The following is a 57,671-nucleotide window of genomic DNA, read 5'->3' as shown; positions in this document are numbered from 1 at the left end:
GCTATCCACTCGTTCGTGTTGCGTACTTCGCAGCAGACTATTCCTGACCAAAGTGCAGTGCGTTGTGTATTCTTCTGTAGCTAGCCAACGCGTAACTTTTGCCTGTTCGTAAGCACGTTCGGCTTCGATAAAGCCAAAAAGCTGCTCAAGAGACGATTTGTGGTTTGGGAGCATTTCAATGTATTGTTTTTTGCCCAAGATAAATACGTCCAAATCACGCAGCTTATTTGTTTTCTTCATCATTATTTTTAAATGAGGTTTCAAAATACTCAGTTCAAAAGGAGGTATCAGTTCGCGAAGTAGTACGCATAGTGAGCGTATGCGCCTTAGTGTGACGCGATACTGGTGTGTATATTCAGGATCCAAGTCTTCGATGATTCCCAGCTCCAGAGAGCGTGCATAATCAAATTCACTAAGGAAGAAGTAGGGCACTACGAAGTCGAGTTCGGAATCAGTATGTAGCGGTAATTGAAATGATGACTTTCGAAACATGATGAGCGCTTATTTGTCCCCTGCAGTACGAGTTAAGTTTATACCCATACTGCCAATTTGTGCGACTTGTCGATTCCTCATTGACATGAAGTGAGGAAGCAAAGTAAACGAGAGCAAAGCATGCTGATGTTCTTGTGAGCAAAATGATCGCCCTTTGTTCGTTTGAGTTGGCTTTTTAACCATTTGAATAAAAAAGACTAATTTTTTGTTGACCAGATAAATTAATCCGTTAAAGTACGCCTCGTTCTCACGGCAAAGGCCGCTGAGACAGATGGTGTCTAACCCATCGCATGATTGCGTTGCCCTGGTGGTGGAATTGGTAGACACAAGGGATTTAAAATCCCTCGGCGTTCGCGCTGTGCCGGTTCAAGTCCGGCCCGGGGCACCATCAAAATCTTTGGTGACAGAGATACAAAATCAGAAAGGCGCCTTGGCAGAGTGGCTATGCAGCGGATTGCAAATCCGTGGACCTCGGTTCGACTCCGGGAGGCGCCTCCACTATTTCTAAAAACCGGCCTTGTGCCGGTTTTTTACTATCTGGTATTGTCAAACTATTCTAATACACATTTATTATTGAATAATTAATTTTTGTACAAATACCAACCTCAATTATCAGTTAATCACTCTTTAACAGGTTTTCCTGAATTGCTATCTATAGCGTTATATTATCAATGTGATTTTAGTTCAATATTGAAAATAAAGTTGTGCATATATCCTGCTTGTTTCTCTATATGTCTCTAGTTGATATTGCACTGTATCGCTCAGTCTGTCTTTTAATCGAGTATAAAACTAGGTGAGCAAAAAACTTTCACCAATTTAATTTAACATAAATTTAACAATTAAAGATGGATAATATTACTCATGAGTTGTTGAGGTATATTATTAGAATGACTCGCTATTAAGTTAATGAATTTAAAGGTTATAACTTTATGCGATGAAATTGAGATTGTTTTAGTTAAATTTATAATTGTTTGATTTTTAATGATTTAAATTGGCTGTAGTGCAAGTGATTTATTAAAGTCATTGTTGAATACAAAGGCTGTTCATATAAAACAATCATAAGATTATTTTAAGTAACTGACAAAAATGGATAAATTTATTATTACACAAACTTAACCTAAATTACTTATCACTCTGGTTGAATTTTGACCGGTTGCTTTGCTATGATTCCGGCTCTTATATTTTTGGTGGTTATCCTTTTATAACCATGTTGATGTATATAGGAACATATTTGGCTTTATAGGCTAGGGCATTTTATTTCCTAAAATTTATATTATTTTACCCTACCATTTCTGCTTATATTGGCGGGAAGGTGAACTCGTTATTAAATTAAAATTAGGTGAAGCAGTGATAAAAAATATTAAAATAAATAGAACAATCCTAAATAAAGGGTTGTCATTTTTATTAGTAATATTCGCTTGTTTACAGAGCATCCATTACGCCAGTGCAGCAGGAAGTACGACGGGACAGCAAAATACATTGGTTATCCTGCTGAACTTCAAAGAAAACCCAAATGAGCAGCCATTAACTTTGTCAGAAGCAAATAATCTAATCTTTGGTACAGTCAATGACTTCTACCGTGAAAGCTCTTTTGATCAAATGTGGCTGTCTGGGAAAGTCGTGGGTTGGTTTAATCTACCGTTGTCTAATCAGGTTTGTGACTTTACCGCTGTTCAAGATGCAGCGGATCAAGAAGCCATCGCAGCGGGAGTGAAGCTTGAAGAGTACGATCGTATTGTTTACTTGATGACAAAAACGGCATGTGGTGTCGCTGGATCCGCAACTATTGATGGCATGCCTTCACGCGCGCACATCAATGGTGATTTTTCTCCGATGAATATCGCTCATGAGCTTGGACATAACTTTGGTTTGCATCACTCTCGTGCTCTTGATTGTGGCGAGCATACGCTTTCAGACAACTGTACGTTGCGTGAATACGGTGATACCTATGATGTAATGGGTGGTCCAGACATCGGCTATTTGAATACTTTCCAGCGCGAGCGACTAGGATGGCTAGAGGGAGAGCACGCTTCAAAGACACTGGAAGTTACTCAAAATGGTACATACTCCATCGCGAATTACGAGACGACTAGTGCTCAGCCAGTTACGATAAAAGTACCTCGTGGTACTGATCCTTCTACAGGTGCAAAAAAATGGTTTTACATTGAATACCGCCAGTCTATTGGGTTTGACGACTTTTTAGATGCTCGTTCTTACTCGTTCTATCGTGGGGACGTTACGGATGGCATCATCATTCGAAGCGCTGTAGAAGGCGATGGGCGCAGCAGTAATCTGCTTCACTTTAAAACTGATTCTGAATATCGTGCGGTTTTTGGCCGAAATGACTGGTTTGACCCATCTATGCCGGTCGGTGGTAGCTATACTGACCCAGACTCAGGTGTAACATTGAGTTTGGTGAGTGCAGCGAACGGCATCGCCGAAGTAAGCGTTGTCTTTGACGACTCTGACAACGGTAATATCGGGACTTGTACTGTTAATGCTCCATCAGTGACTGCGAAAGCTGCAACAAGCCACTCGGTTGCAGCCGGCGATGAGGTTCAATATCAGGCCACTATTACTAACAAAGATAGTGCAGATTGTTCAGCGAGCAGTTTTTCTGTGAACGCGTCAGTGCCAACTGGTTGGAAAGCAAGCAGCAATGCAATCACGCTAGCAGCAGGTGGAACCGGACAAGTAATGATATCAGTCGTATCTTCGGTTGACGCTAGTGATAAAGACTATGCTTTGAAGATGATCGTGACGCACGGAGAAGACTCAAGTCTGCAAACCGCAGCATCCGTGAATTACTCTGTAACCAATGAAATCTCGCCATCACCAGAGCTCGTTGCTGTTGATGATCAGGTGACTATGTCTTCGAAACAGTCGGTGATTATCGATGTGATGGCAAACGATGTTGTTGGAGAGCAAAACTCTGCAAGCGTGGTTTCTTTTACTAGACCAAGTAAGGGGCGACTAGAGCTGTTATCAGATGGCACCCTGCGTTACACACCTGAGAAGAAATTCAAAAATAATGACAGCTTTACCTATACCATAGGTGATGGTCAAAGCAGCTCGACCGCTCAGGTCTCAGTGAAGTTAGAGTCCTCAGCTGGTGGCGATTCTGGCAACTCTGGTAACAATGGGAAAGGTAAGAATAAATAGAACGATATAGTTCGAAAGAAAACGCCTGACGAGTTAACGTCAGGCGTTGTTTTATTAAGTTGTAAGTAGACCTTATTCAGGGCAGTTAACAGGCTCTGGACAAGTTGGACATAGCGTACATTCTGCAGACGCTGTTATCGCTTCTACGACAACATTACCGAAGATAGTTTCACCACTCGCATCCACAGTATCTGTAAACGCTCTGACTTCTTCACCCGGTAATGGAAGGCCTTCACCATCTCCTGGGATTGGCTCGTAGTTACCAGTAAAGTCGTAACACTCAGCAGGCGCAAGCATACCAACCTGGATTGGATTCGAGTCTTTGTTGTCGATTACGACAATGCCGTCAATGGTGACATCGGAGGTATTACATACACTACCACTGTAATTGACTTGAAGACCGTATTCATTAATACCAGTATCCTCAAATCGATTCACGACGACGACACTACAGTCTTTCTCTAGAGACAATGAACCAGGGATGTTTTGGCTTGGGCATTCCCAATCTGCGTTGTCAGAAACCGCAACACCACCACCAGTTTCAAGTGCTGCGCTTACTTCTGCATAGTTAGTGATACCGTTTTGGTCAATAATAAACGAACCATTAAACTCTTGCGTTTGTCCAACGGCGAGCATCGCTAAATTGAACACATGGTCACCAGCAGCCATATCGTTGTCAACGGCTGTAGTGTCTGTTGCCACAACATCATACAATGCAAAGTCACCGGTGTTTTCTACAGTGAGTTTATAGTTGTATTTCAAAGTGTTACCATTGACAACATCACCAAATGTACAAGTTTTAGTGATTTTAATGTCTGGTACGCCTGGTGTGTAACAGAATGAAATATGACTTAAGCCATAGTATCTACCATTTTTCCCTACAGGTGAATGCAGCAAGGCATCATCTTGATACAATAATCCATCTGTGAAGTAGTTATATAGGTTTCCGTCAGGACCACCTTTTACGAAGATAGCTTGCATAATCACAGGGCTATCACCTTGATCCCAACTGAAGGTTTTTGCCCCAGGTTGTTGATCAATAACCACTTCAAGCATGCCATCACCGAAAGTGCCGTCTGTAACTGGCTCAAGCTTGTATTCTATCAAACCATCGATCCCTGGAAGTAATTGTTGACAGGTGTTATTCCCTTCAACAAATATTGGTTGCACGCCTCGGCTTGAAGGGTCGCCAGCGGATGCGTAAACAATTTGAGAGCTCAGCACTAAGCTAACCGCTATGACCCAAGTAAACAGCTTAAACATGCTGCTGATATTGATCGCTGTAAGTATATTCTGGCTACATAAAGTGGAACAACGGTAACTCTTATTGCCCCACCAAGAGTTAAATATGGTTTTCATAAAACCTCCTTGTGTAAGTGGGCTCGCTACGTCCTTGAGCCCACATACGTGATAGTTTTCTCACAGAGTTAAACTGCGTCGGTTGACTAGCATAGAGTGTTCCATATTTAACCTTTTGTATTTGTTGGTTATTTTTTATTTTTGTACAGAGGGGTGAACAGTTTGTTTATATTTTCATAAATGGTTGAGCTAAAACTTATTCGCTAAACTACTGAATATGTTTTAGTTAAATGAGTATTCAATTAGATGTGTAAAGGATGTAACACTATGCAAACAGGTGTTACACATCACCTTCACATTAGTTGGAACAGGTGAGTAAGCGTCTATTTCATATTCATAGTGGACAGTTTCAATACCGTCGTTTTTGTGCACCTGTCACAGGTGTAAACAATAAAGTGTCAATCTGTAACATTATCCTAGAACACGTATATATCTTTGTTATCGTAGGTTTTTTTGTCTCTTTTGTTTTCTTTCTCTTTCTTTAAAATTGAACACTCTGTTCATTCTCTTCGCTGTTGAAAATATTTAGTTTAATAAAATCATAACCTTAAGTAGTGGCATGCTCTATGCGTTATACAAGCCGAAACGAAAGTTGTATCTCGCTTTCACTCTTTCTTAAAAGGCAATTAATGACATAGGGACCTTCGTCTAGCTTTAGAAGCGTTCTAAGGAGTAGGTTATGAATTCTTGTAAGTCAGGTATCTGGCATACGATGAAGAGCTTTCTTTATGCAATATTTACAAGTTTGCTAATAGGTAGCTCTGCATTTGCAACACCAACAGATGGCGTATTTGAGTTAGAAGCAAATGCTAATGCGATAGATGACTCTGGAGTGGGAGCTCCAGATGACTGGTCAACGCCGCCAAACAGTGGTGGAGCATTAGTATTTAGCTTTGAGAATGACACGGCAACACCGGATACAATCTTTACTGGTGGTAATAAAGACATCAAAGACATACCAGAACTCGGTTGGAAGACTGGGACGGTACTTGATAAAGGGGATATTCTTCATGCGTATGCAGCGGCATACAACATTAATAATGACCTAGTACTCACCTTTGGTGCAGACCGCTTTGGTAACAGCGGTGATGCCTTCTTAGGTTTTTGGTTTTATCAAGACTCAGTCAGTACAAACCCAGACGGTACATTCACTGGTCAACATATTGCTGGCGACCTTTTGATTCAGGTGAATTATTTGCAAGGGGCAAATGAGGGGCCAGAAATTTTGGTTCTTGAATGGGACACAACTTGTGCGAAAGCTGATAACAATAATCCACAAGATGGTCAGTGTGCTGCGACAAACTTACGTTTGAAAGTTAAGACAAATGCACTGTGTTCACCGGGCGCGCAAGATGTGTGTGCTTCAACCAATACAACTGACTCACCTGCACCATGGGCGTATACGCCAAAAAGTGGTGTCGAAAATGTCTTCCCTCCAGAAACCTTCTTTGAAGGTGGTGTAAACCTTACTGAACTTCTACAAACAGACACCTGTTTTAGCTCATTTGCAGCCGAAACAAGAGCATCAAGCAGTATTACCGCTCAGTTGAAAGACTTCGTGGTTGGTGACTTTGAGTTGTGTAGTGTTGATATCACCAAAACATGTAATCAAGCGGTCGTGAATGATACAGAAGATGGTTACGTTTACTCATACAGCGGCGACGTGATTAATGATGGTGTTGGTACGCTATACGATGTTGTTGTAGAGGATTTAGAAGCAGGTACTACACATAGCTTAGGTGCCATTGCTTCAGGTGACAGTGCTTCATACAGCGGCAGTTTTGAAAGTACAAATAACGGTCTAACTAATACAGTAAGAGTCACAGCAGCTGCGACTCCGGGTGGTCAAGCGACCATTACTGATACAGCAAGTGATCCATGTGAGTCATTGAGCTTGTCTCCAATGATTAGTGTAACGAAATCATGTGAAAGCGGCTTCAAACTTACTGAAAACGGTATCATTGCAGAAGTGAGCTTCTCGGGAATGGTATGTAACACAACGCCTGGACTTACTTTAGTGAATGTTTCTGTTGTGGATGACTCAGGTACGCCTGAGGATACTTCTGATGACGTGAAAGTGGTAGATAATATCGAACTCGCTTCGGATCAATGTCAGTCTTATACTGGTAGCTATATCCCAACGGCATTTAGCAATGCAGAAACACAATCTTTCCGTGATACTGTGACAGCGGTTGGTTTCTTGAAAATCGATAATACTCAAGCGACGAATACAGCTTCTGCAGACTGTGACATTTGTCCTGCACCAAGCAACTAATTGACGTCTTGTGAATAAAAAGCCTGGAGTATTCTCCAGGCTTTTTCATATTGAATTGCGTGATTTAGTTCGGTTTCCCTTTACCGTTTCCACCACCATTCCCACCAGAACTCGATTGTAAGGTGATGCTAATCGTCGCGGTTGAAGAAGATTGACCGTCACTGATCGTATAAGTAAATGAATCATTATTCTTAAACTTCTTCGAAGGTATGTATTCAATGGAGCCATCGCTCAGTACACGGGCGCTGCCTTTGTTTGGCTTAGCGACCGTAATTGCAAGAGAAGTCGATTGTTCAAATGAGTCATTATTTAACTGTTGGATGCGAACGACGGATTTATCACTGATCGTTACGCTATCATTCACCGCTTCAAGTGGTGACGTTGACTCAGATAACACTGTGTAAGGTAGCTCGGTTTTGGCTGATTGTTCATTTTCAGCATCTATAACGTCAACGGCTATGCTGTAAGAGTTCGGTTGAGCATCGCTGTTTGACGTAACCATGACCGTCGTTTCTGCACTCATGCCGGAAGGAACCGTCAAGGCACTTGCGTCATAATTCCATCCGTCAGGAACGCTTAAAGCTGTTGTATAGGTCGCGTCTGCACATTCTGTATTGTTCTGGTTCGTCACTTTTAGATTATACGCTAATGTTTCTCCGGCATTAGCATCAGAACCTGAAAGTGGGGTTAGAGAGAGTAGAGGCGATGTCGCAACGCATTGCCCTGATTCACCACCAAATATGACACTGACCTGTGCGTTTTGACCATTAGCACTTTCCAAAGTAATCGACACGCCTGTTTTTGGATCGGTGAATGTTCCACCGATTGGAAGAGCGGGGTCTTCCCAGTCATTACTCCCAAATAATTGTCTGAAAGTGGAGTCAGGCTTCATGTGTAGCAAGCGGCTACTTTTAAGATCACCGTCTGTCGCTAGGCGCACAACCACACCTTCTGTCACATCTTGGCGGTATACGATGTACGAACGGTCACGTAAAAAGCTGTCGTAGCCAAGAGCTTGTCGATATTCAACGTAAAACCATTGGCGCTGGCCTGTAATTGGATCGGTACCTCTTGGGATTTTTAAAACTTTTGATGAAGTACTTTCAAAGTCTTCATAGGCATCAATAGAGTAAACACCATCACTAGAAATGATTTGAGCAGGGGAGGTCTGCCACCCTAAGTTTTCCAGTTGGAAGGCGCTAAAGTAACCCATATCGTAGTTACCCATCGTATCGTAGCTATCACCGTACTCTATGACACGGCAATCACCAGCCAACGTACCGTCTTTACAGTCGAGTGCGGAAGCGTGATGCAATCCAAAATTATGTCCTAATTCATGGGCGATAACTCGAGGCTCGAAAACCGCATTTATTGACGCTCTAGAGGGAGTTAATCCTTGACTACCAGAGCCTTCTGATGCACATCCAGTTTTGGTTGTTAAGTAGATAAAACGGTCATAGTTTGATAGTTGATATCCCGCAGTTTCAGCCATTTTGTTGGCTTCCGCAGCTACAGCATCATCATCGCAAATTTGGTTTGATATCGGCAAGGTGAATGTTCCAGCAACATCACCAGTTAGCCAAAGTTGCCCCTGGGACATTTGCGAATAGAAGTCGCTAACGGTATTAAAAACAACATGATGGGCGTCTTCTTTAGAGATCGGGATCTCTTGAGGGTTTTCTTGGAAATTGACGAGTACAACTAATGTTTTTTGTTCACCACTAGCCACTTGCTCAACATAAGCCTCTGATGAAAAAGAATATGCTGACACGAGGGTTACAAAGCCAAGAGCTAGCAAGCGTAAATTTGACGCAACAAAACCCAATTGAGGGAGGATGACCTTCTTCAATTTATATACCTACTTAATATTTTGATATTAAATGAAATTACAAATTCATAATGTTTTAAATAAAATAAATAACGAGCTCTACCCAAATAGAACCAGTAATTATCAAATGTGCATTATGTTTTATAAAGTTTGTTTTATATTTGTGTGTGTTTATTACTTTTAAACACGAGGCGAGATATTATCAGAAGGGGTGGTTAAAATTCAACCATGCATTTCGGTTTTTATAAGTCCATGAATTATAATGTTTAACTAATTTTTACTGGTGGTTTTTATAAAAATAATAAGAGACAATATTGTATGCAACAAAAGTAGTTACAAAGACAGTAGTAATATTACACCGTGTAGTATGCAACACTCTTAATTGTTTGTTATTTCTTTTGCTTTATATATAAATTACTTATTAAAAATAAGACGCTATCAATTCCATAGAGAAAATTGTCAAATTAAAGAAATATTAATTTCAAAAAACAAGAGACTTATTATATCTGGATATAGGCAACGCCATTTTTGCCATTTTTCTTTATCTCATACATTGCATGATCGGCTTTTTGATAAACTTCATTAAACTGTTGTTTTCCTTTATCAAATAGACAAACACCGATGCTCATTCCAATCGTTACTTTATTTAAGTCCTGATTTATCACAGGAATGATGGAACTTAAGAGTCGATCACAAAGTTGAGATATTTCTTCTTGATTTGAATAAGAGCTTAAAACGACAAACTCATCTCCTCCTATGCGTCCGACTTGAGACTTGCTTGGCGCAAGCTCTGTTAAGCTATTGGCTATATTAATGAGGAGAGTATCACCAGTATGATGACCTAGCTGGTCGTTAACTGCTTTAAAATTATCTATATCAACAAACACTAAGGCAGACTGCTGAGACGGCTTGGTTTGAGGTTGATGATTAAAGTTTTCCTCAATTGCTTTTCTATTTAACAGTCCGGTCAATGGATCACTCGAAGCTAACTTAGCCAGTTGCTGCTCATATCGCTTTTCTTTTGTAATATCGATATGAGTGCCCATCATGCGCAGTGGTTCGCCATCAGAACCATACTCGACGATGCGCCCTCGATCGTAGACCCAACTATCACTGCCGTCTTTATGAATCATGCGATGAACTACCTCATAAAGGTCGGTTTTGCCAGCTAGGTGATCTTCAAATGCACCCACCGCAAGATCATAATCTTCAGGGTGGAGATTGTTTTTCCACGTTTCAACCGTCGCGGTTAACTCATGGGGCTGATAACCTAGCATTTTTCCCCACTGCATATTGAATATCGTCAAAGTACCTGAAGGAATATGCTGCTCCCACAAACACAGTCCATTACTGTCGAGTGCAGCATTCAACTTTTCTTGTAGTCGCGCATTCTTCCGCTTCAGCTCTTCATTTTCTTTTTCTAAGCAGGCAATTCGAGTTAGATATTCTTCCATTTTGCGCATAATTTACGTCGTTTTCGGAGCGACAATATACGAAAAATACTTTGCAATTTCTATGATTGAGCTTGGAGATATAAATATTGAATATGCGGTAAATAATAAAGAATCGGTGATGTTACTTAAGAGCAGTAAAGTAAATGCTTGGAAAACAAAGAAGGAAATAGGGGGTAAGCGAGGGGCTCTCCTGGTGCAAAGTCTTAAATGGAGGCCTTTGCACCGGGACTACTGAGGGTTAGCGGTTTAGTGCACCACAACGCTCAGGTTGGTATGTGATATCGACAATTTCAATTGTCTTCACTTGATTATTTGGCATTGGCCAGTCAAGTTTTTGGCCGACAGACAAACCGATCAGTGCGCTGCCTACGGGTGCAAAAATAGAGATATCATCACTGCTTTTCAGTTCAGAAGGGTAAACCAGTGTCTTTGTCATGGTTCTATCTTCACCTGAAAATTTAAACTCTACAGTCGAGTTCATCGTGACCACGTTATCTGGCATTTGTTCTGGCTCAAGAACTGTTGCTCGGTCGAGCTCTGCTTCTAATTCCACAAGCTCCGCTGCGATGTTTGGCATTTTATCCAACAAAGCCGTGATTCGGTTCATATCTAAGCTTGAGATGTAGATAGAATTGTTTTCTGACATTTTATGACTCCCAAATAAAAGGCCGCCTCACAAAAATGGGACGGCACTCTATATGTCAATTACGGTATCAATCATATGGACGCTATTCCATATGAACTAAACCCGATTTTAGTCTTTATAGTGCGACTTAGCTAGTAAAAAATTTTTGTTATGAAGCTTGATTTTTCTAAATCTTTCAATCACTTCAGATATTGTTCTCTGATCACCTTGAAACGGTGAAGTCAAGTGAGTGCGTCGTTTAGAAGCAAAGCAGGATTTATCGTAGGTGTGCTCGGTTTCGATGGTCAGCCTAACTTCATAAAAGCAAAACGGTATAGTCCGTTGCTAGCATGGCTTCGGTTATCTCAGTTTGTTAAAACTACCAATATCCGTTAATAAATTACTTTTTATTTCGCAATAGTCAGATAAATACGTTCATCTACCCCTTTAGGGTAGTTTGAAATTGTAATTGATTTACATCATGTATTAATTTTCTTTCACAATTAACAATGAGCTCAGTGATAAGAACCTAACCCTTAGGAATTATAATGAGCAAGTTGAAGCTAGTAGTCATCGGTAACGGTATGGTAGGGCACCGTTATATTGAAGACTTAGTCGAGAAAGCTGATATGTCTAATATGGACATTACGGTTTTCTGTGAAGAACCTCGTGTCGCATACGACCGTGTGCACCTTTCCTCTTACTTTTCTCACCATACTGCAGATGAACTTTCTTTAGTAAAAGAAGGCTTCTACGAGAAACACGGTATTAACATGCTGATCGGCGAACGCGCGATTAACATCAACCGTGAAAACCGCATTGTTTACTCAAGCACTGGTCGCGAAGTTCAATACGACAAGCTGATTCTTGCTGCTGGCTCATTCCCATTTGTTCCACCTATCAAAGGTCACGAAAGCAAAGACTGTTTTGTTTACCGTACTATCGAAGATCTTAAAGCGATCGAAGCGTGTGCGAAGAAGAGCAAATCAGGCGTTGTTGTCGGTGGTGGTCTGCTAGGTCTTGAAGCAGCAGGCGCATTGAAAGCACTGGGTGTAGAAACGCACGTTGTTGAGTTCGCGCCAAAACTAATGGCTGAGCAACTTGACCTGGCTGGTGGTAACCAACTTCGTCAAAAGATCGAGCGTATGGGCGTGAACGTTCACACCAGCAAAAACACGCTTGAGATTGCGGCAGAAGGCACAAACGCACGCAACGTTATGCGTTTTGCTGACGGTTCAGAGCTAGAAACAGACTTCATCGTATTCTCTGCAGGTATTCGCCCACAAGACAAACTAGCACGCCAAATGGAGCTAGAAGTGGCACCTCGTGGCGGTGTTGCTATTAACGATCACTGTCAGACTTCTGATGAGAACATCTACGCTATCGGTGAGTGTGCGTCTTGGAACGAAATGTTCTACGGCCTTGTTGCTCCTGGCTACAAGATGGCGACAGTTGCTGTTGATCACCTACTAGGTAACACAGAAAGCAAATTCGAAGGCGCTGACATGTCTGCGAAGCTGAAACTTCTAGGTGTAAAAGTAGGTTCAATCGGTGACGCGAACGGTCGTACTGAAGGTTGTAAGAGTTACGTTTACCAGAACGAAGAACAAGAAGTCTACAAACGTCTTATCGTTTCTAAAGACAACAAGAAACTGCTTGGCGCGGTTATGGTTGGCGATACGTCTGACTACGGCGACCTGCTTCAACTTATGTTGAACGAAATCGACCTACCAGAACACCCAGATGCGTTGATCCTTCCTGCACACGCAGGCGCTGAGAAACCAGCACTAGGTGCAGATGCTCTACCAGAAAGTGCAGTGATCTGCTCTTGTTTCGACGTAACCAAAGGCAAGATCGCACAAGCGGTTGCTGATGGTCACCACACATTGGGCGACATCAAAGCCGTGACGGGCGCGGGTACAGGCTGTGGTGGTTGTATTCCTCTAGTGACGTCTGTTCTAAATGCTGAGCTTGCTAAATCTGGTATCGAAGTGAAGAACGACGTGTGTGAGCACTTTGCATACTCACGCCAAGAGCTGTTCCACCTAATCCGTATTGAAGAGATCAAAACGTTTGATGAGCTTCTAGAGAAATACGGTAAAGGTTACGGCTGTGAAGTTTGTAAACCACTGGCTGGTTCTATCTTGGCTTCTTGCTGGGGTGAGCACATCCTTAAGCCACAACTGGTTAAGCTGCACGACACGAACGATAACTTCCTAGGTAACATCCAAAAAGACGGTACTTACTCTGTTATCCCACGTATGGCGGGTGGTGAAGTAACACCTCAAGCATTGGGTGCGCTAGCGAACGTTGCTGCAGAATACAACCTATACACCAAAGTAACCGGTGCTCAACGTATTGGTCTGTTCGGTGCTCAAAAAGACGATCTTCCAGAGATCTGGCGCAAGCTTATCGATGCTGGCTTCGAAACAGGTCAAGCGTACGCAAAAGCACTTCGTATGGCCAAGACATGTGTGGGCTCTACTTGGTGTCGTTACGGCGTTCAAGATTCTGTTGGTCTGGGTTCTTACATCGAGAACCGTTACAAAGGCATTCGTACACCTCATAAGATGAAGTTCGGTGTTTCTGGCTGTACTCGTGAGTGTGCGGAAGCACAAGGTAAAGACCTTGGTATTATCGCGACTGACGCAGGTTGGAACATGTACGTATGTGGTAACGGTGGTATGAAACCTCGTCACGCAGACCTACTTGCAAGTGACCTAGATAAAGAAACACTAATCAAGTACATCGACCGCTTCATGATGTTCTACATCCGTACTGCTGCGCCACTACAACGCACATCAGTTTGGATGGAAAACATGGAAGGTGGCGTTGACTACCTACGCGAAGTGATTGTTGAAGACAAACTTGGCATCAACACTCAACTAGAAGCTGATGTAGCGAAGCTTGTAGACGAGTACGAGTGTGAGTGGACTGCGACCATCAACGACGAATCACAACTGACTCGTTTCGCGCACTTCATCAACTCTGACAAGCGCGATGAAAACGTTGTGTTTGTACAAGAGCGTGAACAGCACCGCCCTGCAACCTTCACGGAAAAACATCCTGAAGCGAAAGGCGACATCCTACACGTAGCGATCACTGAAGCATAAGGGAAGGTTGATTATGTCATTTGAAAAGATTTGCCAAATCAGCGACATCGTACCGGGCACAGGTGTTTGTGCACTGGTTGATGGTCAGCAAGTTGCGGTATTCCGCCCAACACAAGCAGAAGAAGTGCTGGCGATCAGCAACACAGACCCGTTCTTCCAATCAAACGTGCTTTCTCGCGGTTTGATCTGTGAGCACCAAGGCGAGCTTTGGGTGGCTAGCCCACTTAAGAAGCAACGCTTTAACCTGACAACAGGTGCGTGCATGGAAGACGAGCGTTTTAGCGTGAAAGCGTACAAAACCCGCGTAACCAACGGCGAAGTAGAAATCTCTGCGTAAGCTTGGTTTTCATTCCCTCCTCTTAGGGGGAGGGAATGAACTGAAACCTAGATTCAATAGACAAAGGCTTTCCAAGCATCATCTCAGGGGAACAGGGAAGCGAGGTGTTGTAGACAGCGTTCAGGTGTCAACGGGAAGCCTTTCTCTATTCAATCTTTAACTTTTTAACTTTCAATTTTGGATAAGGACACATTCATGTCTACTGATTTTAAGCCTGCAGAATTCGTGCAAACCATGATCAATGTTGGTGAAGCGAAAACCAATACAAGCACGCGAGACCTTCTGCTTCGCGGTACGATGGCTGGCGTTATTCTTTCGCTTGCGGTGGTGGTTGCTATTACCGCGATTGTACAAACGGGTATCGGTCTTGTAGGAGCACTTGTTTTCCCCGTTGGTTTCGTAATTCTAAGTGTGATGGGGTATGACCTAGTAACCGGTGTTTTTGGTCTAGCGCCTCTGGCTAAGTTTGCTAACCGTCCGGGCATCACTTGGGGTCGTATCTTCCGTTGTTGGGGTCTTGTAGGCTTGGGTAACCTTATTGGTTCTCTGATCGTTGCTTACCTAGTGGCTATCTCTCTAACAGGTAACTTCTCTCTAGAACTGAACGCAGTAGCGAAGAAATTTGTGGCTGTTTCTACCGCGCGTAGCCTTGGTTTTGAAAACATGGGTATGGACGGATGGATCACGTGTTTCGTACGCGGCATCTTCTGTAACCTAATGGTATGTCTAGGCGTTATCGGCAACATGACAGCACGTTCAGTATCTGGTCGCGTAGCAATGATGTGGTTCCCAATCTTCATCTTCTTCGCTCTAGTATTCGAGCACACAGTAGTAAACATGTTCCTATTCCCACTAGGTATGATTCTAGGTGCGGATTTTGGTATCGCGACTTGGTTGAACTTCAACCTTATCCCAACCATCCTAGGTAACATTGTTGGTGGTCTAGTAATGACTTGTATTCCACTGTACCTAACTCACGCAAAAACAGCGCCTTCTATCAACGTAGTTGAAGAAGAAGTAAAAACAGAGCCTGCAATCGCAAAATAAACCGCTTTTATCTGGCCCTACCTATGGTAGGTAGGGCTGTTCAACTCATTTAACTTTCGATAAGTATTGTATTGATTTAGCTATAAAAAGTAATAACTCCTTGGAGTGATTTTAACCTTGAGTTAATGACTTGAGTGTTACTTTTTATGTCCAAATTTTCGATAGGCGTTGATATGACAACTGTTAACTCATCTTTAAACAGCGGCTTTGTTTCTCTTGTTGGTGCAGGTCCTGGTGACCCTGATTTACTCACAGTAAAAGGCTTAAAAGCCATTCAAGCGGCTGAAGTTGTGGTGTACGACCGATTGGTATCAAAAGAGATTCTTGAGTTGGCGCATGCATCAGCAGAGATGATTTATGTTGGGAAAAAGCTCGATTTTCACTGCGTGCCTCAAGATCAAATCAACCAAATCTTGGTGCAAAAAGCGCAAGAAGGTAAACGCGTTGTACGTCTAAAAGGCGGCGATTCATTTATCTTTGGTCGTGGCGGTGAAGAGCTAGAAGAGCTAGCAGAATTCGGCATCAAATACGAAGTGGTTCCGGGTATCACAGCTGCTGCGGGTGCAACGGCTTACGCAGGTATTCCATTAACGCATCGTGACCACGCGCAAAGCGTTCAGTTCATTACTGGTCACGTACAAAAAGATGGCCGTGAGATTGAATGGCATTCACTAGCGCAATCCAACAACACACTTGTGTTCTATATGGGGTTGAAGCAAAGCGGCCATATTATGGATAAGCTGATCACTCATGGGTTAGATCCTGAGATGTCATGCGCCATTATTGAAAACGGTACGCGCCCAGAGCAGCGCGTGTTCCAAGGAAATTTGAACGAGCTATCGATCATGGCAGAGCAAGCCGTGAGCCCAGCATTGATTGTGGTTGGCAGCGTGACTCAACTTCACAACAAGTTGGATTGGTTCGCAACGTAATACTGCCCAGAAGTGACTATATTTTACAGGGGCTTTGTTGCCTCTGCATTTCTTGCTTACGCATAGGCATTTGATCAATGAGGTTGTTGATAAACGGCCAGTCTGTTTCTGCGCCCCAGCGGTGTTTTTCTAGACCATCTTTACCAAGCAAAATAGCGGTATGAGAGCCTTTTTCGACCTCATAAAGACGAGCTAGCATTTTTAGGTCGAACTCTTCTTTAAGCCAAGCAGGAAAAGTATAACCTTGTTCTGTAATGACCAGCGTGACGACATCTCTGTCTTCCAACTCACACTCATTCATAAGTGTTTCTAGCAAGAATTGTTTGACGTATTCATCATTTTCTGGCGCAAAGTAGAGCACACTTCTATGTGGCCAGTATTTGGAGTGCGCTGGATAACCAAATGCTGTCGATGACAAGATACAAGAAAGCAGTATCACTAGTAACTTTCCGCCCATGACAGTTCCCCTAGAAACCCAAATAACTTTTTATACGTTAAGTTTAGTGGAATTGGCTCATTGTGCTTTTTCCAAAACTGGCATAGGGTAGGCAGCAAATAAATTGAGCGTAGAAATAGATGAGTTCGGAAAGCAAACAAAAAATCGCCATTTTGGTTGATGTACAGAATGTGTATTACACCTGTCGCGAAGCGTATCGAAGCAATTTTGATTACAACCAGTTTTGGTATGTTGCCACACAAGGGAAAGAGGTGGTAAGTGCTCGTGCTTATGCAATTGCGAGCAATGATCCCAAGCAACGTCAGTTCCACCATATTCTTCGTGGTGTTGGATTTGAGGTGATGCTTAAACCCTACATCCAGCGTCGTGATGGCAGCTCGAAAGGCGATTGGGATGTGGGTATTACTCTCGATGCAATTGAAATTGCTCCCGAAGTTGAGGAAGTGATTCTAGTTTCGGGAGATGGAGACTTTAGTCTGCTAGTAGAGAGAATTCAGCAGCGCTTCAATAACACGGTGACCGTTTATGGTGTACCTAAGCTAACATCCCAAACTCTGATTGATTGTGCCGACAATTTTGTCGCGATTGATGACGATTTCTTGCTGTAGTAATAGTGCAATAAAGAAAGGCGAGTCACTCAGGCTGTACGAAACGTACAATGACTCGCCTCTAATTTATCGTTGATTTGGCTAGTTACGAAGGAATGATCATTTGCCCTAGCAAGTAACCCAAGCAACACGCACCAATCACGCCGATTAAGCCCACAGACATGAATGAGTGGTTGAAGTACCACTTACCAATCTTAGTTGTGCCCGAGGTATCGAAGTTCACAGTCGCGATATCTGAAGGGTAGTTTGGAATAAAGAAGTAGCCGTATACCGCTGGCATCAAGCCGATAAGCAGCGCAGGTTCCAAACCTAAGCCGAGACCAACAGGCAGCATCATGCGAGCCGTTGCAGCTTGAGAGTTCACCACAACCGACACAATGAATAACGCAAGCGCGAATGTCCAAGGATAGTTGGTTACCATCTCTACGATGCCAGATTTAAATTGAGGCATAGCGTACTGGAAGTAGGTATCTGACATCCATGCAATACCGAAGATAGCAATCGCCGCCACCATACCAGATTTAAATACCACCCCATTTGGTACGTCACGCGGGTCAGTTTTGGTCGCAAGCAAAATGATACCGCCGAAGCAGAGCATCATCATTTGAATCACAACTGCCATGCTGATTGGCTTCGAGCCATCTACGATGGTACGAATGTCTGGCCACATCGCGATAACGACGATAACCAAGATAGAAGCAATGAACAGCAATACAGAGTTACGAGCACTTGTTGGTAGTACTTCATCAAGAGACGTTGCAGTTGTGTTGAGGATTTTTTCTCTCCACACAGGATCTTTCAAACGCTCTTGGTATTCTTCATCGTCGTCTAGCTCTTTACCACGCTTTAGGCTGTAAAGTGACATCAACAACGTACCGAATAGCGTTGCAGGTACAGTAACGAGCAGAATTGAGAGCAGAGTGATCTCGTGTTGAATATCAGAGAGTTGCGCCAAGTAGTAAACTACGGCCGCTGAAATTGGTGATGCCGTGATTGCGATTTGAGAGGCGACAGAAGCGGCAGCCATAGGACGCTCTGGACGAATGCCGTTTTTAAGCGCAACGTCGCCAATGATTGGCATGATAGAGTAAACCGCGTGACCTGTACCAAGTAGGAAGGTCATAAAGTAAGTCACGAACGGAGCAATAAGGGTGACGCGTTTTGGGTTCTTACGAAGCACACGCTCGGCAACTTGCAGCATGTATTTCAAACCGCCAGCGGCTTCAAGAATGGAAGCACATGTTACCACCGCTAAAATGATCAACATGACGGTGACAGGAGGAGAGGTTGGCGGCATCTTAAAGATGAATACTTCAATCACCAAGCCAATTCCGGATACGACCCCAAGGCCTATACCACCATAACGTGAGCCGATATACAGCATCACGAGCAAAAATAGAAACTCAAGATACAACATGTGGATTTCCTTATTCAAAACAGAGGGCTACATAGCCAAATTACCTCTTTGTATTGTCTCGATATTCAGAAAGAAAATACTTCATGTTGTTCACAATCCGCTGGATAAGAAACAGCAATATTCAATTATTGGCAATAACTCACGCTACACAGGGAAACTGTTAACACAGTTTTATCAGGGTGTTTTTATGCTGTGTATTTTTGCGATCATGTGAGCGTTAAATGCGAAGAGGTTTAAGAGTTTGTTGCTATTCATCGCATACGTAACCAGACCTTACAGCTTCACAGAACTCGGAAATACATTCATAACTAACCCTAAGAGTGCTTCTTTGTTATGAAAACGCAAAGGATAATAGTTTGCATTGCGATTGGTGCTTGGGTATAAAGGTGTCAGAATGACTACACCAACAATAAGCCATCATGTCTGAGCAATTTTTCCCGCAACTGTTTCAAACTTCGAGTGAGATTACACCTTACCTACACGGTGATATCGGCGAGATAGGGCAAGAAGCTATCCATATCGAAAATGATATCAACCCGATCATCCAAGGCCTTTACCAGCAAATCTCGGAGGCTCATCCGGAAGCGGGAAAAGCATATTGGTTGACAAGAACGTGGGATTTACTTTGTTGGCAGCCAGTTTATGTCGCATTCATCTCTATTTACGGTTACCACACGTTGCCAAACATTCGCGAGATAGCGCAGCACCTCAAACCTTGTTTTGTTTCTGGGTACCGATTCGCCGACGAAGCGCATATACATGGCGAGCCAGAGGCGTTGATAAAAGAGGCGGGGCGTCAAATCCGAGAACTGTTCGACTTCTATCAAAAGGAGATGAGTCAATGGACACGCATTCGTCCTGGCTTCACCCATCAATTGATGTCGGACGGAATCATGGCTTGTTTAATTCGTCTCCAACAGCGCTTTCCGCAAATGACTAACTCGACACTTCAGGAGCATGCGGTCTTGTGGCTAAGCGCAATGGGTTTGGATGTTGATAATAGCCGCTCACTTCATGAGACGGAATCTGATCAGCCGCTAAAGTTAGTAAGAAAAAGTTGTTGTTTAGTCTATAAGTGTGAAGGCAGAAAGCTTTGTGCAGATTGTCCTCGTTTAGAGGAAAATCGACAGCTTATGAGCAAGAAGGTTCTTAATTAACATTTATTTAACTTGTGTAACAGTGCTCGATTTGAGAGTGAGAATAAGTATCATTGCATGCTCTTGTTGACAACAAAAAGATAAATACAATGATGAAAAGGACGTTTTCTTTCAATCTCATCGTACTTGCGATGAGCAGTGGATACGCAGTTAGCTCAATAGCAGCAGAAAATCTTCAACAAACATCGACTCCGAGCGATGAGCAATTGGTTGTTGTAGGCAGTGTGATGCCGAAATCGATCTCCGATATTCCAGGAACGGTTTGGTTTGTTGGCCAAGAAGAGATTGCTCAGCAATATCGTGCGGGGAAGACACTGGGTGATATTCTTTCTGCAACCATCCCTTCTTTAGACGTCGGCACCGGTGGTCGAACTAACTATGGTCAGAACCTTCGCGGTAGAGCAATGTTGGTAATGATTGATGGTGTCTCGTTACAGTCTTCTCGCCCGATTAGTCGTCAGTTAGACGCAATAGACCCATTCAACATCGAGCGAATTGAAGTACTATCTGGTGCAACCTCCATTTATGGGGCAGGCGCTACTGGTGGTGTTATTAACATTATCACCAAGAAAGCGTACTCGGATGACTTGTCGTTTGAATCCTACGTGAGTGGCACTACAGGTTTTAATAGCAGCGATGACTTTGATTACAAACTCGCTCAGTCTATCTCGGGTGGTAATGAGCGAATTACCGCTAGAGGTTCGGTTGTGTACACCGAGACACAAGGTGCATTTGACGCAAATGGCGACATTGTCACCCCAGACATTTCACAGGGCTCTTTGCAGTATAATTCAACGCTCGATGTTATGGGATCGACCGAGATTCAAATCTCCGATGCCAGCAAGTTAAACCTTGTCGCACAATACTATGACAGCCAGCAAGATTCGCCATACGGTTTGTACATTGTTAACAATAAATTTGTTGATGTACGAGAGGGGTTCGATTCCGACCGTGAACATGGTACAGAGCGAGTTCTCTTAAGTGCGAACTACGCTCACGACAGCGTATTCGGTCATCAACTGATAGGCGAGTTATCTTACCGTAGTGAAGACCAAACCTTTACTCCTTATTACCAAAGTGCCTCTCAACAAAAAACAGAAGTTTTTGCTGGGCGCTTAGCGTTAGCTAAAAGCTGGGAGTCATTCAAACTTGTTTATGGTGTCGATGCGTACTTAGACCGTTTTGAAAGTAACCAGGCTCTGTTCGATCCAACCATTGCGAACAGCTCTGGGAACTTAATTAATCGAACCTATGCCGAAGTGGGGCGTTACCCAGATGTTGATGTGGCGTCTTACGCAATGTTTGTCCAAGGGGATTACCAAATCAATCAAGATTGGTCAGTACAAGCAGGCTACCGCTACCAATACATGGACAATAAGATTGATGATTTTGTTGCCTATAGTATACAAAAGAAGATCGCATCGGGTAATGGTGTATCAGCGGATGCGGTACCAGGTGGCAGCACTGACTACTCTGTGAGCTTATTTAATTTGGGCACTATTTATCAGCTTAACGATGAATCTCAGCTTTGGGCGAACTTCTCTCAAGGTTTCGAACTCGCTGATCCTGCAAAGTACTACGGCCAAGGTAGCTACGATGCCGCGGATGCAAATGGTCACTACGCGTTGAACAATAGCATTAATGTATCTGACTCAAAAATGTCGGGCATCAAAACGGACAGCTATGAAATTGGTTACCGATTAGATACGGATACTGTCGCACTGCAAGCGGCGGGTTACTACTCGGTGTCGGATAACTCAATCAAGTATGACAAGAAGACGCTCCTAATCACCAATGTTGATGACGAGCAACGTGTATACGGTGCCGAAGCAAACATTAACTACTGGGTAAACCGTGATATTTTGTTAGGTGCATCAGGTCACTATGTGGTTTCTGAGCTGAAAACCAACGGTAAGTGGGAAGATCTAAGCGCGGGTAAAGCAAGTACATCAAAAGCGAACGCGTGGGCGGCTTACTATCAGGATGGCTATTCACTACGTCTACAAAGCCAGACGATGTTTGATTACGAAGATGACGCAAACAATAAACTAGATGGATACACTACGTTTGATCTTCTTGGTAACGTAACACTACCTATCGGGCAGTTAGGTTTTGGTATTCAAAACCTATTTGACGAAGACTACACAACCGCTTGGGGACAACGTGCGCAGATTCTTTATGCAGCACACTACGATGCAGCAGCGTACGACTACAAAGGAAGAGGTCGCACATTCACACTGAACTACAGTGTCGAATACTAAAGCTAACTCTCTCCGAATATCAAAAAAGCCGCTTGAAGCGGCTTTTCTTTTAGGCTTGATCTGTCTGCGCTGTGTCTACAACGTTTTCCGTGTGTTCTGAAGCTTGGTTTTGTTCTTCAGCTTCCATTTTCGCGCGTTCAGCTTTGGAGATATAACGCGGCTTATTGCTCTTATGTAGCTTAGCGTTATGCTTCTTCTGCTTCGCTTTCAAGATCTGATTGATTTTCTTCTTGCGGTTCATGGTGGTGGTCCTTTAATTTAGCGAGGCAGGATAGTTACTTTTTTATCAAGTTACAACTAAATAAGCGCCGGTATCGGTCGCAAAATTCAAGTACGTTCCTATGTCCAATCATCTATCGCGTTTTAATGGAGCCCAAATGAAAACACTGTACACCGAACGTTTGATACTGCGTCTTGTGAGTGTAGATGATGCACCATTTATACTAGAACTTTATAACCACCCAGACTTCTACCGTTTTGTCGGAGACAAACAAATTCGTACTGAATATGAAGCGGCGCGTTACATAAAAGAAAACATGCTACGCATGCAACAAATTAAAGGCGTGAGTTTACTCGTTGTAGAGAAGAAAGAAGATGGGCAACCCATCGGGATTTGTGGGTTGGTTAAACGTGACACATTACAACACTATGATCTCGGATATGGATTTTTACCTTCCGCTTATGGCTTCGGCTACGGAACGGAGTCTGCAACCGCAGTGCTGGAATACGCTAGAGAGGAAATGAAACTCGATAATTTGGTTGCCATCACCAATAATGACAATATTCGTAGTATAAGTTTGCTCAAAAAACTGGGCTTTGAGTTTGAACGAGTTGAGCAGCAATATGATAATGGCCGCACGTTAGAACTTTACACAATGATGTTGTGATTTTTGGATAGCGCATGAGCGATATTTTACTTGGCAAACTCGCCACTGAATTTAAGACAGTAAAAGCCATGGTAGAGGTTTACTGTCATGACCATCATGGAACAAAACGTGACTTATGCTCAGAATGTCGTGAGCTGCTTGAATACGCAGAAGTGCGCCTCGACCGCTGTCCTTATGGAGAGAATAAACCGACGTGTAACAAATGTCCGATTCACTGCTACAAACCAGAGCCGAAAGAACAAATGCGTTTGGTCATGCGTTACTCTGGCCCCAGAATGTTACTGAAACATCCCATCTTGGCGGTTCGTCATTTGCTTCATGAAAAGCGCATGGTACCGGAAAAGCCTGCAGCGAACGCGTCAAACCGTCACAAGCGTTTATCTAAACAAAAATGCGAAGAATAAAAAAACGAGGGCGACATGCCCTCGTTTTCGTTGAGTAGAAGCGGCGTGGTTAGAGGCCAGCGGCCATACGCTGCTTGGTTTTGCTCGCAGCAAGTAGCATGTATACGCCAGTCGCAACCAAAGCGGCAAACAAGTAGCCTAGCAAGCCGTGTTCTTGGCCCATGAATTTATCAGCGACAACAGGACCAGCAACAGAGCCGATGCTGTAGCTAAACAGCATGACTTGTGTCGCAGAGACAATAAAGCGTTCATCAAGTCCTTCGCAACCTAAGTTGATTGCTATCGGGTACAAGGCAAAAGTAGCTGCACCTAAAAAGAATAATGCAGCAGCCAATACCACGGCTGACGAGGAAATAAAGGTCATACCGATCGAAAAAATACCCAAAATACAGAAAAACGCCATTAGCACTGTGCGGCTCATGTATTTGTTTAACGCGGTCACCATTGGTTGAACTAGCATGCCACCTAGAATCACTAGCGCCATCAATGTACCAATGTCTTGATGGCTAATTTTACGGTTAGTTAACTCAACTGGCATTAATCCGTAGATTGCACCTAAGGTCAAACCTGAAACAACACAACCAATAATTGCTGCATGGTTTAGTTTGGCAATTTGCTTAAATGATAAAGCGGTTGATTCATGGCTGTTTGGCTGCTCACACTCAATGAACATTAGCACCAGCATCGCCATTAGGATCAACGTCGTGATCGCAATAAACGGAACGCCGCCACTTACGCCAAGCACGCCAATACCAAACTGGCCTAATGCTGAACCACCATAAAGCGATAGCATGTACAAGCTCAAACGTTTCGCACGCGATGCTTCGTCTCCAGACATTAGCCAAGACTCAACAATGACAAAAACACCAGCAACCGCGATACCCGCAATAAAGCGAGCGGCAAGCCACATCAATCCGTTAGCAAACACGGGTAGTGTGACGATAGTTAGCGAAAATACGGCCAAGCAACCAATAAACGCGTTACGGTGACCAACTTGACGTACGATACGTTCAATAAAAATAGCACCGGTTAATAAGCCGCCATAAAACACACTCGCCAACCAACTCGCGTAATCTGCTGAGATGTTGTATTCACCGAGCATGAGAGGGATCAAGCTCATTAAATAGCCCGAAGCCACCGCATAAAGAGACAGTGCGACGACTGGAACTGTAACTCGTGGTGATGCTGCAGGAACGACTGTGTTTTCCACTGTTTTGCGCCTATAAGTTAAATGAAATCTAAGGGTTATTCGGCGCGAATATGAGGCTAATAGTTAGGCAAGTAAAATGATAAATTTAAGTCGTTTCGACAAATAATATTTATTAACTAGATAGGTTGATAAGTTGCATAAAAACGCCAACCTACAAACAAGGTTGGCGTGGAAGATTATTTAGTAAGTGCTTGATTTAACCATTGATCAAATTGAGTTTTAGGTAACGCACCATTGATCATATCAACACGTTGACCATTTTTGAAAACCATAATGGTAGGAATGCTGCGAATACCAAATTGCGCCGCAAGTTGTTGTTGAGCTTCGGTATCAATCTTAACAAAACGAACCGTTCCGGCTTGCTCATGAGCAACATCAGAGAAAACAGGAGCAAAACCAACGCACGGGTTGCACCATGGGGCCCAAAAATCTACTACAACAGGCATATCACTTTGTAATAGAGCAGAAAAGTTATCTTGTGTACCTTCGATAGGTGAGCCGTCTAAAAGTGCACTTTTACATTTACCGCAAGTTGCAGATTCGGCAACGCGCTCATTAGGGACACGATTTAGACCGCCGCACGAAGGGCAGCGAGTTTTAAACGATGACATGACTTCTTCCTTTATTACGTATTGATGAAAACATGACTTACCAGTCAGCCTCATTATTTGTATACTTATTTTTTAACCTGCCGAAATAACGCAGCGCAGGTTTGTATTTGAGCCTAAGGTTCTAAGAAATTTTATTAAAATACAACAATAAATAGGTCTGCGATGACAAATTACTACGCTGAAATTACAGGTTGGGGGAAATGTGTTCCGCCAGCCGTGCTCTCTAACGATGATCTTAGCACTTTCCTCGATACTTCCGATGAGTGGATTCGTACCCGCACTGGTATCGAAAACCGCCGTATTAGTCATGTAAACACGTCAGACATGGCGACCGTTGCTGCTAAACATGCATTAGCTCGAGCAGGCGTCGATGCAACAGACGTGGATTTAATCATTGTGGCGACTTGTTCACCAGATTCATTGATTCCAAATATCGCGTCTAAGGTACAGCAGAACCTAGGTATTCGTGCAGCCGCTGCCTTTGACTTAAATGCCGCATGTACGGGATTTGTCTATGGCCTAGAAACGGGCACACGTTTGATTCAATCAGGTAACTATCGTAACGCGATCATTATTGGTGCGGAAAGATTGTCTTTCTACATCGATTGGGCAATGCGAGATACCGCTGTTCTATTTGGTGATGGTGCGGGCGCCGTTGTGTTATCAAGAACGGAAAAAGAAACGGGTTTACTACAGTCTCAAATCGGTTGTGACGCAAAAGGCCGCGATATTCTGTCCGTACCAAAGTTTGGTACTTGTATGGATCGCTTTGCGGAAGACAACGGTTACTGGGATTTCAACTTTGTAGGACAAGAAATTTTCAAACGTGCAGTAAAAGGCATGGGGCTAGCTGCGAAAACCGTACTGAAAGCATCACAGTTAACGACGGAACAAATCGATGTTGTGATTCCGCATCAAGCGAATATTCGTATTATTCAAACCTTGTGTGACCTGTCTGGAATTCCACACGACAAAGCGTTTGTTAACATTCAAAACTATGGCAATACTTCAGCTGCGACGGTGCCAATTGCATTGTGTGAAGCGGTAGAGCAAGGTCGAGTTAACCCAGGTGATAATATGCTTCTTGCTGCATTTGGTGCAGGTTTGACATGGGGTGCGGCAGTATTGAAATGGGGTGACCGCGTAACGCCAATTGGCGAAAGTGATGCGGTTCTGCCTGAATGTGAGCAATCCGCGCTAGAATTACTTGAGCGTGCCATTAAGCTGTGTAACGAACGCCGTCGCGACGAGGTGTAACGGACACTTTGCAAACATAAGATGAGTAAGGGAGCGCGAGGCTCCCTTATTTGATGATGTGTTCTACAGCTACCTGTAAAATATCTTACGACATAAAACCCAGGTTTGAATGAGTAAAATTACGGATGTTCGGGAACACGTATTCCAGTGCAGCGTTATCACTCACGCCCATCCACTGTGCTAGTGTTGAACCAACTTGATCAGCGGCAATTTTGGGTATGAGTCGGCCTTGAGAGTAATCATCGTTTCCGCCCAGTATGAGTTCCGGCCATGTACCGATAGGTTGTTTCCCATTTACCGCGCCTCCAATTAATAGTTGATGGCCACCCCAGCCATGATCGGTACCATCTCCGTTGCTCATCATCCGTCGACCGAAGTCAGACATAGTGAAAGAGGTGACTTGCTTGTTTAGCCCTAACCGTTCGACCGCACGATACATTGCTAAAAGGTTTGTTGCGAGATCCTCAAGTAACACTGGATGACGTGCCAATTGCGAATCGTGCAGGTCATACCCAGAGTGTTTAACGAAAAAGACTTGTCGTTGCTGCTTCAGGACATCTTGGCTTGCTATCAATTTGTACACGGTTTGCATCTGCTTGCCGAGCGTCGATGACGTAAACAGCGGCTCGTCAGCAATGTGGTTGAGTTGCTCGCTCAGTACACTACTCATTACCATCGACTCATCAACCATCAAATTAAAATGACCATTAAATGGATTGTCAGTTTGATGAGAGAGAAGGCGATCATAGATCCCCTTGTATAGCGGGTTATCAATCGCGGTAAGCTGAACTGCGCGATCTTTTTTCAGGACGGTTTGGCGGTGTTCCATTGCCCGTAACCAAAGCGAGTTGCCATGCACACTGTATAGCGGTGTTATTTCTGATTCAGAGTTTAATACATCCAACATTCTGCCAGCCCAACCAAGATTTTTAGACTCGCTCATTCCACCAAGTAACCAAGCGTCTGTTTGAGAATTATGAGAAAACAGTTGCTCGGGAAGTGATGCTTCACCTTGCTCAATAGCTTGTTTGGTGACGGGATGGTTGAGAATGCCACTATTGAGCACGATGCTGGCATCGCCTTGTTCGAAAACGGAAGTTAACGCATTTAACTTTGGGTGTAAGCCGAGCTTCACTGGGTGATTTGAGCTATCGACAGCACTTAAATTGATAGGGAGTATGTCTTCTTTGGCGACAGAGAGTGGCCCTCTGACTTTGGAATATTGACGATAGTGCGCCTCCGATAATGGCAGTATGGTGTTGAATGCATCGTTTCCGCCTGCTAAATACACACATATTAATGCTCGAAAGTCATTGGATGGCGCTGCGAGAGAGTAACCTGGCAGACTAAGAGAGGCTAGTGCGCCCATCGATAGCGTGCTTTGTATAAAATGTCGTCGTGAAATATCCATAATTCACTCCTAATCCTGAATATAGAATTCGTCGCCAGAAATGGCGGTAAATATCACTAGAGCGAGTTTTGTTGTTGGCACATAGTCCCCACGATAATCATTCAGGGCGGTGAGCATGAGCTCTTTCAATTCATCAGAAGCCGTTCCAGCAAAGAAACGCTCGTTAACCAATTCGACTAAGGCACGGTGATCGTCCAGAAGAAGATAAAACTCGTTAAGATCGAAGTGGTAGGAATCACCACCTCCTCTACGAGTGCTGGTTAACATATAGTTGACCAAATCGGTATAAACAGACCAATTGAGAAGTTCATACTCTGGAGAGTTAATACCAGACTCCGTAAACTCGTTAGACGGCTGATAGTCTGGAGAGTAAAAATTAAACACGGAAGGAGAACGAAGCGGCCCTTGATTAGCGATGTTCATCATCGTTGTTGCGTCTTCGTAACGTGATCCTTTAATCGTAAAACCTGATGCTCGATGAAAATTAGTCAGGACCAGTATCGGTTCTTTCACTTTTATAGGCGGGGTATCCGTCATCCCTAATGCTTCAGGGTCGAGCAATATGGCTCGAACAACGGCGGTTAGATCGCCTTTTTCTCCTTCCCCATTGTTGTTAAATATCGTAGCAACACGCGCGACGTACTCTGGGCTTGGATTTGAACTGACCAAACGTTGGATAAGTAACTTTGAAACAAATGGAGCAACATTTGGGTGAGACATCAACATATCAATCACTTTTGAAAGCTCTTCTTGTGCGGTTAGACCCGATGGGATCACGTTCCCTAGAAATCGCTTCTCGCCGGTGTCGTGCCGTTGACTGATAACTCGCATCGGTTTCACGAATGCGATGTCGGAATTTTTCCATCCAGTTAATGCTCGCGCGAGCTCTTGAATATCAGTTTGATTGTACGTGGGGATAGGTTTGCCTGTTGCGTGGTTTAGCTTTTTACTGCCATCTAAATTGAGTTCATACAAACCGATAGTGAATAACTGCATTAACTCTCGAGCAAAGTTCTCATCGGGAAGCGTTCCTGTCGCACTATTTTCTTTTGCACTACCGAGCATAGACAAATAGCTCCCCATGACTGGATGGATGGAAACGTCATACAACAGGTCTCGGTAGTTGCCAAACGCATGCTCAACCAACAGATCGTAGTAATTCACTAACCCTGTAGGTTTGCTGGAAAGAACGCCGCCATAACGAGAAACGACTACGATCTGACTCAATGCATAAGCCGTTCGCTGCCTAAGCTGATCTTCAGCAGTAACAACAATTTGATACCAAGCATTTTCGCGGTTTGACTGTAGGCCTTTAGAAAAAGGCGTTTGATAAAGTGGTTGATGGTAGGTTGCTGGCAGGTTGATTTGTTTCTGTATCCAATCCTCTAACCCGTTTTCCCTAACCTCATTAATTAACGCAGGTGTTGGTCCAAAAGAGGTTTGATAGAGAAAACGCGCAACGGTTTGATCGGATGGGGATTGCTGTATTTGTGCTGATACATTAGGCACATGGCTCAGCAATAAGATAGCCAATCCTAGTACCCAAGCAGAGATTTTATTTAGCTTCTGACGTCTCATAGTTAACTCGCTTACCCGAAGTAACGATTTAAGTCCATTTAACGGGAGTTATTAAGCTCTTTTGAGCTGTTTAGTAAATTTATGAAAATCAAGCAGCTGCATAGGCGAGTATAGTAGCTATAAGTGGTGAACAAAAAACTCAAACGATGAATTTGGTACTATAGTGCTAGAAGTTTTTGATGCTATTTTTTCTAAGATACTGATATTAAATATGGCCAATGAAGAGTAACAAGCAGAGATATCGCAATGGATATAGAAGGGGGACAGCTAAAGTACGGTTAACAAGAGATTGGTATGTTTGTTAAGGCTTAAGTTAGTTTCAAGAAATTATTGAGCCAATAAATAAAGTCCATTGGTTTGCACAAGAGAAAACCACACGGATGTTCTCTTGTACAAAGCAACAAAGGTTATTTTCGGGCAAGCTTATGGTGAGCACGAGAAAAGTGATCGGCACAAAATGCGCCCACAATCGAGAGTTCGCCAGCCAGACAAAGCGAAGCTGCGACTTCGGCTAACGCTTTCGCATTGCCGTTGCCGTGCAAACCCAAAATATCCAAACATGCTTTTTGCGTTGGAAGGCCAGTACCACCGCCAACCGTTCCCACCATGATGTTTGGCAAGGTCACGCACGCGTACAAGTTGCCTTGAGCGTCCACATCCATACGAGTGATTCCAATGGCAGACTCTGCAACGCAAGCGGCATCTTGACCACAAGCAATGTAAAGCGCGGCAAGGGCATTTGCGTAATGCGCGTTGACGCCAATTGTCCCGCTGAGTAAACCACCCACCGTGGTCATTTTGCCAAATTGAACCATAGACTCCGGCGTCGTATGCAGATATTTTTCCACCAACTCAGCAGGAATGGTCACTTCGGCGGATACTTTCTTACCGCGTACCGAGCGCAGTGTGTGTGCGTTTGGTTTTTTGTCGCCTGATAAGTTGCCATCCAAGAATGCTTGAGTTGGTTTGATTGGGCTGGTCGCCAAAATATGATGGAACACTTCGTTTGTTGCGATGGTCACCATGTTTTGTCCGGAAGCGTCACCAGTCACGTATTCAAAGACCAAATAAACATGGTTTCCTTCGATATTTACATTGATGTCTTTGAGTTTGCCATGTGAGGTGGTGGATTCCGCAATTTGACGAAATACGTCAAACTGGGTCACAACCCAACTGACGAACTGGCCGGCGTCAGCAAGGTGATTAAAGGCGAATACTGGTGTTCGGCTCACCCCTTCACTTAGTAACAATGCGCTCGCGCCACCAGCGGCGGTGATAAGATTTGCGCCACGGTTGTAGGAAGCGACTAACGCGGCTTCTGTCGTTGCGAGCGGAACCAAAAAGTCATCGTTCGCATACAAGCCGTTGACGCGCAAAGGGCCTGCAATGCCGACCGGCACATTAACAGTACCAATGAAGTGCTCGATGTTGTTGGAGTAAGCATCGCAATGTGACTGCGTGAAAGGATCAAGGAGATGATCTTTATTGGTCACGTGTTCCAATACTTGCCAACGGCGCGCCAAATGCTTATCCGACAGGCCAGGGCTTAAGCAGAGACGTTTCTCTGGCTTGTGAAACTTCGGTTCTAATGCCGATTGAATCTTACTGCTGGTTTCGATATCGGAAAGGGCGGAGCTTTGAACAGGGTTATCTTGGTTTAACTTCGGCATACAAACGTTAACTGAAAAATCGAACCAGAGATTGTAGTGATTGAGGCTTTGATTACAACGTTGATTATACGTTTTGCAACAAATACCACTGTGCAAGCGCCTTTATTATCCAAGTGATTTGATATTGGAGCGACGAATTTATCGGACATAAATGGGTTTTGACAATGAATGTTGAGTAAATGGTAGATCCGGGAGGTTATGGCTTTTAGAGAAACTGGCCTGTAGGTGTTTTGATTCGACAAGGTGTAAGCATGAGTGCCTTAAGAGCGGAATGGTTCAATCTATGAAAGGAATAAATTGTCTAACCCAGTCCCTTGGGTCAGACGTTAGTTTGAATCGGTTGTTCAAAAACTAGTTGAAGGCGCGAGCCACACGTCCCGCACTTTGAATACGGTAATGGCCAACGTAAGCAGGAACAAATACAGATTGTCCCTTCGCGGCGGTTAACGTCTCACCGTTATCACTGATGAGTGTCAGGTCGGCATCAATCGCCATCAAAATCTCTGCGCTATTGGCATCAACCACTTCATTGTTCGGTTGGTTAAGAATGCTGAAACTAAAGTCTGCCACTGGGACCGGATAAAGGCTTTGGCAACCATCGGCATTGGGTTCTAGAACAAGGCTGTTAAACGGCTTAGGCACAAAGTCTGTGCATTTAACCAGTTCTTCAACATCCATGTGTTTCGGCGTGAGTCCTGCACGCAAAACGTTATCTGAGTTCGCCATGATCTCTAATCCCGTACCTTTAATGTAAGCGTGTGGCGTTCTTGCGCTCAGGAACATCGCTTCGCCAGGTTGCAGCGTGATGACATTCAACAGTAATGGCGCAAACAAGCCGACATCGCCAGGGTATTGAGTGGATAGATCCAAGATGAGCTGGAAAACGTCGCTGTCAGTGCCTTGCTCCGATTGACGTGAAGCGTGGGCAAGAAGCTGTTTCAGTGCTCGCTCTTTTGTTTCTCCTTCCATGGTAAGAATGTGCACAAAGAAATCGCGTAAACCTTGTGAGTTGATTTCGCGTTTGAATGTGTCAAGAGGCGCGCGTAGCTCATCGATATCGCAAAGGCTAAATGCCTCAATAATCTCGGCATACGAGCGAAAACCGTTCATGGCTTGGTAACTTGTCAGCGCGTACACCAACTCAGGTTTGTGGTTTGGATCCTTGTAGTTACGATGGCTTGCGTTTAGTGGGATCCCGGCACTTTGTTCTTTTTCGAAGCCTATTTCGGCATCTTGTTTGCTTGGGTGAACTTGAATCGACAGTGCATGTTCGGCCGCTAAGATTTTAAACAGAAAGGGCAGGTCTCCAAATTTTGCTGCGGTTTCTGCTGATAAATAAGCGGGTTGGTTTTGTTTGATCAGTTCAGACAAAGGCAGCGTGTTTTGCTCAACCTGAACTTCAGAGCAGCCGTTTGGGTGAGTACCCATCCATACTTCTGCTTGAGGCTCATTCGTTTCGTTAGAAAAGCCAAACAAATCGTGAATAGAAGAGGTGCTTCCCCAAGCGTAGTTTTGGATTTTGTTGTTCATTTGAAAGAAGCTATGCGATGAAATAGTGTTCAAATTCATGAATTTTTCCCATAGTTAACCCTCCGAACTGAATCGGAAGAAAAATTGAGCAGAGATACGTTAAATAAGGAGGGCGAGCGCGGTTAGGTCACTCGCCAATTGGCCCGAAGGGCGATAAGTCGATTTACAACCGAGGCTTTGGTTCGAGAGGTTTTCGTGATGGCTGCGCTTGCAAAAATGGCAGCAACAAAAGGCCAATGACGGCTGCACAAACTGAAATGGTGATGAAGAAACCCGTCCAATGATACTCTTCAAGAATTAACGCCAGCGGATAGCCAGACAATGCTGCGCCCATGTAGGCGAACAAGCCCACGAATCCTGTTGCCGCGCCGGCAGAATCTTTGTGAGAGCACTCCGCCGCCGCCATACCGATCAGCATTTGTGGCCCAAAGACAAAGAAGCCGATGGAGAACAATCCCGCTGCTTGGAATGCAAAGTTGGTCAGAGGCATTAGCCAAAGCGCGGAGACAGATAAGAAAATCCCAATCGCGAACAGCAAGTTCATTGGCCCACGGTTACCGCCAAAGAGTTTGTCTGAGCCCCAACCCGCAACCAATGAACCAACAAAACCGCCGATTTCAAACATAGAAAGGGCAGCGTTGGCGTTAATCAGGCTGTAGTGATGCTGCTCTGTTAAGTAAAGGTTTCCCCAGTCGTTGATTGCGGTTCGGACGATGTAAACCAACACATAACTGAACGCGAGCAGCCAGATGTATTTGTTGTTAAATACGTACGATTTCAGAATTTCTCGGTAGGTGAGGCCACGTCCGTAATTTTCCTGCGCAAGTTCTAGTGCGTCGTTGCGCCATTGGCCGACACTTGGTAAACCCATTGTTGTGGGTTTGTCGCGCAATCGCCAACAAACGAATAGACCGAGTAATACGCCGATGATGCCGGGTAGAATAAAGCCTTCACGCCAGCTGTAGTGCAACGTTAAATAGCCCACCAAAATAGGGATCAGCGCGCCACCAACGTTGTGTGCGGTGTTCCAAATGGCCCATAAGAAGCCACGCTCGGAGCGTGAATACCAAGTGGTTAACAGCTTGGAGCATGAAGGCCAGCCCCAGCCTTGGAACCAGGCGTTTAAGATCCACAGAGTAATGAAAGCCGCGAGTGAGCTAGAAAAACCGAACGCGATATTGACCAGACCTGTCGCAATCAATCCTAATCCCATGAAATAACGAGGATTAGAGCGATCCGAAATCGTGCCAGAAATAAACTTCGAACAGCCGTAAGTAATGTAGAAAAGCGTACCGATAAGACCCAAATCACCTTTATCTAAGCCAAGATCGGTAATCATCGCTGGTGCGGCGTAGTTAAAGGTCTTACGGGTAAAGTAGAAACCTGCGTAGCCGATGTACATCCCCAACATAATGTGCAAACGCCAATGGTGGTAACGCTGGTCGATTTGCTCGTTGCTCAGGCTCGGTTGAGTAAATTTAGGTGAACGTAAAAATCCAAACATCTTGAGTTACACCTTAGGTAAAGTAATGCTGATTTGTGTGCCGGTCACTTGATCGCTGGTGGAGTAGATAACCATTTTTCCACCTAACGCGTGCACACGTTCTTGCATGCCGCGAACGCCCATGCCTTTCATGCTGTCCTGAACTTTGAATCCGACACCATCATCGTGAATCATCAGTGACACCGCAGCTTCTCCAATTGTCAGTTCAATATTGATCAACTGCGCTTCTGCGTACTTGGCAGCGTTATTTAATGACTCTTGGCATAAACGGAATAGGGTTACTTTGAGTGTGTCACTCAGGCTGGTGTAATCGCCTTGCCAGTTCAGTTGAACAGTTGTTCCGTGATTGGCGAATTCCATCTCTCGCGTCAGTTGCTCGACGGATTCTTTTAAGTCCAAATCATCCAGCATTTTTGGTCTTAGCTTGCTTAACAGTCGCTTAGTGGTGTCGTACACGTTGAGGGAAAGCCCTTCGATCATGTCCGCGCAACCAACGCGTGTTTCTGCGTTGTTCACTCGTTTAATGATGTTGGCTTGTGTGCGGATTGCCGTGATGTTCTGTCCTATTTCGTCATGCAGTTCGCGCGCAATATCGCGTCTTACGGACTCTTCAGCTTTGATAAGCTGGCGAGACAAATTCTGATTGCGCGCAAGTTCACCGCGCAGTTTGTGATTGAGGTCTTTTTGTTTCTGAACCCCTAAACCGAGCATAATGCCAGTAATGGTTTGCGCCGAGAGAGATAATAACAAATCGGTGATTTCTAGATTCGATACGCCGCTACGAGCCGCAATCAGCGCTATGCTGTTGAGCATGGTGGCGAGCAGAGCACCTTGCCAGCCGTAACGCAGAGCAAGCACGATGATTGGAATCGCCATACAAAATGGCGCAAATCGTTTTAGCTCTTCAGGCAAGCTGGTTTGCACCAAAATACTGCCGATCAAAAGCAGCGCATAAAGCACGATATGACGTACCTGAAATACAACGGCATTACTAAGTAGGAGAGAGCTAAGCGGAGACCAACGACTTTGGAACAAATAGCTCCACAACAGGTAGCACATAGGCACCACGAGCAAGCCTCCAGAAATGCTAGCCAGCCATACCATGTAAACAGAAGGCACGTGAAATCCGACCGCCATTACGTTGATGAAGGCGGTAATGATGATCACAATGCCCATCACGGCTAAATGGCGGTTTTGGTCTCCGTAGTAGTATTTTTTCGCAATCAGAGTGACCGGGATACTGGCAATGCTCGCAATCAGCACGGTAAGCCACTGCGGTTGACCCAGTAACATCGCAAGTGCGATGGAAAGTCCCCACTCCGAAAGGTAAATCGTCGGCCAATAAGCGGTGCGAGTGTGAAGGGCGACACCTAATCGTAAAGCGAAAGGAAACAATAAGATCGCCAGCTCGGGATCATTGACAAAGTAGTAGGCGATCACCCACAAACAGAACCAGGCGCAGGCCATAACAAAAAGTCCGCAAATGGTGGTAACAGCATAAGCTCGCATTAAAAGGACTCTTGAGAAAATAGTTTGGCGAGCTCAACGTTGTTTTTCACGCCGAGTTTGTCGATGGCATTAGCACGATGAACATGCACAGTCTTGTGGCTCAAGCCAAGCTCAGCCGCGACAGACTTCACATCCAACCCATTGGCAAGTAGTTGACATACCTCGTTTTCACGTTTTGTCAGTTGGCATAGAGAGGTGGTGTTGTCGCTAGGCGTTGCAAGTTTAAGTGCAATATCTGATGTGAGGTAACAGCCGCCAGACGCACTGGTTCTCACGGCTTGAATAAGTTCGTCTGGGCTACAGCGTTTACTAAGATAGCCTTTTGCACCTAGCTTTAGTGATTTTTCCACCATCGCAGGGGAGTCATGCACGCTAAGCATCACGCAGGCAATGCCAGTTGGTATTTCGCTAAGAAAGTTTAAGCCGCTTTCATCTGGCATGGAGATATCTAGGATGACGACATGAGGGTGTACCGCAGGCAAGCCTTTTCGCGCTTCGGCGACAGAGCCGAATTCACCAACAACGGTAATATCACTTTCTAAATTTAATAATTGTGCGAAACCTGAACGCACGATGACGTGATCATCAACTAGAGCAACATGAATCATTATTACAACCAAATAGAGCAGACGACTAACAACAATAAGCTCCAACAGGAGCTAATAGAAAAATCTTTAATGATACTGAATTGAGCCATGCTTTTTAATGATCTTGCGCGCTTTACCGAAGTAAAGCGCGCAGAGAAGCTAGGCTTGGTTTTGTGCAAGTTGAAGCTTCTTCGCGTGTCGAATCTTCTTCTCTTCCGCGATAGCGACGAAAGCAAGCAAAACAATACAAATCATGGCGGAGGTATCTAGGGCTGCGAAGGTACCTTTCCAACCTGTTAAGCCGAAGATAGGTGTACCGTCTGCAATCATACCGAGACCAAGTTTCGCGAAGCTGTCACCGATTAGGTAAGCGAATGTACCTTTTACGCCGTCAGCCACACTGATTGCTTTTTTAGGGACAAAACCAACCGCGGCAACACCGATAAGAAGTTGCGGACCAAACACCAAGAAGCCCAATACAAATAGAGAGGCTAAGTACATGAACTCGCTAGTGGCGTGTTGGTAGAACTCAAGCGATACGATGATCAAACCAAGAGATACACAAGCAACCAATGCGCGGCGACCGTTTGCTAAGTCAGATAAGTAACCCCACATCAAAGTACCCACAAGCGCACCGACTTCGAACAGAGTAAAACCAGAGATTGCCGTTTCTTTTGACAGACCAAGTTCTTGGTACGCGTATACCGTTGACCATTGGTCGATACCAATACGCACGATGTAAAGGAAGATGTTGGCAAAGCAAAGTAGCCAGATAACTTTGTTTTTAAGAACGTATTCAACAAAGATTTCTTTTTTGGTCATCTGGTTTTCTTCAGCGGCGGTGTCTTCTTCACTCACTGCTTCATCGAAAAGTTCTTCTACTTTACCTAGACCGTAAGCTTCTGGAGAGTCGCTACCAAAGCGCATACCGATAAAGCCAACGATGATCGCGATGATAGAAGGGAACACGAACATGCCGATTACGTGGCCGTCGAATAGGTAGTTAGCACCGAAAAGAGCAACACCCGCTGCGCCAGCACCACCAACGTTGTGTGACATGTTCCACAAGCCTAGGTAAGAGCCGCGTTTGTTACGAGGTGTCCATTTTGTAATGGTTGAGTAACTAGAAGGGCCACCAGTACTTTGGAAGAAACCACTTAGAGCGTAGAAAGCCACCATCAAGAACAGGCTTGCACTACCGCCGCCCATGCTGAAGCTGAAACCAAGCATTGCAAGACCAGAAAGGATCAGCATAAAAGGGAGGAATTGCTTGGTGTTCTTACCGTCAGCGTAGTAAGACACAACGGTTTTACCGATGCCGTATGTGATGGAGAAGCCAAGGCCAATAAGACCTAGGTCTGTCATGCTCAAACCGTAAGTTGAGATCATGTCGTTTTGCGCGACATTGAAGTTCTTACGAATCAAGTACATGGTTAGGTAGCCGATAAATACGACCAAGTAAGATTGGATGAACGGTTTAAACCACATCTTTCTTCTAACTTCGACAGGAAGATCGAGGGTCGGCCTCCGCACCTGTTCGAGGAATTTTAACATGATGAACTCTCTTGTAATTGTTTTAGAAACACAACGGAGACCGTTATGCGCTCTTGTTACCTTTGACTGAGCGGAATTCTAGAGAGTGGTTTTGTGAGGCACATGAGATGGTTGCCTAGATCGGCTAGGAAAAATTCCTAGAAATGCCTAGGAAGGAGGAAAAGCGTGAAAAGAGTCACACAAAATCCTTACTAATCTATGGGGTTTTGACTGGGTTCTTATCGGATTGGAAAGCGTTCAAATGCAAGCGGGTTAATATGCGTAAGCTTAGTGCAGACAAGGGGTGAGCACGTTTGGTTGGAGAGAATAGTGGCTTGTCGCTAAGTATCAATTGGGAATGAGAAGCAAACAACAGAAACCCGGAGGTCTCTGTTAGAAATATTAGGAATTCGGCTAGGTTGACGTGTTAAGGCGCAGGGCTGTATAGACGCGGCGAGCCGTGTTTTGGTAAGTGAATTAGGTTCAAATGGTTTCTTCTTGCCCATTCGACGGTTAACGCTGTAGGTGCAGATAAGCAAACCAGAGTGGGGATACGCGCGCGAACGGCTTTGTGGATCAACTCCAAGCTGCAACGGCTTGTCATGATAGCGAAGCCACTTTGAGGCTCGATGTGATTGTTGGCTAATGCGCCAATCAACTTATCTAGCGCGTTGTGGCGGCCGATATCCTCTCGGCACAACTTGATGTTGCCTTGTAAATCTGCAAATAAGGCGGCGTGTAACGCGCCAGATTCACGTGCGGCTTCTTGATGCAGTGCGACTTTGTCTCGCAGCCCTTCAAATACATCGGAGCGCGGAGGAAGAGACGGTGTCAGCGGCGCCAAATCAGGCAAAGCTTGTTCCAGAGCCTCGACACCACAAATGCCGCATCCGGTTGTGCCGGCAAGATTTCGGCGCTGTGTTTTTAACGCCCAGAAAGCGCGGTTGCTGATTTCCACTTCCGCATAGTGAGATTCGTGATCGCCACCAATTTCAATGTCTTTGATCTCTTTGAAGTCGTGGACGATGCCTGTGCTTAGGCTAAATCCTTTCACGAAGTCTTCCAGATGGCCTGGCGTCACCATCATGACCGCTTGGCTAATGCCGTTGTAGCTGATAGCTAAGGCGGATTCACTCGCCAGCGACATTTGTTGCACTGGGCGGCCATCAATCAATTCTCGGTAATTGAACGCACTTGGTTGAGGTGGTGCTTGATTGAAATCGGACAGTTCAAAATAAGATTGAGTAGTACATCTCATGAAATCACCTCATAAGCCGTTATGTATGCCAAAAATTGACGTGTGGATTCTTGTTATCGATTAAAAATGTTTTTTGCTTCTGCGAAGCACTGATCGGTTAGCGCGGAGAAGGGTTCTTGTTTTCGCTTTAACAAACCTAGCGGGGCGTGAACGGCGGCTTCTTCGATAGGGATAATGCGAAGCGTATCGTTCAACTCTTCCAATCCACAGTTCAGCGGCATAATGGCGCAACAAAGGCCACTGGTTACTGCTTGGATCAAGTGAAAGGTGGAGTTACTTTCAATGACGGTTTGCGGAACCAGCCCTTTACTCACAAAGCTAAGATCAATTGAGTGGCGATAGTGCATACCCTTCGAAAGCAGCCCTAGCGGAATGTTATTGAGTGACTCCCACAACACTTCAGATTCGGCAAAATCAAAATGACGCTCATCGAATAAAACGCCAAGTTTGGTTGAATCTAGCTCGATAACATCGAAGTAAGCGGTGTTAACTTGATCGACATAACACATCCCCAAATCAAGTTGATTTCGATTGAGTTGGTCTATGATCTGTTCGGTCGTCATGGAGAGTATTTGAAAGCGTAACTCAGGGAACTGTTGAGCTAATGGTTTGAGCAATTGCATAGGGTTTTGGCTGGCGAGTGGCACCATTCCAAGCCGAAGAGAGCCGACCAATTGACCACGGCAGTTGGCGGCTTCGGCTTGCAATCCATCATGAGCTGCTAAGACGGTTTTTGCCCAAGCCAAAATGCGTTCTCCGGCTTCAGTAAATCCTTCAAATCGTTGACTTCTTTGGATTAATTCGAGATCGAGTTCTTCCTCTAAGCTTCGGATCCTCATGGACAAGGTAGGCTGCGTAATGTGGCACAATGCGGCGGCTTGACCAAAGTGTTTGGTCTGTTCAAGTGCGATGAGATATTTAAGTTGTTTGATATCCATAATGGCTTGTTAACCTTGCGTTGTGAGTCACATGTACGGGGGAACTCCCTAAAAAGGGCACAGCACTACCGTACTTTTTAAGCGCTGGAGCGTTTTAACTAGGGAATGGAAAACCAAAACCAAGTCAAGAATAAAACCACACTCAAAATTGATCTGAATCAAGGCTATTCCTGATATTAATTAGGGTCAAATTTAAAGTATCTATAGTGTGATAGATATTATCTATTATCAAGAGTGCCGATTTTATTGAGTTCGTTAAGCGAACTAGGTGGAATCGGATGGGAAAACGATTAACCTCATAAATTGTATTGATTAAAAATGTGATGACCGTCAGTGGAAAAATTCGTCATAGATTTTGTTTATCACTCGGTCAGGATTATCAATTGGACGCATATTGAATAACGACTTAATCTTTGATTTAGATCAAGACGCAACAATGCACATTGAATCTAACAGTCTTAGAAACAGTAGGCGGGTATCCGATATCAAGAATCTAGATAAGTAAACGCTCGGACAGGCGAGAGCATGTTGAGTGGTTACTTATTTGGATTAAAAAATACATGGATTAGAAACTAAGCCCTTCAATACTTCCGCATTATCTCAATAAATAACGCGCTTGTTTTCACGGGCACCCTGCTTGCTGGTATATCTGCGAGGAGTAAAGTCGTGAGCCAAAAAGAACAAATAAAAGCATACAAAGGTCCAGCTGGTGGTTGGGGTGCACTGAAAGCCGTAACCAGAAGTTGGTGGGGCAGTGAAAATGCAGTTAAAAACATTCGCACTATGCTCAAAACCAACCAAAATGGCGGTTTCGACTGTCCGGGATGTGCATGGGGTGAGTCGCCAGATAGTGGTAAAGTCAATTTCTGTGAGAATGGCGCGAAAGCGGTAAACTGGGAGGCGACCAATCGTCTGGTTGACCCTGAGTTTTTTGCCAATCACAGCGTTTCATCTCTCTCAACGCAAACCGATTACTGGTTGGAATACCAAGGCCGTATCACGCACCCAATGCGATACGATGCTGAATCCGATCACTATGTGCCAGTCTCTTGGGATGAGGCTTTTGCACTTGTCGCGAAACATCTCAATCAATTGGATTCACCACACCAAGCTGAGTTTTATACCTCTGGTCGTGCAAGCAACGAAGCGGCGTTTTTGTATCAGCTATTTGTGCGCGCATTCGGTACCAATAACTTTCCAGATTGTTCCAACATGTGTCACGAAGCCAGTGCAATCGGGATGAAAGACACCATTGGCGTTGGTAAAGGCACAGTGATCTTTGATGATTTTGAAGAAGCTGATGCGATTTTCGTGATTGGTCAAAACCCGGGCACGAACCACCCACGAATGCTTGAACCTCTGCGCGAAGCGGTAAAACGTGGTGCACAGGTTATCTGTCTAAACCCGCTCAAAGAGCGCGGATTAGAGCGTTTCCAAAACCCACAAATGCCGATTGAGATGTTGAGTAACGGCTCAGAGCCTACCAACACGGCGTACCTGCGTCCTGCTTTAGGTGGAGACATGGCAGTGTTTCGTGGCATCGCGAAATTCTTGTTGCAATGGGAAAGCGAGGCATTGCAAAACGGTGGCAAAGCGGTATTTGACCGTGAGTTCATCAAGCAACACACGATAGGTATTGATGAGTATTTGGCTGAAGTGGACGCAACCTCTTGGGAACACATCGCGGAACAATCGGGTCTTGATTTAAGTGAAATCGAGATGGTAGCGAGCATGTATCGACGTGCAGAACGTGTGATCATGTGTTGGGCGATGGGGTTGACTCAGCATCGTCACTCTGTACCAACCATTAAAGAAGTCGCAAACGTGCAAATGTTACGAGGTAACGTTGGTAAGCCGGGCGCGGGTCTTTCACCAGTGCGTGGTCATAGTAACGTTCAGGGCGACCGTACGATGGGCATTGATGAAAAACCTTCAGGTCTGTTGTTGGATCGCATTGAAAGTCGATTTAACTTTGACGTCCCGCGTGGTGAAGGCCACAACACTGTGCAAGCCATTAAAGCGATGGAAGAAGGGCAAGCGAAAGTATTTATCGGTTTGGGCGGTAACTTTGCACAAGCAACGCCAGACACAGAACGTACGCACAACGCGATGCGAAACTGTAATTTAACCGTACACATTTCGACGAAGTTAAATCGTTCTCACCTTGTCACAGGTAAAGATGCGCTTATTCTTCCATGCTTAGGCCGTACTGAGATTGATCAGCAAGCGACTGGCCCACAAGGCGTGACGGTTGAAGATACCTTCAGCATGGTACATATCTCATTTGGTCAGCTAAAACCGCGTTCGGAGCATTTGCGTTCAGAACCAGCGATTATTGCCGGTATTGCCAATGCGACACTCGGGGCAAAACCAATTGATTGGTTGTGGGCGATTGAAGATTACGACCGTATTCGCGATTTGATTGCCGACACGATTCCGGGCTTTACCGACTTTAACCATAAGCTTAAACACCCGGGTGGATTCCACTTGGTAAACCCAGCTGCCGAGCGTCGATGGAATACACCAAGCGGCAAAGCACAGTTCAGCTCTAGCGAGTTGCCGAAACAGTTGATCAGCGAAGCGATACTCGAAAAAGGCCAAAAGCCAGATTTGATCTTGCAAACCATGCGCTCACACGACCAATACAATACGACACTTTACGGCTTGAATGACCGTTATCGTGGAGTATTTGGTATGCGCGAAGTGCTGTTTATCAATGAAGCGGATATTCGTAAACTCGGTTTTGAACCGGGCGACAAAGTGGACATGGTGTCATTGTGGGAAGATGGCGTTGAGCGCCGTGTGAGCGGATTTACGCTTGTTGCCTATGATGTACCAGCAGGTCAGGCGGCGGCTTACTATCCAGAAACAAACCCATTAGTTCCTTTGGACAGTTATGGGGATAGAACGTTTACGCCAACCTCTAAGTTTATTGCGATAAAATTGGAAAAATCGACATCCGATAAGATCGCTTTGGTGGAAGCGGAATAGTGAGCAAACCGGCACAACGACATTTCCGATAAGCAAACGGCTGATATTAATTATCAGCCGTTTTTAATTGCGCTCAGTCTGCATTTAGTGCGCATAGCTTGTGTATAATGTTAATGACATTATGCTGCTCGATAATAGACAGATAAGGCCGATTTGAATCTAATTTCAAGTAGTAAAACTAATAAGAAGATGCTTATGACCTTGAAAAATATAATTAAATTAACAATCAGTCACTTAGTGGCAGTTTCTATTGGCATTGCGATAGGTATCTATACTTTACCGATCCTTATTGCACCACCTGCGCCGACCGATGAACAAGTTGCTAAGAGCAAGCAAGGTGCAGAATACAGCGCAGTGTTTAAGAGGGAACTCAAAGGTAGCGATGCTTTTCATTGGGGAGAGGGAGAAATTCATTTGAGTTCTGAAGTCATTACGTTGGTAGGAAAACTCGCTCCCGGACCAGACTATAAACTCTATCTATCTCCTAAGTTTGTTGAAACGGAACAAGAGTTTAATGACCTTAAATCTGAGATGAGCTTAATTGGTGATGTCAAAACGTTCGATAACTTCGTTGTTGAGGTTCCTCAAAGCACTTCAATTTCTGAATACAATACGGTTGTTGTATGGTGCGAGACATTCGGTGAGTTCATTACTTCGGCAAAGTATCAATAAACCTTAGCAGTAGAGTGAAAGGCTTTTCTTTTCACTTTACGCTAGGATGTTGTTTCGCATAATTAAGAGGCAAAGACTCTTAAACACTCTAAATTTAAGAGCCTTTGTTTAGAGTTATTGACAGAACCATTCGACTTGTAAGTCGTTTGCACCTTTCAGGCTACGTTCTGGAAAAACAAGATTTCGAACTATTTAGAGTTATTCTCTGTTTGGCTTGTTTCGTTCGATGACGCTAATCGCAATAGCTAAAAATAGAATATCTTTTACTAAAAAGAAGTTTGTCACCAAAACCCCATCAGACACTTTCCATGTATTCGGTGTCGTAATTAGAAAGCTGAGTGTCGCAAGAAAAATAATTGCGGCGGCTATGCCAGAAAAATAAGCGACTCGTGTGTTTTTAAGGCCAACGATTAATCCAATAGCGACAATGATTTCTGTTGCGCCAATGATGTTTGATACGGCTTGAACTGACATCACATCATACAACCAACTCATCAGAAAATGATTTTCAACGAGCGGTTGTATAAGCTTGGCCTCTGTAGGTGTGAATTTATAAATACCAATCCATATTAGAACTAAAGAAACGCCGAAAACTCCGATAAGATATCCAATTGAGTCACATTGATGATGGCTTTTTACGTTTTGCATAATTAACTACATTCTCCTGTTTGTTAGCGCTTCCAACAAGACCTATAAGGTTGGTAGAAAATTTCATAGGTTTTTTTCGCTCAAACAACAGATATTAAAAATCACGTGATACAGAATTACGTGTTTGATAGAACTTAAGGATATTTCGTGGAAGTTAAAATTTTTCAGGTTGACTCGTTTACATCAGAGGTTTTCAAAGGTAATCCCGCGGGTGTTTGTATCACAGAGTCAAGCCTTGATGAGGAAACGATGTTGGCCATCGCGGCCGAGATGTCGTTATCTGAAACGGCATTTCTGTCACTCAATACAATGCAACTTCGTTGGTTTACACCGAGGACGGAAGTTGCTTTGTGTGGACACGGCACACTTGCAACGGCGCACGTTCTGAAAGAGCAGGGGTTATATAATACTGGAGATACGATTGAGTTCGTTACGCTATCTGGGGTTTTAACTGCACAACTCGATCATGAAGAAATTCATTTGGTGTTTCCTGCGCCAACTTTAGATATGAGAGCGAGTATTAACAAAGACTTACTTCATGGCTTGGGGCTAGATGCCGCCAATGTAGTCGCCTACGGTCAGTTTGATAATAAGCAGTTGATCGTCATTAATGATGAATTTGTGCTTGAACAGCTCGACCCTGATTTTGGTGCGCTGCTTAAACAAAAGGGCCGTGGCGTCGTCATCACTGCTCAATCAAGCACTGACGCCGATTTTGTCTCTCGATACTTCGCGCCTTGGGTAGGTGTTAATGAGGACCCAGTTACAGGCTCTGCACATTGCGCTTTATGTGTTTACTGGGCTAAAGAGCTCAACAAAAAGCAACTGAAAGGCTTCCAAGCCTCCAAGAGAAGTGGGGTCGTCCATACAGAGTTGTTAAGCACTGAGCACGTTAAGCTTTCTGGAAATGCAGTAACGATATTGCGAGGATATATGAGAATCGCGTAGCGGTCCTTGTGGGAATGATTTTATTTTCGTGTTACCCAATGCTCAATAGTGAAGACGCTTGAATGCTGCTTATTTAAGTGGCTGATTTTTTTTGTAAAAACACCCCTGGCACGGTGGTGTATAACGATTGGAGAGTTATATGAAAACTATCGGTCTTCTAGGTGGTATGAGCTGGGAGTCGACGCTTAGTTATTACAAATTGATCAACGAAGGAGTCAAAGAGGCGTTAGGCGGCCTAAATTCCGCAAAAATTTGTATGTATAGCGTGAATTTTTCGGAGATAGAGAAACTTCAACATCAAGGTAAATGGGAAGAAACGGCAAGCATTCTATCTGATGCTGCATCTTTAATAGAAAAAGGGGGCGCTGACTTCATTCTTATTTGTACTAACACAATGCACAAAGTTGCGCCTCAAATTGAAGCCAGTATTAATATCCCCATACTACATATCGCAGACGCGACTGCTGAGTTACTTCGTGAGAAAGGGGTTCAAAAGGTCGGACTCCTTGGTACTCAATTCACAGTGGATCAAGACTTTTATAAAGGAAGGCTTTCCGACCGTTATGGGCTTGATGTCGTCATTCCCGATCAAGACGACCGCTCTAAAGTACATAACATTATTTATAAAGAGTTATGCCAAGGTGAAATCAAAGAGGAGTCAAGGACGATATACTTGCAAATTATTGAAAAACTAAAAGAGCACGGAGCTGAAGCTGTGATTCTCGGGTGTACTGAAATTGCCTTACTTGTAAACCAAAGTCACACCGATGTTACACTACTCGATACCACTTCTATCCATGCTCAAGCAGCAGTCCGTTTGGCAATTGAAGGTGAATGATCTACGCTTTCTTTCCTGCAAAAAAAGAGAAAACCAAGCACGTGGTTTTCTCTTTTTTATTATCAAGTTATAAGCGAGCAAATTTGAGAGTTCTGTATCCACCAATCAAGTTGCGGGCTTTGTAACCATTGTTGACCAGCTGACGGTATGCTACGTTACCGCGTAACCCAACTTGACAGTAAATCACGATCTCTTTGTCTTTAGGAAGTTCGTGCATGCGACGACGTAGTTGATCGACAGGAATATTAATTGCACCTTCAAGATAACCAACGGACTCCAATTCACCAGGATTACGAACATCAAGTAACAGTTGGTCTTCTGTCAGTGAATCCATTTCATCATAATGAATCGCGGTCGCATCGCCTTTGATGATGTTATTTGCCACAAACGCCGCTTGGTTAATTACATCTTTAGCAGAGCCATAAGGTGGCGCGTAAGTTAGCTCGAGGTGTTGCAGTTGCTCTACCGTCATACCAGCACGCTGAGCAACTGCCATTACGTCGATACGTTTATCAACACCGTCTTTACCTACTGCTTGCGCACCTAATATTTTACCTGTTACTGGATCAAACAGCATTTTGAATGACACGGTTTCTGCACCTGGGTAGTAACTCGCGTGACTTGCTGTATGCACATACACTTTTTCATAAGCGATGTTTTCACGTTTCAGCTGTTTCTCGTTTTTACCAGTAGAAGCGACGGCTAAATCAAAAATCTTACAGATCGCCGTGCCTTGCGTACCTTGGTAAGTTTCTTGGCGGCCAAGCATGTTGTCTGCTGCAATTCGGCCTTGACGGTTTGCCGGGCCCGCAAGTGGCACTAGAGTTTGCTCGCCAGTCACAAAGTCTTTCTCTTCTACCGCGTCGCCGACAGCGTAGATCGAAGGATCGCTGGTTTGCATGTATTCATTGGTATAAATACCACCAAGAGCGCCGATTTCTAAGCCAGCTTCTTTCGCTAATTTGGTCTCGGGGCGAACACCAATTGCCATAATCAAAATATCGGTGGTGAGTCTTTCACCGTTGTTTAGTGTTAATTCCAATTCACCTTCTAGATGTTGGTGTTTTTCGCTCTCACCAGAGTCGAAACTTGCCACGTGCTCGTTAGGTACGAATTTCACCGACTCAAGTGCGACGCCAAGTTTAAGGTCGATGCCTTTCTCACGAATTTCAGCATGTGCGAAGCCAGCCATTTCACGGTCAACGGGCGTCATCACTTGATCCGCCATTTCAACTAATGTGGTTTTTATGCCTAGCTGGTGGAAGGCTTCCATCATTTCCAAACCGATAAAACCACCACCAACGACCGTAGCGTGTTCAACTTTGTTGGTTTCGATCGTTTTAATGATGCGATCCATATCTGGAATATTGCGCAGCGAGTGCGTTAACGGGTTATCAATACCCGGAATAGGCGGCACAACTGGACCTGCGCCAGGGCTGAGTAGAAGAAAGTCGTAGCTCTCTTGGTATTCCGAGCCATCAAGCAAATTGTTAACCGTAACCGTTTTGTCTTGACGGTTAATAGAAACCACTTCGTTCATCACACGGACATCAACATTGAAACGCGCTAGAAAGCTCTCAGGCGTTTGAAGAAGCAGTTTGCTGCGCTCTTGGATATCGCCACCAATGTGATAGGGTAAGCCACAGTTTGCAAATGACACAAATGGACCGCGTTCAAACATAATGATTTCTGCGTCTTCACTAAGACGACGAGCGCGAGCTGCTGCAGATGCACCGCCAGCAACCCCACCAATAATCACGATTTTGCTCATGGATTTCTCCTGCTGAATGATCGAAAACGCCTACACCTTACTTAAATAAATTAGCTGAGTCTAATGTTATTTAATCTACATTAGCATTGACTTAATAATATTAATTAGTAATATCTAATAAAATGTAATGTAGTAATGAAGAGGCATAAGAATGGGCGACAGTATGCTACAAAGTGCGACCGAAGCGAGTGAGCTGCTTAAAATTATGGCTCATCCAGAGCGCCTAATCGTGATGTGTAAGCTGATTGAAGGTGAGAAAGGGGTCGGTGAACTGTTTGAAGGTTCATCATTAAGCCAATCTGCTTTTTCACAACATCTCACCGTATTGAGAAAGCACGACATCATTAAAGCTAGGAAGGTTTCTCAGCAGGTATTTTATTCAATTTCTGATGAAAGAGTTGGTCCGCTGGTCGAAGCGTTTAAGCAAGTTTTCTGTAAGTAATTAGTTTGGCGGATGCTATGTTTGAAGTTCCTTGGATGTCGCTTTTGGGCGGCATAATAGTTGGCGTATCAGCGATAACACTGATGCTATTTACTGGCAAGACTGCTGGGATCAGTGGGATCTTAAACGGTGCCGTTGAGAGCGCAGACCGCGTTTGGCGAATTGTTTTTTTAATTGCGATGGTATTAGGTGGCTTGTTTGCTGTTTATGTTCTTGGCGGGCATGTACCAGATCAGTACAGCGGTTCTCTTATTTTAGTTATCGTTGCTGGCTTGTTAGTCGGTGTTGGTACGCGTATCGGCAATGGTTGTACTAGTGGTCATGGCATTTGTGGGATAGGGCGTTTCTCAATCCGTTCTGTGGTCGCGACGTGTACTTTTATGGCCACAGCCATGTTAACCGTCTTGCTAGTATCGTGAGGAATAGTGCCGTTATGAAAACTCATGTAATGAAAAGTATTAAGCAAATGTCCGTTGTTGCATTTTCTGGTGTGCTCTTTGGTATTGGTATGGTGGTCTCTGGTATGGCTGAACCGGCAAAAGTGATTGGCTTTCTCGATATTACTGGAGCATGGGATCCAAGCTTAGCCTTTGTAATGGGCGGAGCACTTGCGGTGTTCGTTCCAGCTTATCTTTTATTAATAAAGCCAAGAAGCGAATCTGTGTTTGGTGATGAGATTGTACGCCCAACTTCTAAAACGATAGACAAAAAGTTAGTCGGTGGTGCAGCACTGTTTGGTATTGGTTGGGGCTTACTGGGTGTGTGTCCTGGTCCTGCGGTTGCCAGCCTTTTTACTGGCAACGTACAAGTTCTGCTCTTTATAGCGGCAATGTTGGTTGGGTCATTCACCGCTAAAAGAGTGGTTCGTGGCTAAAGAGTTCTTCAACGCAAAAAGAGTATCTCAACGTTAACAGAGAACTTAAACGCTAAAAAGTGAGTGTCGTAGAAACCGGGCAATGGTCACTCAGTTTATAGTCGAGTACATCTTGTGTTTTGAAAACGGTTTGAACACCAGACGACGCCTTTAAATCACCACTCACAATAATGTGGTCTATCACCGAGCGGAATTGGTGGGTTTTATTCGGATTACGATTAGAACGCACTTTACATTCCGCTTTAGTGTCTTTAGTCACTAGCTTTGCACTAGTATTGTCCGATATCACGTCCCATAACCAATCTCCTTGATAACCCAAGTTGTGGTTAAAGTCGCCAAGCACGACATAATGTTGTTTGTTGTCCTCGCGCGCCTTTATCCACTTAGCTAGTGCCTGTCCTTGTTGTTTCACTATCTTACAATCGCGGTTATTACGATACGCGCCACTGCAACCCGCTTTCAGATGTACAGAGAGTAGATGAGTCTCGTTTTCTTGGTTTGGATTTAAAACAAGGTAGCTCGCGAAGCGCAGCTTGCTGTTGCCTCGTGTGATAGAGAAGTCTGGCTTGTCTAATATGCTTACGCCATTGCGCACGGCAAAGCCTGTGTATTGGTTGGTGTCGTTAAACTGAAGGTGTCGGTTGGAGGCGTTTGAACGATCGGAAAGATAGATAGTGAAGTCATTGCCAACAGCTTTTTGCATTGCAGCGACGCTTTCGACTTCTTGAAAAGCAAGAATGTCGGCTTGTGTTTTATCCACATAGTGGGTCAGTTTTTCAAAATCTTGTGGTGTTCTCGACACTTTTCCACCATCTATAGATAACCATTCTATGTTCCAACTGGTTAGATTGATGGAGTTTTGAGCAAATGAAAGAGAACTAAAAAGTAATATTAACGTAACAAAAAGTGATCGCATTTTGGCCTGTTGCACTCCTATCTTTTAGCGTATTCCTTTCCATCCTTTATCCTACAAGACCTCCAAAAATAGCAAGTAGATTTAGTACCAATTTTGCAATTTTCATGGTTTTCTTCGCAACTGAGATCAACGCCAATAAGATCGATTTCTTCTTGTTCGCTAGCCAATCTTTATTGATCAAAATCAATGTTTTCGAGTGGTGCTTCTCGTTAAATACGCCACAATATATTGTGTTGCCAGAATAAAAAATAACCCCATATAGTGTGTTTGTGGATAACTCTGTGAGTATGCTCGGGTAAGGAGAACAAAGTGAAACCAATCGTAATCAAACGCGACGGATCAAGAGCTCCGTTCAACAGGGATCGTATCCAAGCAGCAGTTGAAGCAGCAGCGGAAAACAAAGATAAGGATGTCGCTATTTATGCTCTTAATGTGGCTCTTGCTGTCGAGTTACAGTTAAGAGAACACGATGAAGTTCACATCCATGAGATTCAAGACTTAGTCGAAAATGAACTCATGCAAGGTCCTTACAAAGCCCTAGCGCGTTCTTACATTGAATATCGCCACGATCGCGACATCGCTCGTGAGAAGCAAAGTGCACTAACTCGCGAAATCGAAGGTTTGATTGAAGAAAGTAATCTGGATCTAATCAACGAGAACGCGAACAAAGACGGCAAAGTAATTCCGACTCAACGTGACTTGTTGGCTGGTATCGTAGCGAAACACTACGCGAAGACGCACATCCTTCCTCGCGATGTGGTTCAAGCGCACGAAGTGGGTGACATTCACTACCACGATTTAGACTACGCACCGTTCTTCCCAATGTTTAACTGTATGCTTATCGATCTTAAAGGCATGCTGACGCATGGTTTTAAAATGGGTAACGCTGAGATTGATACGCCAAAATCAATTTCGACTGCAACAGCGGTAACAGCACAAATCATTGCTCAAGTCGCGAGCCACATTTACGGCGGTACAACCATCAACCGTATTGATGAAGTTCTAGAGCCGTACGTAATCACAAGCTACGAGAAACACCTAGAGATCGCAAAAGAGTGGAACATTGCTGAGCCAGAAGAGTTCGCAAAAGCACGCACAGAGAAAGAGTGTTACGACGCGTTCCAATCTCTAGAATACGAAGTAAACACGCTACACACGGCGAACGGTCAAACACCATTCGTTACGTTTGGTTTTGGTCTTGGTACTAGCTGGGCATCACGCCTTATCCAGAAATCGATTCTGAAGAACCGAATTGCAGGTCTAGGTAAGAACCGTAAAACAGCGGTATTCCCTAAACTGGTATTCGGCATCAAAGATGGCTTGAACCACAAATCAGAAGATCCAAACTACGACATCAAGCAACTTGCGCTTGAGTGTGCGTCTAAGCGTATGTACCCAGACATTCTTAACTACGACAAAGTAGTGGAAGTAACGGGTTCATTCAAAACCCCAATGGGTTGCCGTAGCTTCCTTGGTACTTACGAAGAAAACGGTGAGCTGATTCACGAAGGTCGTAACAACCTTGGCGTCGTGAGCTTGAACCTTCCTCGTATCGCTATCCGTGCAAACGGAAGCGAAGAGAAATTCTACGAGCTTCTAAATGACCGCCTACGTCTTGCTCGTAAAGCACTAGAGACACGTATCTCTCGCCTTGAAAACGTGAAAGCACGTGTGGCCCCAATCCTATACATGGAAGGCGCATGTGGTGTTCGCTTGAAAGCAGACGACTCAATCGCAGATATCTTTAAGAACGGTCGTGCGTCTATTTCTCTTGGTTACATCGGTGTACACGAGACAATTAACGCGCTATTCGGTACAGAAGCGCACGTTTATGATGACGCTGTTTTGCGTGAAAAAGCGGTCGCGATCATCAAGCATCTAAAAGATGCTGTGAATCAATGGGCTGACGAAACAGGTTATGGTTTCAGCTTATATGCAACGCCAAGTGAAAACCTATGTAGCCGTTTCTGCCGCATCGATGCGAAAGAGTTCGGCGTAATTGAAGGCGTAACAGACAAAGGTTACTACACCAACAGCTTCCACCTAGATGTTGAGAAGAAGGTGAACCCATACGACAAGATCGACTTTGAGATGCCTTACCCAGAAATCTCAAGCGGCGGCTTTATCTGTTACGGCGAGTTCCCGAACATGCAACGTAACGTTGAAGCACTAGAAAACGTATGGGACTACAGTTACACCCGAGTGCCTTACTACGGAACTAACACGCCAATTGATGAGTGTTACGAGTGTGGTTACAACGGTGAGTTTGACTGTACAAGTAAAGGCTTCACTTGCCCAAGCTGTGGCAACCATGATTCAACCAAAGTGTCAGTGACACGTCGTGTTTGTGGCTACCTAGGCAGCCCAGATGCACGCCCGTTTAACTTCGGTAAGCAAGAAGAAGTGAAGCGCCGAGTTAAACACCTGTAAGGTTAACTACCACTCGTTTTACACTTTGAAAATCAACTTTAAACAGGTTGATTTTCTCTTTCGCGATAACACAGAGACGCATTATGAATTACCACCAATACTATCCAATTGACGTTGTTAACGGACCGGGTACGCGCTGTACGCTGTTTGTGTCGGGTTGTGTGCATCAGTGCCGTGGCTGTTATAACCAGTCGACGCAACGTTTGGATTCTGGTGTACTTTTCACGCAAGAAGCGGAAGACAAAATCATCGCTGACTTAAACGACACGCGTATCAAACGCCGTGGCTTGTCGTTGTCGGGTGGAGATCCGCTTCACCCTGCTAATGTGCCTCATATTTTGAAGATAGTGAAAAGGGTGAGAGAGGAGTGCCCAGGTAAAGACATTTGGGTTTGGACTGGCTACACGCTGACGGAACTGAATGACGCGCAAAGGGAAGTGGTGCAATACATCGATGTTTTGATTGATGGTAAGTTTGAACAAGACAAGAAAGACCTCAATCTCGAATGGCGTGGCAGTTCAAACCAAATCATTCATCGATTTACGGACATCTAATCAAGCATTCTCCGCACATAAAAAGAGCTCACGCGTGCAGAACGGGTGAGCCCTTTTGGTGTGAGTTCGTTAATGTCTTTTTGGTTACGCTGTCACCGATTGGTCATCTTCAACCATATTATTTATCCAACGTTTAGATTGAATACGGTAAGTCGTCAGTACGCCTTTCACTAACTCTTCCGCGAGCAGAGACATCAAGACAAAATGCAAAGGCAGCCCTAACACCATGCCTGTGTAATAAGTAAGGGGGATGCCAATAGCCCACTGACCGAACGTGTCGATGAAAATGCTATAGCGAATATCAGCGCCACTCTTTAGTACGCCGCCAATCCCAACCATGTTAAACACCCTCAAAATCATACCTAGCGCCATGACTAAACATACGTTAAGTGCCATGTCTGCATCGGTTAACGGGCTCAGTACCAATAGGTGATGAATCATGGGCGAGCTCAACCACACTAGGAAAAACAGCAAGGTGGCTAAGATTGCGCTGGTTAACACATACCACCACGCCGTTTTCTCGACTCGGTCATAATGTTTTGCACCAATATCATTCCCAAGAAGAACGGATGCAGCGACCGCAAATCCCATAAAGGTTGAAATCAGTACCCCTTCAATCGGTGATAAGAATGAGATGATCGCCAGTTCTGAAACGCCCAATTGACCATAGATGATGCTGTAAACGATCAATCCACCAGTCCAAAGCGCATCGTGGACCAACATGGGTAAAGAAACCTTAAAGTACTTTTTTCGATACTGTTTTAAGCGGCCTTGTACCCAATCGAACTTAGTCGGAATTAGATAAGCATATCGTTTGTAGAAAAAATAAATCAAGACGGCGGTTTGGAAAAATCGAGAAACAAAACTACCTACGGCTGCACCAAATACGCCCCATTGAGGGAAACCAAATAAACCAAAAATCAAAACATAATTAAGCGCGACGTTAACGACAATGGCGGAGATACTAACGTTGGTTGCCAGTTTGGTTTGGCCCACGGAGCGCAATACCGCTTCAATCGGTACTACTATCGCCGTAGCAATGAGGCTAAAGCCCGTAACCACAAGATAATCACGTGCATAAGTGACGTATTCAGGATCGTCTGACATAAAAGAGACGATCTCTTCATCAAAAATCGCATAAAGAACGATAAACGGCAGCGTCACCAAAATGGAAATAAACCAAGATTGCGCCAACGTTCTGCGAATTCCGGCTAGGTTTCCTGAGCCGTAGTATTGAGAAGCAAGTACGGTAACTGCACCGCATAGGCCAAAGACAACCGCTAGGTTGAAGAAAAAGATACGATTTCCAACTCCAACTGCTGCCGTTGCAGATTCACCGAGTAGGCTTACCATGAAAATATCCACGACGCCGAGCAAAGCAAAAAGCATGGACTGAAGTGAAACAGGTAGGCCAATCGTAATCAGTTTTTGCCAAAATACTTTATCGATGTATTCGCGTGTTAAGAGCATCGCATTTCTCCTTAAAGATTAATGCGAGTAGTTTATCCTCATGATTTGGCGGTGTATTTTTCAAAGGAATCCAAAACCTTTGTAAAACTCTCTACTAACGCACATGTGAGCCAATAAATCATGGAAGATAAACAAGAACGCTACGCGATTTCAGAAAAAACTTATCAAGAGTTTATTGATCACAGTCGAGTATTAGCACTTGAGGAGAGAGGCATTGTGCAGTGCGGCATTGCCACTTGTCGTGACTTCTTCTCTGTTTATCGTAAAAACCAAAAGAAACACATGCTGCTCTATACGGTGCGTGGTAAAGGGTGGCTAGAGAGTGGGACTTATCGATACGATTTGGAACCGGGCTCGTTGATTACAGTACCCGCAGGTGTTGAAAACGGTTTTGGTATAGAAGAAGAACCTTGGCAGATCGCGTGGCTTTTTCTTGCTCCTGATAGAGAGTGGCCGATATTAGAATGCGATGTTCGCTACCAGCTTTCATCTACACCTGAAGTGATGTATGCATGTATCCAAACACTACTACGCAGCATTCACCTTCCAATCGATTATGGTGGTGCGGTAGGTGAGCATAGTGTGGCTCAGTTAGAGCTGATGTTAAACATGCCGCCCTCAGAGTCGATATCACGCAGCCAATTGAGGCTTCGGCGTGTATTTGACCTTGTCCAACGTCAGCTCCATAAGGATTGGAGCGTTGAGCAGGTGGCGGCTCTATATCCATGTTCGGAGGCTCATTTGCATCGACTGACTCAAAAGCAGTTTGGTCGAAGCCCAATGGCACATTTAACGCGTATGCGCATGGAATATGCTGCTAGGTTACTTCGTTCAACAGAATGGCCAATTCAGCATATTGGAGAAATAGTCGGATATCCGACAAGCGCTAACTTTAGTACACGTTTTAAAGCGTGGTCGACCATGACACCAAGAGAGTTTAGAAAAAACGGTAGAGTGGATTGGTACGACAAGGAGTGAATCGTTCTTTTTCTGAACGATAGAGCGCACAAAACTCACCGTAAGCCAGAATTTTGTTCTCTAATTGATGAAATAAGTGAAAAATCATTTCGTCATTTTTTGCGATGGTGTTAACGTGAGGTTCGGTACTTGAATTTCAAAGGGTTATGACTTTCATGTTTTCTAATCTCCCAACTCCCGTATTAGATCCTATTTTATCTCTATCCGTTGCATACCGTAACGATGAACGTCCAAACAAGGTTGACCTTGGCATTGGCGTATACAAAAACAGCGCAGGCGAAACGCCGATTATGAAAGCCATTCAAATGGCGCAGGATGTCGTTGTTGAAACTCAAAAAACCAAGTCTTACGTTGGTCTTGCGGGTTGCGAAGAATTTAATAAAAGCATGATCGATTTGCTACTGACGGGAACGTCTGCAATGGATCGTGTTGCAGCAATTCAAACGCCAGGTGCAAGTGGTGCGCTGCGTATGCTCGGTGATCTGATGAAGATCGCACAGCCAGATACGACGGTTTGGATTTCCAACCCAAGTTACGTAAACCACAAGCCAGTAATGGAAGCAGCAGGCCTTAAAGTTAAGTTCTACCACTATTTCTCTTCGGAAACGAAACAAGTAGACACCGCAAAAATGATGGATGATCTTGCGAAAGCTGGGCCTTCAGATGTGGTACTTCTTCATGGTTGTTGCCACAATCCAACTGGTGCGGATATTGACTTCTCTGCTTGGCAAGCCATTACAGAATTGTCGCAGAAGAACGGTTTCATCCCATTTGTGGACATTGCCTACCAAGGCTTCGGTGATGGCCTAGAAGAAGACGCAAAAGGTCTTCGTTTTATGGCAGATAACGTTGAAGAGATGTTGATTACTACTTCATGTTCGAAGAACTTTGGTCTGTACCGTGAACGAACTGGTGCAGCGATTGTGGTTGGTAAGAACATGCATGATGTAACCAATGCAAAAGGTAAACTCCTCACTCTAGCTCGCTCGACTTACACGATGCCACCCGACCATGGTGCAGCTTTAGTTAAGACCATCCTGCAAGATGACAATCTCACTTCCGTTTGGAAGCAAGAATTGAGTGAAATGCAACATCGTTTGGTTAGCCTTCGTCAAAGTTTGTGTAACGAGTTGAGAAACAACCATAATACAGATCAATTTGATTTCATTGAGGGTCACAAAGGCATGTTTACTGTGCTAGGCTTTAGTGGAAACCAAATGGCGCAACTGCGTGAAGATTATGGCATTTATGGTGTTGGCGATGGTCGAATTAACATTGCCGGACTTACCGAAACTCATATTCCATACGTAGCGGACGCAATTAAGAAAGTATCTCAAGCTTAATTGGAGTGTGGATGAAAAACTGGAAACTGATTCTGCCGCTTATGATGAGCGGCAGTTTAATTGCTTGTACGTCAACTCAAACGACGCAGGAACCTGTTGAGCCAGAGTCGCCAAAGGTCGAAGAGCCCGTTAAAGTCGAACCAGAAGTGAAACCTGAGGTAGATCCAAAGCCAGAGGTGGAGCCCAAACCAGAAGCGAAACCTGAGAAAAAGCCGGAACCAAAGCCTAAAAAGCCAGTCAAGGTCACAAAAACACCCGATGGCATGTTAATTCTTGGTTCTGAAGAATGGGTTTATGTTCCTGAAATTGACCAGACTTTCAAGGCTAGAGTCGATACAGGTGCGACAACATCATCAATTAGTGCGACTGAGATTGTTCCGTTTGA

48 protein-coding genes and 2 tRNA genes (2 of these 50 only partly in view) are annotated in these 57,671 nt (G+C 44.3%); 26 read left to right on the top strand and 24 right to left on the bottom strand.

Annotated features, from left to right (window positions below):
* Positions 1-492 carry the 5' portion of a CHAD domain-containing protein gene (locus tag NL626_RS05975; protein ID WP_167416011.1) on the bottom strand. 438 nt of this gene lie to the left of the window's left edge, so the window shows 492 of its 930 coding nt (coding positions 1-492); it begins with the start codon at positions 490-492; its stop codon lies off the left edge, out of view.
* A 301-nt stretch (positions 493-793) separates the two neighbouring features.
* Between NL626_RS05975 and NL626_RS05970 the strand changes: the two genes are divergently transcribed.
* From NL626_RS05970 to NL626_RS05960, 3 genes are all read left to right on the top strand, one after another.
* Positions 794-880, top strand: a tRNA-Leu gene (locus NL626_RS05970).
* A gap of 36 nt (positions 881-916) precedes the next feature.
* Positions 917-990, top strand: a tRNA-Cys gene (locus NL626_RS05965).
* Between the two features lie 981 nt (positions 991-1,971).
* On the top strand, positions 1,972-3,654 hold the full coding sequence (locus tag NL626_RS05960) for an Ig-like domain-containing protein (RefSeq protein ID WP_213972901.1): 1,683 nt from the start codon (positions 1,972-1,974) through the stop codon (positions 3,652-3,654).
* A 72-nt stretch (positions 3,655-3,726) separates the two neighbouring features.
* Here NL626_RS05960 and NL626_RS05955 read toward each other — a convergent pair whose 3' ends face one another.
* The gene (locus NL626_RS05955; protein WP_151515534.1) at positions 3,727-5,013 is read right to left on the bottom strand and encodes a hypothetical protein; all 1,287 of its coding nucleotides are present in this window, start codon (positions 5,011-5,013) and stop codon (positions 3,727-3,729) included.
* Between the two features lie 679 nt (positions 5,014-5,692).
* On the opposite strand from NL626_RS05955, the gene NL626_RS05950 reads away from it, so the two are divergent.
* Positions 5,693-7,288 carry a DUF11 domain-containing protein gene (locus NL626_RS05950; protein WP_167416012.1) on the top strand — a complete coding sequence of 532 codons (1,596 nt, stop codon included), beginning with the start codon at positions 5,693-5,695 and terminating at the stop codon, positions 7,286-7,288.
* A gap of 64 nt (positions 7,289-7,352) precedes the next feature.
* On the opposite strand, the gene NL626_RS05945 is transcribed toward NL626_RS05950, so the two are convergent.
* From NL626_RS05945 to rnk, 3 genes are all read right to left on the bottom strand, one after another.
* Complete coding sequence (locus tag NL626_RS05945) at positions 7,353-9,137, bottom strand: Ig-like domain-containing protein (RefSeq protein WP_253657106.1); 1,785 nt, start codon at positions 9,135-9,137, stop codon at positions 7,353-7,355.
* 479 nt (positions 9,138-9,616) lie between these two features.
* Positions 9,617-10,570: a sensor domain-containing diguanylate cyclase gene (locus tag NL626_RS05940; RefSeq protein ID WP_137283133.1), complete on the bottom strand. Its 954-nt coding sequence runs from the start codon at positions 10,568-10,570 to the stop codon at positions 9,617-9,619.
* 238 nt (positions 10,571-10,808) lie between these two features.
* The gene (gene rnk / locus NL626_RS05935; RefSeq protein ID WP_005390213.1) at positions 10,809-11,216 is read right to left on the bottom strand and encodes a nucleoside diphosphate kinase regulator; all 408 of its coding nucleotides are present in this window, start codon (positions 11,214-11,216) and stop codon (positions 10,809-10,811) included.
* 527 nt (positions 11,217-11,743) lie between these two features.
* On the opposite strand from rnk, the gene nirB reads away from it, so the two are divergent.
* The 4 genes from nirB to cobA all read left to right on the top strand — a co-directional run bounded on the left by nirB (position 11,744) and on the right by cobA (position 16,624).
* Positions 11,744-14,308 carry a nitrite reductase large subunit NirB gene (gene nirB / locus NL626_RS05930; protein ID WP_253657105.1) on the top strand — a complete coding sequence of 855 codons (2,565 nt, stop codon included), beginning with the start codon at positions 11,744-11,746 and terminating at the stop codon, positions 14,306-14,308.
* 13 nt (positions 14,309-14,321) lie between these two features.
* Positions 14,322-14,645 carry a nitrite reductase small subunit NirD gene (gene nirD, locus NL626_RS05925; RefSeq protein WP_005387969.1) on the top strand — a complete coding sequence of 108 codons (324 nt, stop codon included), beginning with the start codon at positions 14,322-14,324 and terminating at the stop codon, positions 14,643-14,645.
* A gap of 195 nt (positions 14,646-14,840) precedes the next feature.
* Positions 14,841-15,692, top strand: a complete 852-nt coding sequence (locus tag NL626_RS05920; protein WP_033907034.1) for a formate/nitrite transporter family protein — start codon at positions 14,841-14,843, stop codon at positions 15,690-15,692.
* A gap of 173 nt (positions 15,693-15,865) precedes the next feature.
* Positions 15,866-16,624: a uroporphyrinogen-III C-methyltransferase gene (cobA, locus tag NL626_RS05915; protein ID WP_167416015.1), complete on the top strand. Its 759-nt coding sequence runs from the start codon at positions 15,866-15,868 to the stop codon at positions 16,622-16,624.
* A gap of 16 nt (positions 16,625-16,640) precedes the next feature.
* On the opposite strand, the gene NL626_RS05910 is transcribed toward cobA, so the two are convergent.
* The gene (locus NL626_RS05910; RefSeq protein WP_005376058.1) at positions 16,641-17,081 is read right to left on the bottom strand and encodes a DUF4174 domain-containing protein; all 441 of its coding nucleotides are present in this window, start codon (positions 17,079-17,081) and stop codon (positions 16,641-16,643) included.
* Positions 17,082-17,200: 119 nt separating this feature from the next.
* Here NL626_RS05910 and NL626_RS05905 point away from each other — a divergent pair, with 119 nt between their 5' ends.
* Positions 17,201-17,689 (top strand): NYN domain-containing protein, encoded by a 489-nt coding sequence (locus tag NL626_RS05905; RefSeq protein ID WP_005376059.1) that lies wholly within the window; start codon positions 17,201-17,203, stop codon positions 17,687-17,689.
* Between the two features lie 85 nt (positions 17,690-17,774).
* On the opposite strand, the gene NL626_RS05900 is transcribed toward NL626_RS05905, so the two are convergent.
* The gene (locus NL626_RS05900; protein WP_005376060.1) at positions 17,775-19,106 is read right to left on the bottom strand and encodes an anaerobic C4-dicarboxylate transporter; all 1,332 of its coding nucleotides are present in this window, start codon (positions 19,104-19,106) and stop codon (positions 17,775-17,777) included.
* Positions 19,107-19,525: 419 nt separating this feature from the next.
* Between NL626_RS05900 and NL626_RS05895 the strand changes: the two genes are divergently transcribed.
* Complete coding sequence (locus NL626_RS05895; RefSeq protein ID WP_005387980.1) at positions 19,526-20,263, top strand: siderophore ferric iron reductase; 738 nt, start codon at positions 19,526-19,528, stop codon at positions 20,261-20,263.
* Positions 20,264-20,352: 89 nt separating this feature from the next.
* On the top strand, positions 20,353-22,524 hold the full coding sequence (locus NL626_RS05890; protein ID WP_005387982.1) for a TonB-dependent receptor: 2,172 nt from the start codon (positions 20,353-20,355) through the stop codon (positions 22,522-22,524).
* A gap of 49 nt (positions 22,525-22,573) precedes the next feature.
* Here the strand turns inward: NL626_RS05890 and NL626_RS05885 are convergent, their stop codons facing one another.
* On the bottom strand, positions 22,574-22,765 hold the full coding sequence (locus tag NL626_RS05885) for a DUF2986 domain-containing protein (RefSeq protein ID WP_005376066.1): 192 nt from the start codon (positions 22,763-22,765) through the stop codon (positions 22,574-22,576).
* A gap of 136 nt (positions 22,766-22,901) precedes the next feature.
* Here NL626_RS05885 and NL626_RS05880 point away from each other — a divergent pair, with 136 nt between their 5' ends.
* Both NL626_RS05880 and NL626_RS05875 read left to right on the top strand, forming a co-directional pair.
* On the top strand, positions 22,902-23,411 hold the full coding sequence (locus NL626_RS05880) for a GNAT family N-acetyltransferase (protein WP_054865303.1): 510 nt from the start codon (positions 22,902-22,904) through the stop codon (positions 23,409-23,411).
* A 14-nt stretch (positions 23,412-23,425) separates the two neighbouring features.
* Complete coding sequence (locus tag NL626_RS05875) at positions 23,426-23,815, top strand: nitrous oxide-stimulated promoter family protein (protein ID WP_005387988.1); 390 nt, start codon at positions 23,426-23,428, stop codon at positions 23,813-23,815.
* Positions 23,816-23,864: 49 nt separating this feature from the next.
* Here NL626_RS05875 and NL626_RS05870 read toward each other — a convergent pair whose 3' ends face one another.
* A complete protein-coding gene (locus NL626_RS05870; protein WP_033907039.1) occupies positions 23,865-25,025 on the bottom strand; it encodes an MFS transporter in 1,161 nt (386 codons plus the stop codon).
* A gap of 176 nt (positions 25,026-25,201) precedes the next feature.
* On the bottom strand, positions 25,202-25,636 hold the full coding sequence (gene trxC / locus NL626_RS05865; protein WP_213867732.1) for a thioredoxin TrxC: 435 nt from the start codon (positions 25,634-25,636) through the stop codon (positions 25,202-25,204).
* A 162-nt stretch (positions 25,637-25,798) separates the two neighbouring features.
* On the opposite strand from trxC, the gene NL626_RS05860 reads away from it, so the two are divergent.
* Positions 25,799-26,893 carry a ketoacyl-ACP synthase III gene (locus NL626_RS05860; RefSeq protein WP_005387993.1) on the top strand — a complete coding sequence of 365 codons (1,095 nt, stop codon included), beginning with the start codon at positions 25,799-25,801 and terminating at the stop codon, positions 26,891-26,893.
* 85 nt (positions 26,894-26,978) lie between these two features.
* Here NL626_RS05860 and NL626_RS05855 read toward each other — a convergent pair whose 3' ends face one another.
* The 10 genes from NL626_RS05855 to NL626_RS05810 form a co-directional block, all read right to left on the bottom strand.
* Positions 26,979-28,304 carry a DUF1501 domain-containing protein gene (locus NL626_RS05855; RefSeq protein WP_213867731.1) on the bottom strand — a complete coding sequence of 442 codons (1,326 nt, stop codon included), beginning with the start codon at positions 28,302-28,304 and terminating at the stop codon, positions 26,979-26,981.
* 9 nt (positions 28,305-28,313) lie between these two features.
* Positions 28,314-29,882, bottom strand: coding sequence for a DUF1800 family protein (locus tag NL626_RS05850; protein ID WP_253657104.1), 1,569 nt, complete (start codon positions 29,880-29,882; stop codon positions 28,314-28,316).
* 407 nt (positions 29,883-30,289) lie between these two features.
* Positions 30,290-31,552, bottom strand: coding sequence for a hydroxymethylglutaryl-CoA reductase (locus NL626_RS05845; protein WP_005376082.1), 1,263 nt, complete (start codon positions 31,550-31,552; stop codon positions 30,290-30,292).
* Positions 31,553-31,903: 351 nt separating this feature from the next.
* Positions 31,904-33,121, bottom strand: coding sequence for a mannose-6-phosphate isomerase, class I (gene manA / locus NL626_RS05840; protein WP_253657103.1), 1,218 nt, complete (start codon positions 33,119-33,121; stop codon positions 31,904-31,906).
* A gap of 124 nt (positions 33,122-33,245) precedes the next feature.
* Entirely contained in the window at positions 33,246-34,586 is a 1,341-nt protein-coding gene (locus NL626_RS05835; protein ID WP_005376086.1) for an MFS transporter, read from the bottom strand.
* Positions 34,587-34,592: 6 nt separating this feature from the next.
* The gene (uhpB, locus tag NL626_RS05830; protein ID WP_065275326.1) at positions 34,593-36,095 is read right to left on the bottom strand and encodes a signal transduction histidine-protein kinase/phosphatase UhpB; all 1,503 of its coding nucleotides are present in this window, start codon (positions 36,093-36,095) and stop codon (positions 34,593-34,595) included.
* Positions 36,095-36,703, bottom strand: a complete 609-nt coding sequence (uhpA, locus tag NL626_RS05825) for a transcriptional regulator UhpA (protein WP_005388005.1) — start codon at positions 36,701-36,703, stop codon at positions 36,095-36,097. Before uhpA ends, uhpB begins: the two co-directional genes overlap by 1 nt.
* A 138-nt stretch (positions 36,704-36,841) precedes the next feature.
* Positions 36,842-38,236 (bottom strand): hexose-6-phosphate:phosphate antiporter, encoded by a 1,395-nt coding sequence (uhpT, locus tag NL626_RS05820; protein ID WP_253657102.1) that lies wholly within the window; start codon positions 38,234-38,236, stop codon positions 36,842-36,844.
* A 406-nt stretch (positions 38,237-38,642) separates the two neighbouring features.
* Positions 38,643-39,473: a formate dehydrogenase accessory sulfurtransferase FdhD gene (gene fdhD, locus NL626_RS05815; protein ID WP_017447522.1), complete on the bottom strand. Its 831-nt coding sequence runs from the start codon at positions 39,471-39,473 to the stop codon at positions 38,643-38,645.
* A gap of 53 nt (positions 39,474-39,526) precedes the next feature.
* Positions 39,527-40,411: a LysR family transcriptional regulator gene (locus tag NL626_RS05810; protein WP_005460961.1), complete on the bottom strand. Its 885-nt coding sequence runs from the start codon at positions 40,409-40,411 to the stop codon at positions 39,527-39,529.
* A gap of 666 nt (positions 40,412-41,077) precedes the next feature.
* On the opposite strand from NL626_RS05810, the gene NL626_RS05805 reads away from it, so the two are divergent.
* Positions 41,078-43,402, top strand: a complete 2,325-nt coding sequence (locus tag NL626_RS05805) for an FdhF/YdeP family oxidoreductase (RefSeq protein ID WP_253657101.1) — start codon at positions 41,078-41,080, stop codon at positions 43,400-43,402.
* A 195-nt stretch (positions 43,403-43,597) separates the two neighbouring features.
* Positions 43,598-44,074, top strand: coding sequence for a DM13 domain-containing protein (locus NL626_RS05800; RefSeq protein WP_005376099.1), 477 nt, complete (start codon positions 43,598-43,600; stop codon positions 44,072-44,074).
* Between the two features lie 198 nt (positions 44,075-44,272).
* Here NL626_RS05800 and NL626_RS05795 read toward each other — a convergent pair whose 3' ends face one another.
* Positions 44,273-44,722, bottom strand: coding sequence for a YkgB family protein (locus NL626_RS05795; RefSeq protein WP_005376100.1), 450 nt, complete (start codon positions 44,720-44,722; stop codon positions 44,273-44,275).
* A gap of 147 nt (positions 44,723-44,869) precedes the next feature.
* Here NL626_RS05795 and NL626_RS05790 point away from each other — a divergent pair, with 147 nt between their 5' ends.
* Positions 44,870-45,670 (top strand): PhzF family phenazine biosynthesis protein, encoded by an 801-nt coding sequence (locus tag NL626_RS05790; protein WP_042520943.1) that lies wholly within the window; start codon positions 44,870-44,872, stop codon positions 45,668-45,670.
* Positions 45,671-45,809: 139 nt separating this feature from the next.
* Positions 45,810-46,508: an aspartate/glutamate racemase family protein gene (locus NL626_RS05785; RefSeq protein WP_253657100.1), complete on the top strand. Its 699-nt coding sequence runs from the start codon at positions 45,810-45,812 to the stop codon at positions 46,506-46,508.
* A 67-nt stretch (positions 46,509-46,575) separates the two neighbouring features.
* Here NL626_RS05785 and NL626_RS05780 read toward each other — a convergent pair whose 3' ends face one another.
* Positions 46,576-48,279, bottom strand: coding sequence for an FAD-dependent oxidoreductase (locus tag NL626_RS05780; protein WP_054700896.1), 1,704 nt, complete (start codon positions 48,277-48,279; stop codon positions 46,576-46,578).
* A gap of 151 nt (positions 48,280-48,430) precedes the next feature.
* On the opposite strand from NL626_RS05780, the gene NL626_RS05775 reads away from it, so the two are divergent.
* The 3 genes from NL626_RS05775 to NL626_RS05765 are packed head-to-tail and all read left to right on the top strand — an operon-like array spanning position 48,431 to position 49,595.
* Positions 48,431-48,721: a metalloregulator ArsR/SmtB family transcription factor gene (locus NL626_RS05775; protein ID WP_005376206.1), complete on the top strand. Its 291-nt coding sequence runs from the start codon at positions 48,431-48,433 to the stop codon at positions 48,719-48,721.
* Positions 48,722-48,726: 5 nt separating this feature from the next.
* Positions 48,727-49,140 (top strand): YeeE/YedE family protein, encoded by a 414-nt coding sequence (locus NL626_RS05770; RefSeq protein ID WP_254901900.1) that lies wholly within the window; start codon positions 48,727-48,729, stop codon positions 49,138-49,140.
* A 14-nt stretch (positions 49,141-49,154) separates the two neighbouring features.
* Positions 49,155-49,595 carry a YeeE/YedE family protein gene (locus tag NL626_RS05765; RefSeq protein ID WP_225495869.1) on the top strand — a complete coding sequence of 147 codons (441 nt, stop codon included), beginning with the start codon at positions 49,155-49,157 and terminating at the stop codon, positions 49,593-49,595.
* A 52-nt stretch (positions 49,596-49,647) separates the two neighbouring features.
* Here NL626_RS05765 and NL626_RS05760 read toward each other — a convergent pair whose 3' ends face one another.
* A complete protein-coding gene (locus tag NL626_RS05760; protein ID WP_213885566.1) occupies positions 49,648-50,511 on the bottom strand; it encodes an endonuclease/exonuclease/phosphatase family protein in 864 nt (287 codons plus the stop codon).
* Positions 50,512-50,820: 309 nt separating this feature from the next.
* Here NL626_RS05760 and nrdD point away from each other — a divergent pair, with 309 nt between their 5' ends.
* Together nrdD and nrdG are read left to right on the top strand one after the other, a co-directional pair.
* On the top strand, positions 50,821-52,941 hold the full coding sequence (gene nrdD, locus NL626_RS05755) for an anaerobic ribonucleoside-triphosphate reductase (RefSeq protein WP_005388026.1): 2,121 nt from the start codon (positions 50,821-50,823) through the stop codon (positions 52,939-52,941).
* 83 nt (positions 52,942-53,024) lie between these two features.
* Positions 53,025-53,495 carry an anaerobic ribonucleoside-triphosphate reductase-activating protein gene (gene nrdG / locus NL626_RS05750; protein ID WP_005376213.1) on the top strand — a complete coding sequence of 157 codons (471 nt, stop codon included), beginning with the start codon at positions 53,025-53,027 and terminating at the stop codon, positions 53,493-53,495.
* Positions 53,496-53,579: 84 nt separating this feature from the next.
* On the opposite strand, the gene NL626_RS05745 is transcribed toward nrdG, so the two are convergent.
* A complete protein-coding gene (locus tag NL626_RS05745; RefSeq protein ID WP_017634627.1) occupies positions 53,580-54,965 on the bottom strand; it encodes an MATE family efflux transporter in 1,386 nt (461 codons plus the stop codon).
* A gap of 120 nt (positions 54,966-55,085) precedes the next feature.
* On the opposite strand from NL626_RS05745, the gene NL626_RS05740 reads away from it, so the two are divergent.
* The 3 genes from NL626_RS05740 to NL626_RS05730 all read left to right on the top strand — a co-directional run.
* Positions 55,086-55,943, top strand: a complete 858-nt coding sequence (locus tag NL626_RS05740) for an AraC family transcriptional regulator (RefSeq protein ID WP_253657099.1) — start codon at positions 55,086-55,088, stop codon at positions 55,941-55,943.
* Positions 55,944-56,098: 155 nt separating this feature from the next.
* A complete protein-coding gene (locus tag NL626_RS05735; RefSeq protein ID WP_017634625.1) occupies positions 56,099-57,286 on the top strand; it encodes an amino acid aminotransferase in 1,188 nt (395 codons plus the stop codon).
* 11 nt (positions 57,287-57,297) lie between these two features.
* Positions 57,298-57,671, top strand: the 5' portion of a protein-coding gene (locus NL626_RS05730; RefSeq protein WP_253657098.1) for an ATP-dependent zinc protease. 310 nt of this gene lie beyond the right edge of the window; the window shows 374 of its 684 coding nt (coding positions 1-374); its start codon is at positions 57,298-57,300; the stop codon falls past the right edge of the window.

This window comes from Vibrio sp. Y58_MX_L22, from assembly GCF_024181865.1.
In the GTDB taxonomy this organism is placed as follows: Bacteria; Pseudomonadota; Gammaproteobacteria; order Enterobacterales; family Vibrionaceae; genus Vibrio; species Vibrio alginolyticus.
Note: the sequence above shows the minus strand (reverse complement) of the source record. Positions and strands in the feature narration are given on the sequence as shown.

What these genes read in the sequence shown, in the direction of transcription:
- NL626_RS05845 (WP_005376082.1), bottom strand. Translation starts at nt 31,552, where the DNA reads ATGCCGAAGTTAAACCAAGATAACCCTGTTCAAAGCTCCGCCCTTTCC.
- NL626_RS05920 (WP_033907034.1), top strand. Translation starts at nt 14,841, where the DNA reads ATGTCTACTGATTTTAAGCCTGCAGAATTCGTGCAAACCATGATCAAT.
- NL626_RS05795 (WP_005376100.1), bottom strand. Translation starts at nt 44,722, where the DNA reads ATGCAAAACGTAAAAAGCCATCATCAATGTGACTCAATTGGATATCTT.
- NL626_RS05775 (WP_005376206.1), top strand. Translation starts at nt 48,431, where the DNA reads ATGGGCGACAGTATGCTACAAAGTGCGACCGAAGCGAGTGAGCTGCTT.
- NL626_RS05900 (WP_005376060.1), bottom strand. Translation starts at nt 19,106, where the DNA reads ATGTTGTATCTTGAGTTTCTATTTTTGCTCGTGATGCTGTATATCGGC.
- NL626_RS05890 (WP_005387982.1), top strand. Translation starts at nt 20,353, where the DNA reads ATGATGAAAAGGACGTTTTCTTTCAATCTCATCGTACTTGCGATGAGC.
- nrdG (WP_005376213.1), top strand. Translation starts at nt 53,025, where the DNA reads ATGAATTACCACCAATACTATCCAATTGACGTTGTTAACGGACCGGGT.
- NL626_RS05885 (WP_005376066.1), bottom strand. Translation starts at nt 22,765, where the DNA reads ATGAACCGCAAGAAGAAAATCAATCAGATCTTGAAAGCGAAGCAGAAG.
- rnk (WP_005390213.1), bottom strand. Translation starts at nt 11,216, where the DNA reads ATGTCAGAAAACAATTCTATCTACATCTCAAGCTTAGATATGAACCGA.
- NL626_RS05895 (WP_005387980.1), top strand. Translation starts at nt 19,526, where the DNA reads ATGTCTGAGCAATTTTTCCCGCAACTGTTTCAAACTTCGAGTGAGATT.
- NL626_RS05800 (WP_005376099.1), top strand. Translation starts at nt 43,598, where the DNA reads ATGACCTTGAAAAATATAATTAAATTAACAATCAGTCACTTAGTGGCA.
- NL626_RS05955 (WP_151515534.1), bottom strand. Translation starts at nt 5,013, where the DNA reads ATGAAAACCATATTTAACTCTTGGTGGGGCAATAAGAGTTACCGTTGT.
- NL626_RS05735 (WP_017634625.1), top strand. Translation starts at nt 56,099, where the DNA reads ATGTTTTCTAATCTCCCAACTCCCGTATTAGATCCTATTTTATCTCTA.
- NL626_RS05950 (WP_167416012.1), top strand. Translation starts at nt 5,693, where the DNA reads ATGAATTCTTGTAAGTCAGGTATCTGGCATACGATGAAGAGCTTTCTT.
- NL626_RS05940 (WP_137283133.1), bottom strand. Translation starts at nt 10,570, where the DNA reads ATGGAAGAATATCTAACTCGAATTGCCTGCTTAGAAAAAGAAAATGAA.
- trxC (WP_213867732.1), bottom strand. Translation starts at nt 25,636, where the DNA reads ATGTCATCGTTTAAAACTCGCTGCCCTTCGTGCGGCGGTCTAAATCGT.
- NL626_RS05765 (WP_225495869.1), top strand. Translation starts at nt 49,155, where the DNA reads ATGAAAACTCATGTAATGAAAAGTATTAAGCAAATGTCCGTTGTTGCA.
- NL626_RS05745 (WP_017634627.1), bottom strand. Translation starts at nt 54,965, where the DNA reads ATGCTCTTAACACGCGAATACATCGATAAAGTATTTTGGCAAAAACTG.
- fdhD (WP_017447522.1), bottom strand. Translation starts at nt 39,473, where the DNA reads ATGAGATGTACTACTCAATCTTATTTTGAACTGTCCGATTTCAATCAA.
- uhpB (WP_065275326.1), bottom strand. Translation starts at nt 36,095, where the DNA reads ATGCGAGCTTATGCTGTTACCACCATTTGCGGACTTTTTGTTATGGCC.
- NL626_RS05905 (WP_005376059.1), top strand. Translation starts at nt 17,201, where the DNA reads ATGAGTTCGGAAAGCAAACAAAAAATCGCCATTTTGGTTGATGTACAG.
- cobA (WP_167416015.1), top strand. Translation starts at nt 15,866, where the DNA reads ATGACAACTGTTAACTCATCTTTAAACAGCGGCTTTGTTTCTCTTGTT.
- NL626_RS05785 (WP_253657100.1), top strand. Translation starts at nt 45,810, where the DNA reads ATGAAAACTATCGGTCTTCTAGGTGGTATGAGCTGGGAGTCGACGCTT.
- NL626_RS05880 (WP_054865303.1), top strand. Translation starts at nt 22,902, where the DNA reads ATGAAAACACTGTACACCGAACGTTTGATACTGCGTCTTGTGAGTGTA.
- uhpA (WP_005388005.1), bottom strand. Translation starts at nt 36,703, where the DNA reads ATGATTCATGTTGCTCTAGTTGATGATCACGTCATCGTGCGTTCAGGT.
- NL626_RS05740 (WP_253657099.1), top strand. Translation starts at nt 55,086, where the DNA reads ATGGAAGATAAACAAGAACGCTACGCGATTTCAGAAAAAACTTATCAA.
- nirB (WP_253657105.1), top strand. Translation starts at nt 11,744, where the DNA reads ATGAGCAAGTTGAAGCTAGTAGTCATCGGTAACGGTATGGTAGGGCAC.
- uhpT (WP_253657102.1), bottom strand. Translation starts at nt 38,236, where the DNA reads ATGTTAAAATTCCTCGAACAGGTGCGGAGGCCGACCCTCGATCTTCCT.
- NL626_RS05780 (WP_054700896.1), bottom strand. Translation starts at nt 48,279, where the DNA reads ATGAGCAAAATCGTGATTATTGGTGGGGTTGCTGGCGGTGCATCTGCA.
- NL626_RS05835 (WP_005376086.1), bottom strand. Translation starts at nt 34,586, where the DNA reads ATGTTTGGATTTTTACGTTCACCTAAATTTACTCAACCGAGCCTGAGC.
- NL626_RS05850 (WP_253657104.1), bottom strand. Translation starts at nt 29,882, where the DNA reads ATGAGACGTCAGAAGCTAAATAAAATCTCTGCTTGGGTACTAGGATTG.
- NL626_RS05910 (WP_005376058.1), bottom strand. Translation starts at nt 17,081, where the DNA reads ATGGGCGGAAAGTTACTAGTGATACTGCTTTCTTGTATCTTGTCATCG.
- NL626_RS05860 (WP_005387993.1), top strand. Translation starts at nt 25,799, where the DNA reads ATGACAAATTACTACGCTGAAATTACAGGTTGGGGGAAATGTGTTCCG.
- NL626_RS05760 (WP_213885566.1), bottom strand. Translation starts at nt 50,511, where the DNA reads ATGCGATCACTTTTTGTTACGTTAATATTACTTTTTAGTTCTCTTTCA.
- manA (WP_253657103.1), bottom strand. Translation starts at nt 33,121, where the DNA reads ATGAATTTGAACACTATTTCATCGCATAGCTTCTTTCAAATGAACAAC.
- nirD (WP_005387969.1), top strand. Translation starts at nt 14,322, where the DNA reads ATGTCATTTGAAAAGATTTGCCAAATCAGCGACATCGTACCGGGCACA.
- NL626_RS05810 (WP_005460961.1), bottom strand. Translation starts at nt 40,411, where the DNA reads ATGGATATCAAACAACTTAAATATCTCATCGCACTTGAACAGACCAAA.
- NL626_RS05855 (WP_213867731.1), bottom strand. Translation starts at nt 28,304, where the DNA reads ATGGATATTTCACGACGACATTTTATACAAAGCACGCTATCGATGGGC.
- NL626_RS05875 (WP_005387988.1), top strand. Translation starts at nt 23,426, where the DNA reads ATGAGCGATATTTTACTTGGCAAACTCGCCACTGAATTTAAGACAGTA.